The following is a 57015-nucleotide window of genomic DNA, read 5'->3' on the forward strand; positions in this document are numbered from 1 at the left end:
CATCGGCCCCGCGGACCTTCGGCCACGTCGCGGCCAACGACATCGCCGACCACTGAACCCGGCGGCAGATCAGGGCCGCCCCATCCGCTCGACCTCGGCGACCGCCTCGCCGAGCCACCGCGACCAGAAGGTCTCCAGGTCGATGCCCGCACGCAGCACCAGGTGCCGCAGCCGGTCCTCGTCGGCGCCGCGCCCCGGCGGGAAGTCGCGCCGCTCGATCTCGGCGTACTCCGCCAACTGCCGCTCGTGCAGCTCGAGATGGCGCCGCAACTCGGCCGCGAGCCCGTCGGTCCCGACCACCGCCGCGGCGCGCAGCCGCAGCAGCAGCGGGTCGCGGATGGGTTTGGGGTCCTCGGTGGCCGCCACCCAGGCGGTGAGTTCGGCGCGGCCCGCGGGCAGCACTTCGTACTCCTTGCGCTGGCCGCGGGCGGGCTGCGCCGCGGGCAGGGCCCGGATCAGCCCCGCCTCCTCCAGCCGGCCCAGTTCGCGGTAGATCTGCTGGTGCGTCGCGGACCAGAAGTAGCGGATCGAGCGGTCGAAGCGGCGTGCCAGCTCAAGGCCCGAGGACGGCTTCTCCAGCAGGGCGGTCAGGATGGCGTGCGGCAGCGACATGCCCGCATCCTACGGACGGGCCGGGGTCACAGCGCCGCGGCCACTTCGGTGCCCTGGCGGATGGCGCGCTTGGCGTCCAGCTCGGCCGCGACGTCGGCGCCGCCGATGAGGTGCACGGAGTGCCCGGCCGCGCGCAGCGCCTCGTACAGGTCGCGGCGCGGCTCCTGACCGGCGCACAGGACGACGGTGTCGACCGGCACGGTCCGCCGCTCGCCGTCGACGGTGATGTGCAGGCCCTCGTCGTCGATGCGCTCGTAGACGGCGCCCGCGACCATGGTGACGCCGCGGTGCTTGAGCTCGGTGCGGTGGATCCAGCCGGTGGTCTTGCCCAGCCCCGCGCCGACCTTGGTGGTCTTGCGCTGCAGCAGGTGCACGGTGCGCGGCGGCCGCGGCCGCTCGGGCGCGCGCAGCCCGCCGGGCGCGCGGTAGTCGGTGTCGACCCCCCACTGGCGGAAGTACGTCTCCGGGTCCCGGCTCGCGCCCTCGCCGCCGTCGGTGAGGAACTCCGAGACGTCGAAGCCGATGCCGCCCGCGCCGACGACGGCGACCCGCTCGCCGACCGGGGCGCCGTCGCGCAGCACGTCGAGGTAGCTCAGCACGCTCGGGTGGTCGACGCCGGGGATCTCCGGGGTGCGCGGGGTGACGCCGGTGGCCAGGACGATCTCGTCGAAGCCCTGGTCCGCCAGGGACTCCGCCGTGACGTGGGTGCCCAGACGCAGCTGCACGTCCTCCTCGGCGAGCCGGGTGCGGAAGTACCGCAGCGTCTCGTCGAACTCCTCCTTGCCCGGCACCTTGCGGGCGATGTTGAGCTGTCCGCCGATCCGGTCGGCGGCGTCGAAGAGGGTGACGGCGTGGCCGCGTTCGGCCGCCGCGACGGCGCAGGCGAGCCCGGCGGGCCCGGCGCCGACGACGGCGACGTTCTTGCGCAGGCGGGTGGGGAGGAGGACGAGTTCGGTCTCGTGGCAGGCCCGGGGGTTGACCAGGCAGGAGGTGAGCTTGCCGCTGAAGGTGTGGTCCAGGCACGCCTGGTTGCAGCCGATGCACGTGTTGATGGCGTCCGCGCGGTCCTCGCGGGCCTTCGCGACGAAGTCCGGGTCGGCGAGCATCGGGCGGGCCATCGACACCATGTCGGCGGCGCCCTCGGCGAGCAACCGCTCCGCCACCTCGGGGGTGTTGATGCGGTTGCTGGTGACCAGCGGCACCGATACCGCGCCCATCAGCTTCTTCGTCACCCAGGTGTACGCGCCGCGCGGGACGGAGGTGGCGATGGTGGGGATGCGGGCCTCGTGCCAGCCGATGCCGGTGTTGATGATCGTCGCGCCGGCCGCCTCGATCTCCTTGGCGAGGGAGACGACCTCCTCCAGGGTGGACCCGCCGGGCACCAGGTCCAGCATGGACAACCGGTAGACGATGATGAAGTCGGGTCCGACCCGCTCACGGGTGCGGCGGACGATCTCCAGCGGGAAGCGGGTCCGGTTCTCGTAGGAGCCGCCCCAGCGGTCGTCGCGGTGGTTGGTGGCGGAGGCGATGAACTCGTTGATCAGGTAGCCCTCGGAGCCCATGATCTCGACGCCGTCGTACCCCGCCCGTTGCGCGAGCGCGGCCGCCCGCACGAAGTCCTCGACGGTCTCCTCGACCTCCTCGTCGGTGAGGGCGTGCGGGACGTAGGGGCTGATCGGTGCCTGCAGTGCGCTCGGGGCGACCAGGTCGGGGTGGTACGCGTACCGGCCGAAGTGCAGGATCTGCATCGCGATGCGGCCGCCCGCGCGGTACACGGCGTCGGTGACGACGGCGTGCTGCGCCGCCTCGGCCTCGGTGGTCATCCGGGCCCCGCCCGGATAGGGACGGCCCCGGTCGTTGGGGGCGATGCCGCCGGTCACGATGAGGCCGACGCCGCCGCGGGCCCGGGCGGCGTAGAACGCGGCCATCCGCTCGAAGCCGCGCTCGGCCTCCTCAAGCCCGATGTGCATCGAGCCCATGAGCACCCGGTTCGGCAGGGTGGTGAAGCCGAGGTCGAGCGGGCTCAGCAGGTGCGGGTACGGGCTCATCGCGGGGTCTCCTCGGGCGGCGGCGCGCGGTGTCTTCGCGACTTTTGTAGACCACCCGAGGGCGATTATGCAACCAGTTGCAAAAGTGTTCCGCGCTACGCCGCACTGCGCGGCGCTATGCCGCCGGGCGGCTCCAGCGCGGATCGCGGCCCGTCCCCGCCAGCAGTGCCTCGAAGGCGGAGGCCCCGGCGGGCACCGGCGCGGGCTCGCCGAAGACCCCCATTTTCCGGGCGGTCGGCCCCATCGCGGCCACCAGTTCCTCCAGCGCCCGCAGCCCCTCGTCGTGCGGCGTGAACGGCAGCCCGGTGGCACGGGCGAGGTCCCAGGGGTGCACCGTCAGGTCGAGCAGGGCCATGGCACCGACGGTGCGCGCCGGCAGGTTCATCGACCCGGCCACGCCCTCGTCGGCGCCCGGCGCCGCCCAGGCCTCGACCAGCAACTCCGTCTCCTTCTCGAAGCGCGCCCGCCAGCCCTCGCCGTAAGCGCAGAGACGGTCCGGGGTGACCGAGAAGTCGGCCTCCCCACGGGCCGCGAGGGCCTGGAAGCCCACGACCACGTGGAAGAGGTGGTTGAGCAGGCTCCGCACGTCGTACTCGGCGCACGGCGTGGGCGCGTCCAGGGCCTCGTCGGGCAGCGCACGCACCAGGGGCAGGGCCCGGTCGCGGGCCGCGGCGAGCAGTTCACCGGTCCTCGTCGTCATGGGGCCGACGCTAGGGCGGGGCGGGCCCCGGCGGCTTGAAGAAATGCGACAGGGGCGCCCCGTAGGATCGCCGGTATGGCAGGTCCGGACAGCCCGCGCCACGACACCCGGGGCATCGTCGACGCCCCGGAACTCTTCGCCCGCGTCCGCTTCCGGCGCCGGGCGCCCGCGCCCGCACTGCGGCCGTACCTGGAGCACTACTGGCTGATCGACTGGGACCTCGCCGAGCCGTACGCCTCGCACGTCGTGCCGCATCCCTCGGTCAACATCGTCTTCCAGCGCCACGGCACCACCCCCGACTTCGGCGAGGTCGCGGGCATCGGGCTCGAGCTGTTCACGCAGAAGCTGGAGGCCACCGGACGCGTCTGCGGCATCCAGTTCCGGCCCGGCGGCTTCCGGCCGTTCGCACCCACGGTGCCGGTGTCGCACTGGACGGGCCGGCGCGTCCTCCTGGACGAGGCGCTGCCCGGCCACGAGGCCGCGCCGGGCGCGGTGCTCGGCCCGCAGGACGAGGACGCCCGCGTGGCCGCCCTCGACGCCTTCCTGCTGTCCCTCTCCCCTGCCCCCGACCCGCAGGCGGCCCTCGCGACGGCGCTGGCCGACCGCATCCGCCACGACCGGTCCATCCTGCGGGTCGAGGACTTCGCCCGCGCCGAGGGCATGACGGCCCGCTCGCTGCAGCGGCTGTTCGCGGCGTACGTCGGCGTCAGCCCGAAGTGGGTCATCCTCCGCTACCGCATCCACGAGGCCCTGGAGCGCGCCGAGTCCGAGGCGTCCGTCGACTGGGCCGCCCTCGCCGCGGAGCTCGGCTACAGCGACCAGGCCCATCTGGTGCGGGACTTCACTGCGACCGTGGGCGTGCCGCCGACCGCCTACGCGAGCTGACCGGCGCCCCACGGGCGTCGCACGACCGGCCCGGCCCGATTCCACCCGCGGGCCCAGCCGAGCCAGGCGTCTCCCTCCGCGAAGGGCCACCACCGCCGCGCCGAACACCGCCGCGCAGCGGCCCCGCAGGCGCAGCACCACCAGCTCAACCGCCCCGGGGCCCGGGACCAGCCCGACGGCACAGCTCCCCACGGGGCCACAGCGCAGCAGTCCGGCACCCGCCGCCACCCGTGCCCGGCACCCCGCGGGCACCGCACGACCGGCCCGGCCCCACCCCGGGGCCCCTGGCACGCCGGACGGCGCAACGGTCACCGGAGCGGGCCGGCGCTCCGGAGTGCACCCGCGCCGCTGCCTCCCGCCCGGCCCGCCCGGTCAGTCCCCGGCCTCGGGGCCCGCTCCCAGAACGGCCTGCAGCTCGGCGAAACGCCGGACCTGCGACGTGCCTGCGGCCAGCTCGCTGAGCGCGTACGCCGTGGTCTTGAAGCCGTCCCCGTGATGGAACTCCGCACCCCAGGCACCGAGCCGCACCCAAGCCACCTCGTCCAGCCCCAGGCGGTGGGTGCCCCACGGATTGACCGCCACGATCCCGGCCGGGCCGACCTCGAGCCGGACCCTGTGGACGAACCACCAGAAGAACAACGAGACGCCGACGGCGAATCCCGACGACAGCCCGGCCGACCGGGCCGTCGCCGCTTCCGGCGAGGAGATCCAGCCGGCCCAGCCGACGAGCGCCTTCACGCCCAGGACCGCCGGGAGCAGGAAGCCCGCCGCACGAGCCGCCCCGCCCACCCGCCACACCGCTACCGGAGCCCCACCCTGGTCGTCCATACCCGCATGGTGGCCGCCTCCCCCGCCCCGGGGCGGCAGGGTTACCAACTCCTGACCCTCGCACATGCGTCGGAGGCGGCCACGACGGGGCATACCGACATCGAGTGCGCACAAGCGGCTCATCCCCCCACACGCACACAGGTCACGTCGCGTCACGCGGCAGAGGAGGCCTGCCCCATGACCGGTCCCATCACGCCCCGGCTCACCCCGATCCCCGTCGACGGCATGACGCCGTGCGGCCGTGTCGCGACCGGCGCGACGCAGCCGTGCGGGGAGCCCGCACGGTGGCACATCCAATGGCTCCCCGGGCACGGCTCGTTCGCGTGCCCGGGCCACATGGCGGAGGCGCGGCGGCTGTTCGCCTACGTCGACCGCCACCAGGTCGGCCCGGACTGCAACATGCCCGGTGCGCTGTGGTCGGCGGGGCGGTGCGCCGTGCCCCGGGACCAGGCCCGGGCGGCGTGAGCCCAAGGGTCTGCGGGCTCAGCCCGAGAAGGCGTCGAGGATGCGCGCGGCGGCCAGGGTGGGCGTCAGCGTGCCCTCCCGGACCTGCCGTTCGATCTCCGGGGTCAGCCTGCGCACCTCGGGGTGGCCCCGCAGGCGGCCCAGCAGTTCCTCGCGGACCATGCTCCAGGCCCACTCCATCTGCTGGTCGCGCCGCTTGGCGGCCAGCCGGCCCGTGGACTCCAGCAGCGTGCGGTGCTGCTCCAGCCGCTCCCACAGGGTGTCGAGGCCGGTGCCCTCGCGGGCGCTGCAGGTCAGCACGGGCGGGGTCCAGCCGGCGTCCACCGGGGTCATCATCCGCAGGGCGCCGGACAGTTCACGCGCGGCGGCGCGGGCGTCGCGCTCGTGCGGGCCGTCGGCCTTGTTGACGGTGATGACGTCGGCGAGTTCCAGCACGCCCTTCTTGATGCCCTGGAGCTGGTCACCGGTCCGGGCCAGCGTCAGCAGCAGGAAGGTGTCGACCATGCCCGCGACCGCGGTCTCGGACTGTCCGACACCCACGGTCTCCACGAGCACCACGTCGTAGCCGGCCGCCTCCACCACGACCATGGACTCCCGGGTCGCCTTGGCCACGCCGCCGAGCGTCCCGGCCGAGGGCGAGGGCCGCACGAAGGCCGAACGGTCCACCGCGAGCCGTTCCATCCGGGTCTTGTCGCCCAGGATGGAGCCGCCGGTCAGCGTGGACGACGGGTCGACGGCGAGCACCGCGACCCGGTGGCCGAGCCCGGTGAGCAGGGTGCCGAAGGCGTCGATGAAGGTGGACTTGCCCACCCCCGGCACCCCGCTGACGCCGATCCTGCGGGCGTTGCCCGCGTGCGGCAGCAGCTCGGTCAGGAGCCGCTGGGCGAGCTCCCGGTGGTCGGGCCGCGACGACTCCACCAGGGTGATGCCGCGGGCGATCCAGGCCCGGGAGCCGTCCAGCACGCCTTTGACGTACGCGTCCAGGTCGATGGGGGGAGGCATGGGCTCACAGTTCGTGGCCGAGCGCGGCGGCCAGCCGCGTGACCAGGTCGTACGCCGAGTCGGGGATGACGGTGCCGGGCGGGAAGACCGCGGCCGCGCCCATGCCGAGCAGTTCGGGGACGTCCTGCGGCGGGATGACGCCGCCGACCACGATCATGATGTCCTCCCGGCCCTCGGCCGCCAGTTCCTCGCGCAGCGCGGGCACCAGCGTGAGGTGGCCGGCCGCGAGCGAGGAGACACCGACGATGTGCACGTCGGCCTCCACCGCCTGCCGGGCGACCTCGGCTGGGGTCTGGAAGAGCGGCCCGACGTCCACCGTGAAGCCGAGGTCGGCGAAGGCGGTGGCGATCACCTTCTGCCCGCGGTCGTGACCGTCCTGGCCCATCTTGGCGACGAGGATGCGCGGACGGCGGCCCTCCGCCTCCTCGAAGCGGTCGACCAGCGCGCGGGTGCGGTCCACGGACGGCGACTCCCCTGCCTCGTTCCGGTACACACCCGAGATCGTACGGATCTGCCCGGCGTGCCGGCCGTACACCTTCTCCAGGGCGTCGGAGATCTCGCCCACGGTGGCCTTGGCGCGGGCCGCGTCCACCGCGAGCGCCAGCAGGTTGCCCTCCAGACCCTGACCCGCGCCGCGCTCGGCGGCGGTGGTCAGCGCGGCGAGCGCGTCCTGGCAGACGGCCTCGTCGCGCTCCTCGCGCAGCCGGCGCAGCTTGGCGATCTGCTGCGCGCGCACGGAGGAGTTGTCGACCTTGAGGACCTCGATCTTCTCGTCGCTGTCCACCCGGTACTTGTTGACGCCGATGACGGGCTGCCGGCCGGAGTCGATGCGCGCCTGGGTGCGGGCCGCGGCCTCCTCGACGCGCATCTTGGGGATGCCCGCGTCGATGGCCTGCGCCATACCGCCGGCGGCCTCGACCTCCTGGATGTGCTGCCACGCGCGCCGCGCCAGGTCGTACGTCAGCTTCTCCACGTACGCGGAGCCGCCCCAGGGGTCGATGACCCGGTTGGTGCCCGACTCCTGCTGCAGCAGCAGCTGGGTGTTGCGGGCGATGCGCGCGGAGAAGTCCGTGGGCAGCGCCAGCGCCTCGTCGAGGGCGTTGGTGTGCAGCGACTGGGTGTGGCCCTGGGTGGCGGCCATCGCCTCCACGCAGGTGCGCGTGACGTTGTTGAAGACGTCCTGCGCCGTCAGCGACCAGCCGGAGGTCTGCGAATGGGTGCGTAGCGAAAGGGACTTCACGTTCGCCGGCTCGAACTGCCTGACCAGCTTGGCCCACAGCAGTCGGGCCGCGCGCAGCTTGGCGACCTCCATGAAGAAGTTCATGCCGATCGCCCAGAAGAACGACAGCCGCGGCGCGAAGGCGTCGACGTCCAGGCCCGCGCCGAGCCCGGCGCGCAGGTACTCCACGCCGTCGGCGAGGGTGTAGGCGAGCTCCAGGTCGGCCGTGGCCCCGGCCTCCTGGATGTGGTAGCCGGAGATGGAGATCGAGTTGTAGCGCGGCATCTTCTGCGAGGTGTACGCGAAGATGTCGGAGATGATCCGCATCGAGGGCTTCGGCGGGTAGATGTAGGTGTTGCGGACCATGAACTCCTTGAGGATGTCGTTCTGGATGGTCCCCGCCAGCTTCTCGGGCGGTACGCCCTGCTCCTCCGCGGCCACGATGTAGAGCGCCAGCACCGGCAGCACGGCGCCGTTCATCGTCATCGACACGGTCATCCGGTCCAGCGGAATGCCGTCGAAGAGCTGCCGCATGTCGTAGATCGAGTCGATGGCGACGCCCGCCATGCCGACGTCGCCGGTGACGCGCGGGTGGTCGCTGTCGTAGCCGCGGTGGGTGGGCAGGTCGAAGGCGACCGACAGGCCCTTCTGGCCGGCGGCGAGGTTGCGCCGGTAGAAGGCGTTGGACTCCTCGGCGGTGGAGAAGCCCGCGTACTGCCGGATCGTCCAGGGCTGGTTGACGTACATCGTCGGGTACGGGCCGCGCAGGTACGGCGCGATGCCCGGGTAGGTGCCCAGGAAGTCCAGGCCCTCCAGGTCGCGACCGGTGTAGAGCGGCTGGACGCCGATGCCCTCGGGCGTCTCCCACACCAGGTCCTCGGCGCCGCGGCCGGTGGTCTCCTTGACCGCGGCGCGCCACTGCTCCTCGGTGGCGCCGTTCCCGGCGCCCGGTCCCAGCTCGATCTCCGAGAAGTCCGGGATCCGCATCACGCCACTCCCATCCGGTCGAGTACGGAGGTCAGGACGGCGACCGCGTCGCCGCCCGCGAAGACGAAGCCGTCGACGCCGGCCGCCGTGTAGGCCTGTTCGTGCCCGCCCGGACGCCCGGCCAGGAACACCCGGCCCGCGCCCGCGGCCTTCAGCGCCGCGGCGACGTCCGCGGCACGCTCCTCGTACAGCGCGTCGCTGGAGCACAGGCACGCGATCTGCGCACCACTGCGGGCGAAGGCCTCGGCCACGGTCGCGGCGTCGACCGCCACCGGGTCGTGGACGGGCTCGACGCCGCCGGCCTGGAAGAGGTTGGCGGCGAAGGTGACGCGGCCGGTGTGCGCGGCGGCGGGACCGAGGGCGGCCAGGAAGACCTTCGGGCGGGACCCGGTCGCGGCCAGGTGGGCGTCCGAGCGGGCGCGCAGGTTCTCGTAGGCCTCGTCGCGGCGGACCTTCGGCAGCCCTCCGGAGGGCGCGGCCGGGGCCGGGTCGCGCTCGACGGGTGCCTCGGACAGCAACGGGAACTCGCTGACGCCGGTGATCGGTTCGCGGCGCTTCGCCAGCGCCTGGGCCCGCTTGGCCCAGGTCGCGGCCAGGCGGTCGGCGACCAGGCCGGAGGCGAGGGCGGCGGCCTGTCCGCCGGCGCGCTCCAGCTCCTGGAACCAGGCCCAGGCGGCCCCGGCGAGCTCGTCGGTGAAGCGCTCCACGTACCAGGAGCCGCCGGCGGGGTCGACGACCCGGGCCAGGTGGGACTCCTCCAGGAGGATGGTGGAGGTGTTGCGGGCGATGCGGCGCGCGAAGGCGTCGGGCAGGCCCAGCGCGTGGTCGAACGGCAGCACCGTGACCGAGTCCGCGCCGCCGACACCGGCGCCCAGCGTGGCGACGGTGGTGCGCAGCATGTTCACCCACGGGTCACGGCGGGTCATCATCACCGGCGAGGTGACGACGTGCTGGCGCTGCCCCGCCGCCGCGGTCGCGCCGCACACCTGCGCGACGCGGGCCCACAGCCGGCGCGCCGCGCGCAGCTTGGCGATCGTCAGGAACTGGTCGGCGGTGGCGGCGTAGCGGAACTCCAGCTGACCGCAGGCCGCGTCGACCGGCAGTCCGGCCTCGGTGAGCGCCCGCAGGTAGGCCACACCGGTGGCCAGGGAGGCGCCGAGTTCCTCGGCGGCCGAGCCGCCCGCCTCGTGGTACGGCAGGGCGTCCACGGTCAGCGCGCGCAGCCCCGGGTACTGCTCGTGGGCCCGGCGGGCCAGCCCCGCGGCGGCGGCGGTGTGCGCGGCGAGCGCGTCGGCGTCACCGGTGCGGGCGACGTGGCCGAGGGGGTCGGCGCCGAGGTTGCCGCGCGCGGCCCGACGGGCCACGCCGCGTTCGTCGTACAGCGCGAGCAGCGCCTGCCCGGCGGCCTCGAAGTCCGCACCCGCCTCGAGCACGACCGGGGCGAGGTCGAGGTAGACGCCGTCCAGGGCCGCGCCGAGCGCGGACACCGGGAGCCCGGCGTCGCCGAGCACGAGCCAGAGGGAGGTGACGCCGTTCTCCAGGTCGGCGAGCACCGCCTCGTTCGCGCGGGCCGCGTCGGGCCGGGCGTGGCGCTGGCGCACGTCCCAGCCGCCGAGGACGCCGCCCGCCGGGGCGCCGCCCCGGGTGAAGGGCGCGAAGCCGGGGAGGCCGACGCGGTCGCCGAAGGCGTCGGGCGCGTCGGGCGCGGTGTACAGCGGGCGCGTGGTCAGCCCGTCTTCGAGGGTGGTGGACAGAGCGTCCTCCGCCGCCTGACCCGAGACGTCCTTGCCCGCCTTGCGCAGGACGCCCTCTACGAGGCGCCGCCACTGCTCGTGGGTCGCATCCGGGAATTCGGCGGCCAGAGAAAGCCCGTCATCAGGCAGGACCGTCATGCTCAGAGGTTAGTGCCCGTGAGCAGGTGAGCAGCAGGGGGCACACCTGTGACCTAGCCCATTCCCGTGCGCCCTTGATCCGTTCGGACGCGATGCCCTATTCGACGCCCTGTTCGACCGCGCTGTTCGCGAGGTGCCCGGACGCCCCGGCGCGGGCGGCGGCCGTGGCCTGCGTGAGGTCGGCCACCTGGCGGCGCAGCTCACGGACCTCCCGCAGCAGCTCCTCCGTGACCTCCTGGACCCGCCGGTTCTCCTCCTCGTCCTCCTGGAAGCGGGCCAGGAACCAGGCGGCGATGTTGGCGGTGACCACACCGAGCAGGGCGATGCCCGAGAGCATCAGCCCGACGGCGATCAGCCGGCCGACGCCGGTGGTGGGGGCGTGGTCCCCGTAGCCCACGGTCGTCATCGTGGTGAAGGACCACCACAGGGCGTCGCCGATGGTGCGGATGTTGCCGTGCGGGGAGTTGCGCTCGACCTCGAGGACGGCGACCGATCCGAACGCCAGCAGCCCGAGCACGGCACCGACGACGTACGTCGTCAGGCGCACCTGAGCCGCCATCCGCACCCGCTGGCCGACCAGGAAGAGCGCGGAGACCAGCCGCAGCAGGCGCAGCGGCTGGAGCAGCGGGAGGACGACCACCGCCAGGCTGAGCGGCTGGCGCTTGACGAACTCCCAGCGACGCTCGCTCAGCCCCAGCCGGACCACGTAGTCGGCGGCGAACAGGGCCCAGACCGTGCGCTCCGTCCAGTGCGCGGTGGTGATGAGCGAGGGGTCGGCGGCCGGCACCAGGATCGGCAGGGCGTAGGCGGCGCCGAACACCACGGCCAGGGCGAGCAGCGGCGCCCTGGTCTGCTGCTCCCAGCGTTCGAGACGGTTCATGGGCTCAGTGTGCACGCTCTCCCCGCACGCCCTCAGCGGCACGGCAGGCCAGGTCACGGCGCCGCCGACCGTGGCCCGGTTGGGGCAGGTTTCCCGAACGGTTCGCGTACTGGCCCCCACTTGTTCGGACAAGTTGAGGAAGCTGACGGCTCCACACATCCGACGGCCCATCGCATCTTCCGGGAGACAGGCCCTTCATGAACGCCCTTGACCGCAGAAGGTTCATGCAACTGGCGGGCGGTACGGCCGCCCTGACCGCGCTGTCCACCAGCATCGCCCGCGCGGCGGAGATACCCGCGCACAGGACCACCGGTTCCCTTAAGGACGTCGAGCACATCGTGGTCCTGATGCAGGAGAACCGCTCCTTCGACCACTACCTCGGCACCTTGCGCGGCGTCAGGGGGTTCGGGGACCCGCACCCCGTGACGCTGCCGAGCGGCAAGCCGGTCTGGCACCAGTCGGACGGCACGAAGGAGGTGCTGCCCTTCCACCCGGACGCCGACGACCTCGGTCTGGCCTTCCTTGAGGACCTGCCGCACGGGTGGAAGGACACCCAGGCCGCCTTCAACAAGGGCCGGTACGACCAGTGGATCCCGGCCAAGTCCGCCACGACGATGGCGCACCTGACCCGTGAGGACATCCCGTTCCACCACGCGCTCGCCGACGCCTTCACCATCTGCGACGCCTACCACTGCTCCTTCATGGGATCCACCGACCCCAACCGCTACTACCTGTGGACGGGCCACACCGGCAACGACGGCAAGGGCGGCGGCCCGGTCCTCGGCAACGACGAACTGGGCTACTCCTGGACGACCTATCCCGAGCGGCTGGAGAAGGCCGGGGTCTCCTGGAAGATCTACCAGGACGTCGGCGACGGCCTGGACGCCGCCGGCGGCTGGGGCTGGATCGAGGACGCCTACCGCGGCAACTACGGCGACAACTCGCTGCTGTACTTCGACCAGTACCGCAACGCCAAGCCCGGCGACCCGCTGTACGACAAGGCCCGCACCGGCACCGACGCCCGCAAGGGCGAGGGCTTCTTCGACCTCCTGCGCGCCGACGTCAAGGCAGGGAAGCTGCCGGAGGTCTCCTGGGTCGTGGCCCCCGAGGCCTTCACCGAGCACCCCAACTGGCCCGCCAACTACGGCGCCTGGTACATCTCGCAGGTCCTCGACGCGCTCACCTCCGACCCGGAGGTGTGGAGCAGGACCGCGCTGTTCATCACCTACGACGAGAACGACGGGTTCTTCGACCACGTCGTGCCGCCGTTCCCGGCCGGCTCGTCCGCACAGGGCGCGTCCACCGTCGACGTCACCCGCGACGTGTACGCCGGCGACAGCGGGCACCCGGCGGGTCCGTACGGGCTGGGTCAGCGCGTCCCGATGTTCGTCGTCTACCCCTGGAGCAAGGGCGGCTACGTCTGCTCGCAGACCTTCGACCACACCTCCATCATCCGGTTCATGGAGCGCCGCTTCGGCGTGACCGAGCCCAACATCTCCCCCTGGCGCCGCGCCGTCTGCGGCGATCTGACGACGGCCTTCGACTTCCGGCACAAGGACAGCCGCACCCCGCGGCTGCCCGACACCGACGGCTACCTCCCGCCGGACGGCGACCGTCACCCCGACTACTCCCCGGTCCCTCCCGCGAAGGGCTCGCTGCCCCGTCAGGAGCGCGGTCTGCGCCCCGCACGGCCCGTCCCGTACGACCTCGCCGCCGACGGCGCGGTCAGCGCCGCGGGCTCGCTGCGGATCGAGTTCGCCTCCCACGGCGAGGCCGGCGCCGGTTTCCTGGTCACCTCCACGACGGACGCCTCCGGTCCGTGGACGTACACCGTCGGGTCGGGGCACTCGCTCACCGGCGCCTGGAACGTCGCCGCGGGCGCCCACGGCGACTACGACCTCACCGTGCACGGCCCCAACGGCTTCCTGCGCCGGTTCGCCGGCCGGGCCGCGGCGGCGGGTGCCGAGGTCGGCGCCCGCCACGACGGCGGGAGCGGCGCCGTGCGCCTGGTCCTGACCAACCAGGGCCACTCGACGGTCACACTCACGGTCAAGGACGGCTACGGCGAGCACAAGCCGGCGTCCCACCGGCTGCGTCCGGGCGCCCGTGTCGTGCACGTGGCCGAGACGCACCGCAGCCACGGCTGGTACGACCTGTCGGTGACCTCCGACCACGACGGCACCTTCCGGCGCCGGCTGGCCGGCCACGTCGAGACGGGCCGGGAGAGCACCAGCGACCCGGCGATCGGCGGCTGACCGTCCCGCACGGTACGAGGGCGCGCGCCCGCTACATCGGCTCGACGTAGCGGGCGCGCCACTCCGGGCGGGGGTCGGCGCCCGGGCTCGTCCAGTACTCCCGTCCGGCGACGATCCGCCCGTCGCGGACGGTCCAGAACGACGCCGCGTGGAAGAGCCCGAGGTCCACGTGCGGCACCTCGACCTCCGAGACGGCCTGGTCGCCGTCGCCCACGACCCGCAGGACGCGGATCGACCAGCCTTCCGGGTACTCGCTGTTGACGGCGAGGAAGTTGGCCCTGCCGACGATGCGCTCGCCGCTCACGGGCCACTCCACCACGGCGTCCTCGGCGATCAGTTCACCGGCACCGGCCCAGTCGCGCGCCTGGATCCGCTGCCACAGCTCTTCGACGACCTTCGCAGACTCCACGCTCACAGCATGCCCGAAGGAGCGCCGCCGGGACCCCGGTACGGCAGGGTCTGCCGATAGACGACGCTGGTCGTCGCGCTCCCGAACTGCGCCAGCTCGTCCATGACTTCCTCCAGGTGGCCCATGGACGCGGCGGCGACCTTCAGCACGTAGCACTCCTCCCCGGTGGTGCGCAGGCACTCCAGGATCTCCGCACGCTCCGCGAGCAGCCGGTGCAGGGGCTCGTGCCGGCTGCCGGGGTACTTCAGGCGGACGACCGCGAGGACCGGGTAGCCGGCCTTGCCGAGGTCGACCTCCGCGCGGTAGCCCGTGATGACGCCCAGGCTCTCCAGCCGGCGGACCCGCTCGGTGGTCGCGGAGGCGCTGAGGCTCACCCGGCGGGCCAGTTCGGTGAAGGGCACCCGGCCGTCGCGCTGCAGCTCGGTGAGGATCGTCCAGTCGGTCGCGTCGAGATTCTCGGCCATGCGGCGAAGATACCGGCGGATCCACGGCCGGGCGTCGCCCACACCGCGAGGAATGCCTTCCAGGCGGGACCTCCGGCTGGATAGCCTGACGGAGTGCGAATCGGTGTGAACGTCCCCAATTTCGGGCCCGGAACCGACCCCGGCGTGCTGCGCGACTGGGCGCGGACGGTGGAGGGTCTCGGCTTCGACCTGCTGATGGTCTCCGACCACGTCGTGGTGACGCCGGACGTGGCGGAGCAGTACCCGGCACCCTTCTACGAGCCCTTCACCACCCTCTCCTGGCTCGCGGGCGTCACCGACAAGATCCGGCTGGGGACGACGGTGCTGATCCTGCCGTACCGGCATCCGCTGCTGACCGCCCGGATGGCCGCGAACCTCAACGCGCTCAGCGGCGGGCGGCTGGTGCTCGGCGTGGGCGTCGGCTGGGCGCGGCAGGAGTTCGCGGCGCTCGGCGTCCCCCACGAGCGGCGCGGCGCGCTGACGGACGAGTACCTGGCGGCACTGCGCGAGGCCTGGAAGGACGAGGCGGACTACGCCGGCGGCCCCGTGCCGCTCTGGATCGGGGGCAACAGCACGGCGGGACGACGGCGGGCGGTCCGCGTCGGCGACGCGTGGCATCCGCTGCGGTTCAACCTGCCCTGGCTGCGCGAGGCCGTCGGCGACCTCGCCTCTCAGGCCCGCGAGCAGGGACGGCCCGTACCCGCACTCGCGCCGCGCATCGCGCTGCGGCTCACGCCGGGACCGGTGACCGGGCCGGACCGGCTCGCCGGCGAGGGCACCCTCGACCAGATCACCGCCGACCTCGACGGACTGCGGGCGCTCGGCGCGGACACCGTCGTCCTGGACCCCTTCAACGGCGACCCCCACGAGATCCTGCGCCCGCAGACGGCGTGGCAGGCGCTCGCGGCCGTCGCCGCCCACCGCTCACGAACGGAGTGACGATGACCGACGAGATGACGACCCGGCTGCTGCGCCGGGCGGTCGAACTGGCCGCGGAGGCCCGTGCGTCGGCAACCCGCCCTTCGGCTCGCTGCTGGCGGGGCCGGACGGCGCCGTGCTCGCCGAGGACCGCAACAGCAGCCTGAGCGACGACGACATCACCGCCCACCCCGAGCTGAAGCTGGCGCGGTGGGCGGCCCGGGAGCTCGATCCGGCCACCGCGGCCGCCACCACCCTGTACACCAGCTGCCAGCCCTGCGGGATGTGCGCGGGCGCCATCGAGCGCTCGGGCCTGGGCCGGGTCGTCTACGCCCTGTCCACCGACCAGCTCACCGGGCTCAAGTCGCCCGCCGCCAAGGCCGGTTTCCCGCACGTGCCGCAGGACGGCCCGGCCCTGTACGACGAGGCCCGGGTCCCGGTCGAGGGCTACTACTGATCCCGCCGGCCCCCGCCCCGCGGCCTCACTCCTGCTTCTCGCCCGAGGCGAAGCGGGAGATGATCAGGGCGACGATGATGATGGCCCCGTTGAGGAACTGGTTCCACAGCGGGGGCACGCCCGCCAGGGTCATCACGTTCACGACCAGCTGCAGGGTGAGGACACCGGTCAGCGCCCCGAAGAGCGTGCCGCGGCCGCCGTTGAGGCTGACCCCGCCGATGACGGTCGCGGCGAAGACCTGGAAGATCCAGCCGCTGCCCTGGTCAGCGGAGATCGAGCCGTAGTGCCCGCTGTAGAGCACGCCCGCGAAGGCCGCGAGCACGCCGCCCACGATGAGCACCACCCAGGTGATCCGGTCCACCCGGATGCCCGCGGTGCGCGCGGCCTCGGGGTTGCCGCCGATCGCGTACAGCGCCCGGCCGTGCCGCAGCCAGGCGAGCGCGCAGCCGCCGACCGCGAAGAGCAGGGCGCAGACCCAGATCGCGGCGGGCACCCCGGCCCAGGAGGCGTGGCCGAGGTAGGTGAAGGAACCGGGGAGCTCCACGATGGAACGGCCCTCGGAGATGGCGATCTGCAGCCCGCGCAGCATGGTGAGCGCGCCGAGGGTGACGATGAAGCCGTTCAGCCGCAGCTTGAGGATGAAGAAGCCGTTGACGGCACCGATGACCGCGCCGACCAGCAGGCACACCGGTATCGCCGTCCAGACCGGCAGCAGTTCCAGTCCGTTGAAGCGGCCGCCCGCCGAGGGCAGGACGAGCCAGACGGCGATGACCGGCGCGACGCCGATGGTGGACTCCAGCGACAGGTCCATCCGGCCCGCGATGAGGATCAGCGCCTGGGCCAGCACGAGCAGGCTGAGCTCGGTGGACTGCTGGGCGACCCCGATGAGGTTGTCGGAGGTGAGGAACGCCGGCGAGACGATGAAGCCGATGACGCCCAGCACCAGGATGGCGGGGACGAGGGACAGTTCGCGGAAGCGGGCGAGCCCGCCCGGTACGCGGCGCGGCGTCCCGGCCGCGGCCGCCTCGGCGGTGGGCGCCGGCGGCTCGGTGACGTCAGTGGTGGTGGACATGGCTACCCTTCCTCTTCCTCTTCCTGCTCGGTGTCCCGCTCCTGCGCGGGACGGGCGGCCACGCCCTCCATGGCGGCGACCAGTTCCTCGTCACGCCAGCCCCGGCCGAACTCCGCGACCACCCGGCCGTGGAACATCGCCACGATCCGGTCGCACGCCCTGAGGTCGTCCAGCTCGTCGGAGACGACCAGCGCGGCCCGGCCGTCGTCGGCGACCTTGCGGATCCTGCCCAGCAGGAACTCCTTGGACCGCACGTCCACCCCGTTGGTGGGCCGTACCGCGACCAGCACATGGGGGTCGGTGGCCAGGGCACGGGCGACCACGACCTTCTGCTGGTTGCCGCCGGAGAGCGCGGAGACGGAGGTCGCCGCGCCCGGCGTCCTGATGTCCAGGTCCTTGATCATGCGCTCGGCGAACTCGCGGGTCCGCGAGGGCAGTACGGTGCCGAACGGCCCGAGCTGGTCCGTGACCGTGAGGGTGGCGTTCTCGGCCACGCTGCGCGTGCCGACCAGGCCCTGGTGGTGGCGGTCCTCGGGGACCAGGCCCACCCCCGCGGCCAGGGCGGCGGGGACGCCGGAGCCGCGCACCTCCCGGCCCGCGACGGTGATCCGCCCGGCGTCGGCGCGGTGCAGTCCGGCGAGGGTCTCCCCCAGCCGGACGTTTCCGCTGGCGGTGGCCCCGGCGAGGCCGACGACCTCGCCGGCGCGGACCTCCAGGCGGACGTCCGCGTAGGCGCCGCGCAGGGTCAGGCCGGTCACGTCCAGCAGCGGCGCGCCGCCGGTGGCCGCCGCCCGGCCGCCCGCCGGGCCGCCGGCCGCGGGCGCGGCGGCGCTCTCCCCGGTCATCGCCTCGACCAGGGCGTCGTGGTCCAGTTCGGCCACCGGGGCGGTGACGATGTGCCGGGCGTCCCGGTAGACGGTGACGGTGGTGCAGAGGTCGTAGACCTCCTGCAGGTGGTGCGAGATGAAGAGGAAGGCCACGCCCTGCCGTTGCAGGTCGCGGAGCTTGTCGAAGAGCCGGGTGATACCGCGGGCGTCGAGCCGGGCGGTGGGCTCGTCGAGGATGATGAAGCGGGCGCCGAAGGACAGGGCGCGTGCGATCTCCACGAACTGCCGCTGCTCGACCGTGAGGTCGCGGGCGCGTGCGGCGGGGTCGATGTCGACCCCGTACTCGCCGAGCAGTTCGGCCGCCCGGCGGCGCAGTGCCGTCCACCGGATGGGGCGCAGCGCGCCGGGGCTCTGCCGGTTGAGGAAGAGGTTCTCGGCCACGGAGAGGTCGCCGATGACGGTGGAGCGCTGGTAGACGCAGGCGACCCTGGAGCGCCAGGCGTCGGTGTCGCCGAAGGAGGGCGCCGGTTCGCCCGAGAAGCGCAGGGTGCCGTCGTCGGGCTGCTGGAGGCCGGTGAGGATGCCGACGAGGGTGGACTTGCCGGCGCCGTTGCGGCCCACGAGGGCGTGCGACTCGCCCGGGGCGACCGAGATGCCCGCGTCGCGCAGCGCCACGGTGGCGCCGAACCGCTTGCTGATCCCGGTCGCCTCGGCCACGGCCGGCGGCGCGGTGGCGGGGTCCGCCATGGTGGTCTTCCGTTCTTCGGGTGCGGACGGACGGTCAGCCGATGTTGTTGCCCCACAGGGCCTTGTCGTCGACGTTTTCCTTGGTCACCAGCGGCGCGGGGAGCTGGTCCTCCAGGCCGTTGGGGATGCTGATGATCGTCGAGTCGTGGTCGGTGGGGCCCGCCTTGAAGGTCTTCCCCTCCGCGGCGGCCTTGGCGTAGTACAGCGCGTACTTGGCGTAGAGGTCGGCGGGCTGGGAGACGGTGGCGTCGATCTCGCCCTTGCGGATGGCGTCCAGCTCCTGCGGGATGCCGTCGTTGGAGACGATGCTGATGTGGCCCTTCTGCCCGGCCGGCTTGAGCAGGCCCTTCTGCTTGAGCAGGGCCAGCGTCGGCTGCAGGAAGACACCGCCCGCCTGCATGTAGATGCCGTTCAGGTCGGGGTGCTGGGCGAGCAGGCTCTGCAGCTTGGCGGAGGCGACGTCGCCCTTCCAGTCGGTGGGCAGCTCGAAGACCGTGATGCCGGGGAACTTCTCCTTCATGCACGCCGCGAACGCCTCGGAGCGGTCGCGGCCGTTGATGGAGTCCAGGGCGCCCTGGAACTCGGCCACCTTGCCCTTGCCGCCCAGTTGCTCGCCCAGGAACTCGCAGGCCTTGGTGCCGTACGCCTTGTTGTCGGCGCGGACGACCATGTAGACGTCGCCCTTGTCGGGGCGGGTGTCCACGCTGACCACGGGGATCTTCTTGCCGGCGAGGGTGTCGAGGGTGGAGGCGATGGCGCCGGTGTCCTGCGGCGCCATCACGACGGCCTTGGCCCCGGTGTTCTGGAAGACCTGGACGTTGGCGACGAGCTTGGTGATGTCGTTCTGCGAGTTGCTCCGCGGCAGCGCGTTCAGGCCGTCGTCCTCGATGCCCTTCTCGACGTACTGCGCGTAGGAGTTCCAGAAGTCGGAGTCCGAGCGCGGCAGGTCGATGCCGATGGCGGGCTTGTCGTCGCCGGAGCCGGCGGCGGTGCCGGTGCTGCCGCGGTTGCAGGCGGTGGCGAGCGCGGCCGTGACGAGAACGGCCGCGGCGATCGCGGCGGTGGAGCGCGTGCGGGCGGGCTTCATGCCGTGTTCTCCCTGTCCGGGTAAGCCGGGGCGATTCATCCGAGGTATCCCGGACGAAAGGAAGGTAAGTCCGTCCCGCGACCCTGACAACCCCTTATACGGACACGATCGAATGGAGTTCGAGGGGCGAGACATCCGAGGAATGGATTGCCAGCCCCGTCCCGGAGGCCTAGAGTCACCGTGGCGCGAGACCTCCGATGTCTTGGCCAGGCCGAGCGTGAAAGGCAGCCACTTGTCCGCAACCTCCGCCCGCATCACCGCGATCGACACCCACGACATCCGCTTCCCCACCTCACGGGAGCTCGACGGTTCGGACGCGATGAATCCGGACCCCGACTACTCCGCCGCGTACGTGGTGCTGCGGACCGATGCCGACGACGGCCACGAAGGACACGGCTTCGTCTTCACCATCGGCCGGGGCAACGACGTCCAGGTCGCGGCGATCGAGGCACTCCGCCCCCATCTCGTCGGCTGGCCGGTCGAGGAGCTGTGCGCCGACCCCGGCTCCGTGGCCCGCGACCTGACCGGCGACAGCCAACTGCGCTGGCTGGGGCCCGAGAAGGGCGTGATGCACATGGCGATCGGAGCCGTCGTCAACGCCGTGTGGGACCTGGCCGCCAAGCGCCGGGGCCTTCCGCTGTGGCGGCTGCTGGCCGAGGCCGAGCCCGAATGGCTCGTCTCCCAGGTCGACTTCCGCTACATCGCCGACGCCCTCACCCCCGAACGCGCGCTGGAACTGTTGCGCGCGGGCCGGAAGGGCGCCGCCGCGCGCACCGCCGAACTGCTGGAGCACGGCTACCCCGGCTACACCACCTCGCCCGGCTGGCTCGGCTACTCCGACGAGAAGCTGACCCGCCTCGCCGAGCAGGCCGTGGCCGACGGCTTCACCCAGATCAAACTGAAGGTCGGCGCCGACCTGGGCGACGACGTACGGCGCATGCGCACGGCCCGCGCCGCCGTGGGCCCGGACGTGCGCATCGCGATCGACGCCAACCAGCGGTGGGGCGTCGCCGAGGCCGTGGCATGGGTCACCGCGCTGGGCGAGTTCGACCCGTACTGGATCGAGGAACCCACCTCCCCCGACGACGTCCTCGGCCACGCCGCGATCCGCAAGGCGGTCGCGCCGGTCCGGGTCGCCACCGGCGAGCACGTGCAGAACCGGATCGTGTTCAAGCAGCTGCTGCAGGCCGGCGCGATCGACGTGCTGCAGATCGACGCGGCGCGGGTCGGCGGGGTCAACGAGAACCTGGCCATCCTGCTGCTGGCCGCCGCCTTCGGCGTCCCGGTGTGCCCGCACGCCGGCGGCGTCGGACTGTGCGAACTGGTGCAGCACCTGTCGATGTTCGACTTCGTGGCACTGGCCGGCACGACCGAGGACCGCTCCATCGAGTACGTGGACCACCTCCACGAACACTTCACCACGCCGGTCGTCATGCGCCGCGGCCACTACACCGCTCCGGTGGCGCCCGGCTTCTCCGCGCAGATGAGGCCGGAATCGATCGACGCGTACCGCTACCCCGACGGTACGTTCTGGGTGGCCGACCGGGCACGGCAGGAAGGTGGGACGGCATGAGCGAGGAGTTGCGCGACCTGGAGGGCCTCGGGGCCCTGGTCACGGGCGGCGCCTCCGGGATCGGGCTGGCGACCGCGCGGCTGCTGGCCGCGCGCGGCGCCCGCGTCGCCGTACTGGACCTGGCGCCGGACGGACTGCCGGCGCACCTGACGGGTTTCAAGGCCGACGTCAGCGACGACGCCTCCACCCGCGCCGCCGTGGACTGCGCGGCGGAAGCCCTCGGCGGCCTCGACGTCCTCGTCAACAACGCGGGCATCGGGGCGGCGGGCACCGTCGAGGACAACCCCGACGAGCAGTGGCACCGCGTGCTCGACGTCAACGTGCTCGGAATCGTGCGCACCACCCGCGCCGCGCTCCCGCACCTGCGGCGCTCGGCCCGTCCCGCGATCGTCAACACCTGCTCCATCGCCGCCACCGCCGGGCTGCCGCAGCGCGCGCTGTACAGCGCCAGCAAGGGCGCCGTGCTCTCGCTGACCCTGGCGATGGCCGCCGACCACGTCCGCGAGGGCATCCGGGTCAACTGCGTCAACCCCGGTACCGCCGACACCCCGTGGGTGGCCCGGCTGCTGGACGCCGCCGACGACCCCGAGGCGGAACGCGCCGCCCTCGACGCCCGGCAGCCGATGGGCCGCCTGGTGACCGCCGACGAGGTCGCCGCCGCCATCGTCTACCTGGCGAGCCCCGCCGCGGCCTCCGTCACCGGCACCGCGCTCGCCGTGGACGGCGGCATGGCCGGGCTGCGGCTGCGCCCGGCCGGGAAGTGAGGGCCCGGACCGCGATGCGCACCACCACCCTGGGCCGCAGCCAAGTCGCCGTCACCGAGGTGGGCTTCGGCGCCGCCCCGATCGGCAACCTCTTCACCCCGGTCGCCGACGACGCCGCCCGCGCGGCCGTGGACGCCGCCTGGGACGCAGGCGTCCGCTACTTCGACACCGCGCCCCACTACGGGCTCGGCCTGTCCGAACGCCGGCTCGGCGCCGCCCTGCGCGACCGGCCGCGGGCCGAGTACACCGTCTCCACCAAGGTCGGGCGGCTGCTGGAGCCCGGCGGACCGGGCGGGGACGACCTGGCGAACGGCTTCGCCGTGCCCGCCGGGCTGCGCCGCGTCTGGGACTTCAGCGCCGACGGCGTACGGCGCTGCGTCGAGGCGAGTCTGGAGCGCCTCGGCCTGGACCGCGTCGACGTGGTGTACCTCCACGACCCCGACGACCACGCCGAGGAGGCCTTCGGCCAGGCGTACCCGGCGCTGGAGGAACTGCGCGCGCAGGGCGTGGTCGGGGCGATCGGCGCGGGCATGAACCAGACCGCCATGCTCGCCCGCTTCCTGCGGGACACCGACGTCGACGTGGTGCTGATGGCCGGCCGCTACACACTGCTGGAGCAGGAGGGCCTGGCCGAGGTGCTGCCGCTGGCCGCGGCCCGCGGCGCGAGCGTGGTCGTGGGCGGCGCCTTCAACTCGGGCCTGCTGATCGACCCGGGCGAGGACGCCACGTACGACTACGCCCCCGCCCCCGGGCCCGTGCTCGCCCGCGCCCGCCGCCTGCGGTCGGTGACCGGCCGGCACGGCGTGCCGCTGCGCGCGGCCGCCCTGCGCTTCCCCGCGGCCCATCCCGCCGTGGCGAGCACGCTGGTGGGGCTGCGCTCCGCCGACGAGGCGCGGGACACCGCGGCGATGCTGCGGCTGCCGCTCCCGGCCCCGATGTGGGCCGACCTGCGCGCCGAGGGCCTGCTCCGCGCGGACGTACCCGTACCGGACGAGGAGGTGTCATGAGGGTCGCCCTGCACACGAAGGTGCGAGCGGACCGGATCGCCGCCTACGAGGCGGCGCACCGAGAGGTGCCCGCTGAGCTGACCGCCGCCATCCGCGGCGCGGGCGTGCGCGAGTGGACGATCTGGCGCAGCGGCGGCGACCTCTTCCACCTGCTGGACGTCGGCGACTACCCGGCGATGCTCGCCGCGCTGGAACGGCTGCCCGTCAACATCGCCTGGCAGGCGCGGATGGCGGAGCTGCAGGAGGTCGCCCACGACTACTCCGCCGAGGGCGCCGGGGCGCCGCTGCCGGTGGTGTGGCAGCTGTGACCGCGGTGGAAGCATTCATCGACGCGCACCACCACCTGTGGGACCTGTCGGTGCGCGACCAGGACTGGATCACCGGGGAGCGGCTGGCCCCGCTGCGCCGCGACTTCTCCCTCGCCGACCTGGAACCGGAGGCGAAGGCCGCCGGGGTCACCGCGACCGTCCTCGTCCAGACCGTCACGGTGGCCGCGGAGACCCCGGAGTTCCTGGCGCTGGCCGCGGGCAGCGACCTGGTGGCCGGGGTGGTCGGCTGGACCGACCTGACGGACCCCGCGGTCGCGGACCGGCTCGCGGCCCTGCGCGAACTGCCGGGCGGCGAGCACCTGGTGGGGATCCGCCACCAGGTGCAGGGCGAAGCCGACCCCGAGTGGCTGCTCCGTCCCGACGTGCTGCGCGGACTGCGCGCGGTGGCCGACGCGGGGCTCGTCTACGACCTGGTGGTGCTCGCCCGCCAGCTCCCGGCGGCGACCCGCGCCGCCGGCCTCGTGCCCGAGCTGGTGTTCGTCCTCGACCACCTGGGCAAGCCGCCCATCTCCGAGGGCGGGACGCGGCCCTGGAGCGACGACCTGCGGTCGCTGGCCGCACGGCCCAACACCGTGTGCAAGCTCTCCGGCATGGTCACCGAGGCCGACTGGGACACCTGGACCACGGCCGACCTCGCCCCCTACGCCGCCACCGTCCTCGACGCCTTCGGGCCCGGCCGCCTGATGTTCGGCTCCGACTGGCCGGTGTGCCGGCTCGCCGCCTCCTACGCCGAGGTGGTCGACGCCGCCCGCGCCCTGACCGGCGGACTGGACGACGGCGAGCGGCGGGAGGTCTTCTCCGGCACGGCCCGGCGCGTCTACGGCCTCTGATCCCCCCGCGCGGACCGGCCCCGGGCGGGGTGCGGGTGACTAGACTCCCACCCCTGGCAGCACGAGGGACGGGCGTGGGCGCGTGAGCGACGGCAGACCGGACACACCCCCGGCGGGCGCGGCGGGGCGGCTCACCGTGCGCGACGTCCTCGACCTCGACCTCGTGACGCCCTGGGTGCCGGAGGTCGTGGCCGGTTCCGCCCATCTGCACCGCGCGGTGCGCTGGCTGCACGTGGCCGAGGCGCTGGACGTCGGGGTCATGCTCAGCGGCGGGGAGATGGTGCTGACCACCGGACTGCTGCTGGCGGGCGACGAGCGGGCGCAGCGCGAGTACGTCGAGTCGATGCAGCGCGCCGACGTCGCGGCGGTCGTCCTGGGCCTCGGCCGGGCGTTCCGCACCACGCCCGAGCCGATGCGCCGGGCCGCCGAGCGCTGCGGGGTGCCGCTGATCGTGCTGCACCGGCCGGCACCGTTCGCGCGGCTCACCGAGGAGGTGCACGCGCGGCTGGTGCACGGCCGGTTCGCCGCGCTCGACCTCTCCGACCGGGTCCGCTCCTCGCTGACCGCGCTCAACCTCTCCGGCGCCAGCCTCCAGCAGGTCCTGGACGAGATAGCGGCGCACAGCGGCTGCCCGGCCGTCGTCGTCAACCTCGCGCAGCGCGTGCTGGCCTCGGCCGGGGACAAGGGCTCGCTCAACGACCTGCTGCGCGACTGGGAGCGGGTCTCCGGTCAGGTCGCCGAACTGGCCGGCAGCGGCGCGGTGACGGTCGGCCCGGACGGCTGGGTCGTCGCCCCGCTGGAGGCACGGGGCCGGCAGTGGGGGCGCCTGGTGCTCTTCGGCTACCACGGCCCGGAGGAGTTCGGCCGGGTGCTGGGCGCCCGTGCCTCCGAGGCGCTCGCCATGCACCGCCTCCTCGGTGACCAGGACCGGGGCTGGGAGGACCAGGCCGCCGAGTCGCTGCTGCACGACCTGGCGACGGGCACGGCCCGCCCCGAGCAGCTGGTCACCCGGGTGCGCGCCGCGGGGCTCCCGGTCAACCGGCGCACCTTCGTGCCCGTCGTCGTCCGCCCCCTCGGGGCGGTGCCGGAGGGCCGGGACGACATGCCGGAGCTGATCGAGCACGTACTGGCCGAACACCCCGGCGTCGCCGGGCTGGTGGCGCGGATCGGCTCCGCCGGCACGGCGGTCCTGCTGAGCATCCCGTACGGTCAGGACGCCGATGCCGCCGTGCACAAGGTGGCGGTGCGGGTGCACGAGGAGCTCGCCGGGCGGCACCGTACCGCGGTGGCCGGCGCGGGTTTCGGCTGCCGGGAGCTGGACGAGGTCCGCCGTTCCTTCGTCGAGGCGGTGCACGTGGCGGACGCGGCGGTCGCCGGCCCGCCCGGGGCACCGGTGGCCCGGCTGCGCGACGTGCGGTTGCGCGGCCTGGTCCGCCTGCTGCGCGACGAGCCGGAGCTGCAGGCCTTCATCGGGCGGGAGCTGGGGCCCCTGCTGGGGAACCCGGCGCTGCTGGAGGTGCTGCGCACCTACCTGGCCACGGGCCGCAACAAGTCGGCGGCCGCCCAGGTGCACCACGTCAGCCGGCCCGCCCTGTACCGGCGGCTGCAGAGCATCGAGTCGCTGCTCGGCATCGACCTGGACGACTGGGAGCAGCTCACCTCGCTGTACGTGGCGCTGCTCGCGCACGAGGCGCAGCGCGCCGCGGGGCCCGGGTCCGGCCGCTGAGCGGACCGGACCCGGGCCCCTGTACGAACCGGCGGGGTCAGCTCCTGTGGTCGGGCGCGAGACGGCTGAGCAGGAGGTAGACGAGGAGGGAGGCGGCGAGGCCGACGGCCCACCCGTAGTCCGCGAGCGGCTTCAGGAAGGGGATCATCCCGTCGACGGGGAACGGCCCCTGCTTGACGCCCTTGGCGTCGAGCCCGGAGTGCGAGCCGCCGATGGCCAGGACACCGCCGACCGCGAACGCCGCCAGCGCCCGCCAGTTCCACCCGCCGTCGTACCAGTAGCGGCCCTCCGTCCGGTACAGGTCGGCCAGCTCCAGCCGGGTGCGGCGCAGGATCCAGTAGTCGGCGATGAGGATGCCGGCCACCGTGCCGAGCAGACCGCCGACGGTGCCGAGCCAGGTGAAGATGTACGCCTGCGGGCTGGCCAGCAGCTTCCAGGGGAAGATGACGACGCCCACGACCGCGGTGATCAGCGCACCGGTGCGGAAGCTGATCCTGCGCGGCGCGATGTTGGAGAGGTCGAAGGCGGGCGAGACCACGTTGGCCGCTATGTTCACCGACAGGGTGGCCACCAGGACCGTGATCAACGCGAAGAGCACCGCGGCCCAGTTGTCGAGCTTGGCGGCCAGCGCCACCGGGTCCCAGATCGGCTCGCCGTACACCGCCTGCGAGCCGGAGGTCACCAGCACCGACAGCAGCGCGAACAGCGTCATCGTGGTGGGCAGTCCGAGGGACTGGCCCCACAGCTGGGCGCGCTGGCCGGCGGCGTAGCGGGTGAAGTCGGGGATGTTGAGGGAGAGGGTCGACCAGAAGCCGATCATGCCCATGAGGGCGGGGAAGAAGACCTTCCAGAAGTCACCGCCCCAGCCGAGGGCGGAGGGCTGGTCGAGCAGCGGGCCGAAGCCGCCGGCCTTCACGCTCATCCAGATCAGCAGCGCGATCGCGCCGACGATGACGAAGGGGGCCGCCCAGTTCTCGAACCGCCGCACCATCTCCATGCCGCGCACGATGATCGCGACCTGGATGATCCAGAAGACGACGAAGGAGAGCCACTGCGTCCACGGGTAGCCGCCGATCGTCCCGGCGGTCGCCCAGGAGTCGCCGAAGAGCTTCCCCGCGAGCAGGAAGATGCCGGAGCCGCCGATCCAGGTCTGGATGCCGAACCACACGCAGGCGACCGCCGCCCGGACCAGGGCGGGCAGGTTGGCCCCGCGCACCCCGAACGACGCGCGGGCGAAGACCGGGAACGGGATGCCGTACTTGGGACCGGCGTGGCCGGTGAGCAGCATCGGCACGAGCACGATGAGGTTGGCGAGGGCGATGGTGAGCACCGCCTGCTTCCAGTCCATGCCGAGGGCGACCAGGCCCGAGGCGAGGGTCCAGGAGGCGACGTTGTGCGCCATCCCGATCCACAGCGCGGTGAAGTTGTACGTGGTCCACTTCCGCTTGGCGAGCGGAACGGGGAGCAGGTCCTCGTTGGCGTAGGGGCCGGACGGGACGGCGTCGGGCGGGAGCTCGACGCGGCCGTCGGCCCCGGTTCTTCCGGCAGGGGGTGGAGCGGTGGCTGTCATGGCAGCCCCTTCGTTCGAGGCGGGGAACGGGGATCGAACGTGCCGTGCGGGGGGATGGCGGGCCCGGGATCAGCCGCGGAGCGCGGGGATGACGGTGGAGCCGTAGACGTCGATGGTGGACTCCTTGGCGTCCTGCATGTCGTACAGGGCGAACTGGTCGACACCGAGGGCCTTCAGGGCGCGCAGCTTCTCGATGTGCTGCTCGGCGGTGCCGATGAGGCAGAAGCGGTCGACGATCTCGTCGGGGACGAACGCGGTGTCGGGGTTGCCGGTGCGGCCGTGGTGCGAGTAGTCGTACCCCTCACGGGCCTTGATGTAATCCGTGAGCTCCTGGGGGACCGCGCTCGACACCTCGCCGTACCGGGTCACCAGGTCGGCGACGTGGTTGCCGACCATGCCGCCGAACCAGCGGCACTGCTCGCGGGCGTGGGCCAGCGCCTGCGGGGAGTCGTCCTCGGTGACGTAGGCGGGGGCCGCCACGCAGACCTTGACCTGCGAGGGGTCCCGGCCGGCGGCGACCGCGGCATCCCTGACCGACTTGACCATCCACTCGGTCAGGTAGACGTCGGCGAGCTGCAGGATGAACCCGTCCGCCTTCGCCCCGGCGATCGCCAGCGCCTTCGGTCCGTACGCCGCCATCCACACCGGCAGTTGCGCACCGGGCCGCACCCACGGGAACTTCACCACCGTCCCGCCGCCGAGGTCGGCCTCGCGGCCCTCGGCGAGGTCGCGGATGACGTGCATCGCCTCCTCGATGCGGGCGAGGGTGTTGGGCTTGCGGCCCGCCACACGCATCGCCGAGTCGCCCCGGCCGATGCCGCAGATCGTCCGGTTGCCGAACATCTCGTTCAGCGTGGCGAAGGTGGACGCGGTCACCTCCCAGGTACGGGTGCCCGGATTGGTGACCATCGGGCCGACGACCATCCGCTCCGTCCGCGCGAGGATCTGGCTGTAGATGACGAACGGCTCCTGCCACAGCACCGTGGAGTCGAAGGTCCAGCCGTGGGTGAAGCCGTTGCGCTCGGCGCGCCGCATCAGCTCCACGACCCCCGACGCGGGCGGGTCCGTCTGCAGGACGAGACCAAAATCCATAGCTCTGCTCCCTGGGGTGGCTAGACGAGGTACTGGCAGGTCTCGCGGGTCTGGTAGCGGCCGTGGCCGGCCCGGCCCAGGTAGCGGTCCCGGTCGACGACGACGGTGCCGCGCGACATCACGGTGCGGGCCTTGCCGCGTACGTGCTTGCCCTCGTAGGCCGAGTAGTCGACGTTCATGTGGTGGGTGGAGGCGGACATCACCTGCTCCGCATCGGGGTCGTAGATGACGATGTCGGCGTCCGCGCCCGGCGCGATGGTCCCCTTGCGCGGGTACAGCCCGAACATCCGCGCCGGGGTCGCGCAGGCGATCTCGATCCACCGGCGCCGGCTGATGTGCCCGTCCACCACCGCCTGATGGAGCAGGTCCATCCGGTTCTCCACCCCCGGCAGACCGTTGGGGATCTTCGAGAAGTCACCCCGGCCCAGCTCCTTCTGCCCCACGAAGCAGAACGGGCAGTGGTCCGTGGACACCACCTGCAGGTCGTTGGTCCGCAGACCCTTCCACAGCTCCGCCTGGTGCTCCTTCGGGCGCAACGGCGTCGAGCAGACGTACTTGGCGCCCTCGAAGTCCGGCTCCGCCAGGTTGTCCGTGGACAGGAACAGGTACTGCGGGCACGTCTCGGCGAAGACGTTGAGACCGCGGTCGCGCGCCGTCGCCAGCTCCGCGACCGCCTGCTGGGCCGAGACGTGGACGACGTAGAGCGGCGCACCGGCCACCTCGGCCAGCCGGATGGCGCGGTGGGTCGCCTCGGCCTCCAGCAGCTCCCGCCGGACCTCGCCGTGGTAGCGGGGGTCGGTCTTGCCCGCGGCCAGCGCCTGCTCGACGAGCACGTCGATGGCGATGCCGTTCTCCGCGTGCATCATGATCAGGCCGCCGTTGTCGGCACCGCGCTGCATGGCCCGCAGGATCTTGCCGTCGTCGCTGTAGAAGACACCGGGGTAGGCCATGAACAGCTTGAAGGAGGTGACCCCTTCGTCGACGAGGAGGTCCATCTCCTTGAGGCTGTCCTCGTTCACGTCCGACACGATCATGTGGAACGCGTAGTCGACGGCGCAGTTGCCCTCGGCCTTGGCGTGCCAGGCGTCGAGTCCGGCACGCAGCGACTCGCCCACCGACTGGACGGCGAAGTCCACGATCGTCGTCGTACCGCCCCAGGCGGCGGCCCGGGTGCCGGTCTCGAAGGTGTCCGAGGCGAAGGTGCCGCCGAAGGGCAGCTCCATGTGGGTGTGCGCGTCGACACCGCCCGGGACGACGTACGTCCCGGTCGCGTCGATCACGGTGCCGGCCGTCCAGCCCTCGGCGACCGTGCTGCCGGTGGTGGCGAGGGCGACGATCTTCTCGTCCTCGACGAGGACGTCGGCGTGGACCTCCTCTGCGGCGGTGACGACCAGTCCGCCGCGGATCAGGGTTCGGCTCACCGGTTCCCTCCCTCCCCTCAGGCCTCGGTCAGCGGGCCGTAGGCGTCGGGGCGGCGGTCCCGGTAGAAGGCCCACTGCTGACGGACCTCCTCGATCTTCCCGAAGTCCAGGTCGCGCACGAGAAGTTCCTCCTCCTTGTCGGAGGCGACGTCGCCCACGAACTGACCGCGCGGGTCGACGAAGTAGGACGTGCCGTAGAAGTCGTTGTCGCCGTACTCCTCCTGGCCGACCCGGTTGATGGCGGCGACGAAGTACTCGTTGGCGACGGCCGCGGCCGGCTGCTCCAGCTGCCACAGGTAGGCGGACAGCCCGCGCGAGGTGGCGGAGGGGTTGTAGACCAGTTCGGCACCGGCGAGGCCCAGTGCCCGCCAGCCCTCGGGGAAGTGGCGGTCGTAGCAGATGTAGACGCCGACCTTGCCGACGGCCGTGTCGAAGACCGGCCAGCCCAGGTTGCCGGGCTTGAAGTAGTACTTCTCCCAGAAGCCCTTGACCTGCGGGATGTGGTGCTTGCGGTACTTGCCCAGGTAGCTGCCGTCGGCGTCGATCACGGCGGCGGTGTTGTAGTAGAAGCCCGCCTGCTCGACCTCGTAGACCGGCACCACCATCACCATGCGGAGCTCCTTGGCGAGCGCCTGCATCCGCACGATCGTCGGGCCGTCCGGCACCGGTTCCGCCCACCGGTAGTGCTCGGGCTCCTGCACCTGGCAGAAGTACGGGGCGTTGAACACCTCCTGGAAGCCGATGACCTGCGCCCCCTGGGCGGCCGCCTCGCGGGCGTACCGCTCGTGCAGGTCGGTCATCGATTCCTTGTCGCCGGTCCACTTCGTCTGGACGAGCGCGGCGCGCACTACTCGACTCATCGGTCTTCCCTCCGACGTCGCGGCAATGAGCGGGCCGCGAAGGTGAACTCCGGGCCGCTTGACGGCTGACATTAGGAGCCCTGGGGTGCGGGGTGCAGTACCACGCTGTAACGCGCTGGGGCCCCCGGCGTTCCGCCGCGTCACCTGCGCGGACACGGCCCACGGCGGTGTCAGGTCCGTTCGCGCGGCAGGTGAAATCGGTGTTTCGTCCGGGGCCCCGGCATTACCGGCGGGTGTCCCCGGCTCACCGACAAGAAATGTGAGCTGGACAAAAAAACTTTTCGGTGAGACGGTGGAGCCATGTTGGACGTGAGCGTGATCGAGGACTCGGCGGCCGCCGCCGCCACGCTGGACCCCGTACGGGCCCGCCTCCTCGCCGAGCTGGCGGAGGGGCCCGCGTCGGCGGCCATGCTCGCCGCCCGGGTCGGGCTGCCGCGGCAGAAGGTGAACTACCACCTGCGGACGCTGGAGGCGCACGGCCTGGTCGAGCTGGCCGGCGAACGCCGGAAGGGCAACGTCACCGAGCGGCTGATGCGGGCCACCGCGGCCTCGTACGTGATCTCCCCGCTCGCGCTGGCCGCCGTCCAGCCGGACCCCGGGCGTTTCCGCGACCAGCTGTCCGCGCGCTGGCTGCTGGCCGTCGCCGCCCGGCTCGTCCGCGACGTCGGCACCCTGATCACCGGTGCGGCCAGGGCCCGCAAGCCGCTCGCGACGTACGCCCTCGACGGGGAGGTGCGCTTCGCCTCCGCCGCCGACCGGGCCGCGTTCGTGGAGGAGCTGACCCGCGGGGTGAGCGCGCTGATCGCCAAGTACCACGACGCGGACGGCGAGGGCGGTCGCGAGCACCGCATCGTGGTCGCGCTCCACCCCACCGTCAAAGACCCAGGCCCCACGCCAGGGCCGTCCGGGGAGGCCGCACCGGCCGTCGGGCGGGCCACGCCGGCCGCCGTCGAGGAGTCCCCGTGAGCGGCCCGTGACCCGTCGCGGCCGGCACCGCACCCCACCCGCCGAACACCACCCCCACCACCACCCCACCACCCACCACGTCGTCCGGGCGTCCGGGCCCGTCCCCCGAGGAGCGAGAAGCACCATGTCCAAGGAATTCGAGATCGTCCGCGAGTTCGAGACCGAGGCGAGCCCGGAGGAGGTCTGGGAGGCCGTCACCACCGGCTCCGCCGGCTGGCTGTGGCCCCAGGAGTTCGAGCCGCGCAAAGGCGGCGCCGCGCCCTTCGGCGGCACCCTCACCGCCTGGGACCCCCCGCACCACCTGATCGCCCGGTCGGAGAGCCCGGAGGGCGTCGACAACCAGTTCTTCAACCAGCTCGAGCACGTCATCGAGGAGCGCGAGGGCGGCGGTGCCTGGGTGCGCTACGTGCACAGCGGCGTCTTCGTCGACGACTGGGACAACCAGTACGACGGCGCGAGCAAGCACACCGACTTCTACCTGCACACCCTGCGCCAGTACCTGACCCACTTCAGCGGGCGGCCGGCCGCCTTCGCCACGGTGAACGGCCCCGCCGCGTCCACCTCGCCCGACGCCCTCGAGGTCGTCAGCCGCGCCCTCGGCGTGCCGGACGACGCGGCCGAGGGTGCCGTGGTGCGTGTCGAACTGCCCGGCGCCGGGCCGGTGGAGGCCGTGGTCGACTACCGCGACCGGTACTTCGTCGGCCTGCGGACCGGCGACGCGATGTACCGGGTCTTCGGCCGCAACCACTTCGGCGCCCCGGTCGGCGTGAGCGTGCACGACTTCGCCCCCGGCGCCGACGGCGAGCGGGCCGGGCAGCGCTGGCAGGCGTGGCTGGACGGCGTCTTCGCGTAACCGCGCGCCCCACCGCGCCCCGTGCACGGGACCGCCCCGGCTGGATCACCAGCCGGGGCGGTTCGCGTCGTACTGCCGGTCGCGTCAGGCGAGGGTCGCCAGCGCCTCGTTGAAGGTCGCAGACGGACGCATGACGGCCGCGGCCTTGGCCGGGTCGGGCTGGTAGTAGCCGCCGATCTCGGCCGGGGAGCCCTGCACGGCGATCAGCTCGTCGACGATCACCTGCTCCTTCTCGGTCAGCGTCTGGGCAAGCGGGCCGAAGGCCTTGGCCAGCTCGGCGTCGTCCGACTGCCCGGCCAGCTCCTGGGCCCAGTACATCGCCAGGTAGAAGTGGCTGCCGCGGTTGTCGATGCCGCCGAGCCGGCGGCTGGGCGACTTGTCCTCGTTGAGGAAGGTGCCCGTGGCGCGGTCGAGGGTGTCGGCCAGGACCTGGGCGCGGGCGTTGCCCGTGGTGGTCGCCAGGTGCTCGAAGCTGACCGCGAGCGCGAGGAACTCGCCGAGGCTGTCCCAGCGCAGGTAGTTCTCCTTGACCAGCTGCTGGACGTGCTTGGGCGCGGAGCCGCCGGCGCCGGTCTCGAAGAGGCCGCCGCCGTTCATCAGCGGCACGACCGACAGCATCTTGGCGCTGGTGCCCAGCTCCAGGATCGGGAAGAGGTCGGTCAGGTAGTCGCGCAGCACGTTGCCGGTGACGGAGATCGTGTCCTCGCCGCGACGGATGCGGTCGAGGGAGAACTTGATCGCCTCGACCGGGGACTTGATCTCGATCTGCAGGCCCTCGGTGTCGTGCTCCGTCAGGTACTGCTTCACCTTGGCGATGAGGTTCGCGTCATGGGCGCGCTCCTCGTCCAGCCAGAACACCGCCGGGTCGCCGGTCGCGCGGGCGCGGGTGACGGCGAGCTTGACCCAGTCCTTGATCGGCGCGTCCTTGGTCTGGCAGGCGCGGAAGATGTCGCCGGCGGAGACGGCCTGCTCCAGCACGACGTTCCCGGCCTGGTCGACCAGGCGGACGGTGCCGGTGTGCTGGATCTCGAAGGTCTTGTCGTGGCTGCCGTACTCCTCGGCCTTCTGCGCCATGAGGCCGACGTTGGGCACCGAGCCCATCGTGGCCGGGTCGAAGGCGCCGTTCGCGCGGCAGTCGTCGATGACGGCCTGGTAGATGCCGGCGTAGCTGCTGTCCGGGAGCACCGCGAGGGTGTCGGCCTCCTGGCCGTCCGGGCCCCACATGTGGCCGGAGGTGCGGATCATGGCCGGCATGGAGGCGTCGACGATGACGTCGCTCGGGACGTGCAGGTTGGTGATGCCGCGGTCGGAGTCGACCATGGCCAGGGCCGGGCCCTCGGCCAGCTCGGCCTCGAAGGAGGCCTTGATCGCCGCGCCGTCGGCAAGGGACTCGACGCCCTTGAGGATGCCGCCGAGGCCGTCGTTGGGGGTGAGGCCGGCCGCCGCGAAGGTCTCGCCGTACTGGGCGAAGGTCTTGGGGAAGAAGGCGCGGACCACGTGGCCGAAGACGATCGGGTCGGAGACCTTCATCATCGTGGCCTTCAGGTGCACCGAGAACAGCACGTCCTCGGCCTTGGCGCGCGCGACCTGCTCGCCGAGGAACTCGCGCAGCACGGCGACGCGCATGACGGAGGCGTCCACGACCTCGCCCGCGAGCACCGGCACCGACTCGCGCAGCACGGTGGTCGTGCCGTCGTCACCGACCAGCTCGATGCGCAGCGCGCCGTCCTCGGCGATGACGGCGGACTTCTCCGTGGAACGGAAGTCGTCGGCGGTCATGTGCGCGACGTTCGTCTTCGAGTCGGCCGACCACGCGCCCATGCGGTGCGGGTGCGCCTTGGCGTAGTTCTTGACCGACGCGGGGGCGCGGCGGTCGGAGTTGCCCTCGCGCAGGACGGGATTGACGGCGCTGCCCTTGATCTTGTCGTAGCGGGCGCGCACGTCCTTGTCCTCGTCGGACTTCGGGTCGTCCGGGTAGTCCGGCAGCGCGTAGCCCTGCGCCTGCAGCTCGGCGACCGCGGCCTTCAGCTGCGGGATCGAGGCCGAGACGTTCGGCAGCTTGATGATGTTCGCCGCCGGGGTCTTGGCGAGCTCGCCGAGCTCGGCGAGGGCGTCGGCGATGCGCTGGCCCTCCTCCAGGTACTCGGGGAAGCTCGCGATGATGCGCCCGGCCAGGGAGATGTCACGGGTCTCCACGGCGACTCCGGCCGTGGAGGCGTACGCCTGGATCACGGGCAGGAACGAGTACGTCGCCAGCGCCGGCGCCTCGTCGGTGTGCGTATAGATGATGGTCGAGTCAGTCACCGGGTGCTCCGCTCCACGTCTGCAACATTGCTCGACATCAAGATATCTCGTGAGCGGCCGCCACTCGAATGGACCCTCCCGGCGCCCGGGCACCACCGCCCGGCCACGCCGGGTACCCCGAGCGGGACGCTCATGGTGCCCGCCCGCATACCCGGCGGCATAACTGTGGTGTTCCACCACATGGGAGCGTGACGTGGCCGTTTCTACGGTGTGGCGACATCGGAAACGTCCCCGTCCCCCGCCCGGAAGTGGTGACCATGGCAACCCCGGCACCCGCGCCCACCGCACCCGGCTCGCTCCGCAGAATCGTCGCGGCGAGCCTCATCGGCACCACCATCGAGTGGTACGACTTCTTCCTCTACGGCTCCGCCGCCGCGCTGGTCTTCAACAAGCTGTTCTTCCCCAACGAGGAACCCCTGGTCGGCACGCTGCTGTCGTTCCTCACGTACGCCGTCGGCTTCGCCGCCCGCCCGGTGGGCGCCCTCGTCTTCGGCCACTTCGGGGACCGCCTCGGCCGCAAGCGGCTGCTCGTGCTGAGCCTGCTGCTCATGGGCGGCGCGACCTTCTGCATCGGCCTGCTGCCGACGTTCTCCACGATCGGCGTCGCCGCTCCGGTGCTGCTCACCATGCTCCGCCTCGTGCAGGGCTTCGCGCTCGGCGGCGAGTGGGGCGGCGCGGTGCTGCTGGTCTCCGAGCACGGCGACGCGAAGCGGCGCGGGTTCTGGGCCTCGTGGCCGCAGACGGGCGCGCCGGCCGGGCAGCTGCTCGCCACCGGTGTGCTGTCGGCGCTGACCGCGCTGCTCTCGGACGCCGCGTTCACCTCGTGGGGCTGGCGCATCCCGTTCCTGCTCTCGGGCGTGCTCGTGATGGTGGGGCTGTGGATCCGGCTGTCGGTGGACGAGTCCCCGGTGTTCAAGGCGGCGCTGGCCAGGGCGGAGGCCCGCAAGACGGAGGAGTCCACGATCGAGCGGCTGCCGCTGGTGTCGGTCCTGCGCGACCACTGGCGGGACGTCCTGGTGGCGATGGGTGCCCGCATGGCGGAGAACATCAGCTACTACGTCATGACCGCCTTCGTCCTCGTCTACGCCGTCGAGCACGCGGCCCTAGGCAAGCAGACCGCGCTGAACGCCGTGCTCATCGGCTCCGCGGTGCACTTCGCCGTCATCCCGGCCTGGGGCGCGCTCTCCGACCGCGTCGGGCGCAGGCCGGTGTACCTGCTGGGCGCGGCGGGCGTGGGCCTGTGGGCCTTCCCCTTCTTCGCGCTGATCGACACGAAGAGCTTCCCGGCCCTGCTGCTGGCCGTCACGGGCGGCCTGGTGCTGCACGGCGCCATGTACGCGCCGCAGGCGGCCTTCTTCTCCGAGATGTTCGCGACCCGCATGCGCTACTCCGGGGCCTCGATCGGCGCCCAGTTCGCCTCCGTGGCCGCGGGCGCCCCGGCTCCGCTCATCGCGACCGCGCTGCTCGCGTCCTACGACAGCTCGGTCCCCATCTCGCTGTACGTCATCGCCGCCGCGCTGCTCACGCTGGTCGCGGTCGGGGTGGCCAAGGAGACGCGCGGCCGGGACCTCGACGCCGTCGAGTCCGGGACCGCGGAGGACGCCCCGCTGGCCCGGTCGGCCCACGCGGGCTGACCCCGTGCGGACACGTTCCGCACCCCCGGTACGTGGACCCCGTCACGGTGTGTCAGTGGCGGGGTCTACCGTCGTGACCGTGGGTGACACGAGAGAGATGACGGGGGTGCTGCACCATGTCGAGCTGTGGGTTCCGGAGCTGGAGCGCGCGGACGCCGAGTGGGGCTGGCTGCTGGGCGAGCTCGGCTACGTCCGGTACCAGCGGTGGGAGGCGGGCCGCAGCTGGCGGCTGGGGGCGACCTATATCGTCGTCGAACGGTCACCGGACCTCGTCGAGGGGCCGCACGAGCGCCGCAGGGCGGGGCTGAACCACCTCGCGTTCCATGTGGCGGGCCGCGCGGAGCTGGACGCCCTGGTGGCCCGCTCGCCGCGGCACGGCTGGACGCTGATGTTCCCCGAGCTGCATCCGTACGCCGGCGGCGAGGAGCACTACGCCGCCTACCTGGAGAACGGCGACGGGTTCGAGGTGGAGCTGGTCGCGGGCGCGGATCAGACCTGACCGGCGGGACCCGGCGGGCCCTCCTGCCCGGCCGAGAGCCGGTGCAGGCGCAGCGCGAGCTGGATCTCCAGCGCACGGTCCGGGGCCTGCCAGTCGGCGCCGAGCAGGTGGGAGATGCGCTCCAGGCGCTGCGCGACGGTGTTGACGTGCACGTGGAGGGCGTCCTTGGTGCGCACGGGGCTCATCCCGCTGGCGAAGTAGGCGTCCAGGGTGCGCACGAGGTCGGTACCCCGGCGGCTGTCGTAGTCGGCGACGGCGCCGATCGTGCGGTGCACGAAGCCGTCGACGTCGCGCGACTCGGTCAGCAGGAGCCCGAGGAAGCCGAAGTCGTCGCCCGCGGCGCCCTCCCCGACCCGGCCGAGGGCGCGCAGCGTGTCGCCGCAGCGCTGCGCCTCCGCGTAGGCCAGGGCGACGGCGCCGGGCCGCCCGGCCGGCGCGTGGACGGGGCCGGACGCCCCCACCGTGACGGCCGCCTGCACCGCCGTGCCCAGCTGCTGGGCGATCCGGCGGGCGGTGGCGGAGGCGTCGGAGCCCGGCTCCAGCGGGAGCAGCAGCACGGTGCCCCCGTCGCGCGCTGCGGCCAGACCCCGCCGGGTGGCGGCGAGGTGGGAGGCGGCCGACCACAGCCGCTGCCGGTCGGCTGCGGCCCCGGCGTGCTCCTCGCCGACGCGGGCGGCGAGGACGACGTGCGGGGCGTCGAGGTCCGCGCGGAGCCGGCCCGCGCGTTCGCGCAGCAGTGCGGGGTCACGCTGCGGGGCATCGAGCAGGTCGTCCAGGAGTTCGCCCCGGAAGCGCTGCTCGGCCTCGGCGGCGGTGCGCCGGGCGAGCAGCAGCAGGGAGGTGACCATGGCGGCCCGCTCCAGCGTGCGCTGGTCGACGGGGTCGAGTTCGGGGTGGCCGTGCAGCACGAGCGCGCCCAGCAGTTCGCCGCCCGCGGTGACGGCGGCCGTCCAGGTCTGGCCCTGCCGTACGGCGTGGCCGTCCTTCCGGGAGCGGGCCACGGCATCGGCGAGCATGTCGGGGACGGGGTCGCGGTCGGTGCCGACGACCCGCACCGTCCCGGAGAGCACCTCGGCGACGGCGTCCGCGACGTCGTCCACGCCGCCGCCGCGCAGGACGAGTTCGGTGAGCCGGTCGTGCACCTCGGAGGCGCGTTCCAGCACGGCGCTGTGGCTGCGGATGGTGTCGTTGGCGGTGCCCAGGTCGGCGAGCGCGGACCGGGTCTCCTCCAGCAGGTTCGCCGTGTCGATGGCGACGGCGGCGAGCGAGGCGAGGGAGGCCAGCAGGGCGATCTGGCCGCGTTCGAACACCCGGGCCCGGCGGTCCGCGGCGTACAGCACCCCGATGACGCCGGTGCCCAGCACGAGGGGCACGCCCAGGATCGCCACCAGGCCCTCGTCGTGCACGGCCGAGTCGATCGGGTGGGTGTGCCGGAAGCGCTCGTCGTCGAAGTAGGACTCGGTGACGTAGGGCAGCGCGGTCTGCGCGACCAGACCGCCGAGCCCCTCCCCCATCCCGAGCCGTACCCGCTGGAACTCGGCGGAGACCGACCCCTCGGTGACCCGCATGTAGGTGTCGCCGGCCTTCCGGTCGATCAGGCTGAGGTAGGCGACGTCCGTGCCGAGCAGGGACCTGGCCCGCTGCACGATGGCCTGCAGCACCGAGTCCAGGTCCCGCAGGCCCGCGAGGTCGCCCGCCGTCTCGAACAGCGCCGACAGCTCGGCCTCGCGCCGCCGCCGGCCCTCCAGTTCCGCCCGCACGCGCAGGGCCAGCAGCTTGGCCTGCTCCATCTCCGCGAGCACGGCGGGGGGCGCGCCCTCGGCCCTGGCCGCGAGGACCGGCCGCTCGTACTCCTCGGCCGGTGCCCCGCGGGCGAGCAGCCGCAGGAAGGGTGCGTCGGAAGGGCTGTGGGGAGCCATGGTTCCGCCGTCGTCGTCGGGGGCGTGGAGTGGGTCGCGGGGCACGCTGTCAGGGATACCGGCAGATCAGTGCGCCGTCCATCCACCGTCCATGGTGAGCGAGGCACCGGTGATGAAGGACGCCTGCGGCGAGCAGAGGTAGGCGGTCAGTTCGGCGACCTCCTCCGGCTCCACCAGCCGCTTCACGGCGGAGTCGGCGAGCATGATCTCGGTGACGACCCGCTCGGGATCGATGCCGTGTGCGGCCGCCTGGTCGGCGATCTGCCGCTCGACGAGCGGGGTGCGCACATAGGCGGGGCTGATGCAGTTCGAGGTGACGCCGCGGGCGGCACCCTCCAGGGCGGCGGTCTTGGACAGCCCCTCAAGCCCGTGCTTGGCCGAGACGTAGGCGCTCTTGTAGGCCGAGGCGCGCAGTCCGTGGACGGAGGAGATGTTCACGATCCGGCCCCAGCCCTGCCCGTACATGTGCGGCAGCGCCCCCCGGATCAGCCGGAAGGGCGCCTCCAGCATCACGCGCAGCACCGTGGCGAAGACGTCGGGCGGGAAGTCCTCGATGGGGCGGACGAGCTGCAGCCCGGCATTGTTGACCAGGATGTCGGTGCCCGCGGCGGCCTGCTCGGCGGCGTCGAGGTCGGTCAGGTCCAGCGTCACGGTCTCGACGGCGCCGGGGCGGCCGCCCGCCGCGGCCTGTTCCGCGAGCTCGGCCAGGCCTTCGGCGTCCCGGTCGGCGGCCCGCACCTTGGCACCGGCCGCGGCCAGGCGCAGGACGCACGCGCGGCCGATGCCGCCGGCGGCGCCGGTGACGAGCGCGGTGCGTCCGTCCAGGTCCGGCGGCCCGGACGGCGGGACGGGGCCTGCTGCGGGACGGGGCGCGGGGGGCGTGGGCGTCATGCACTGCAGGCTAGGCAGCGCGTGGGCCCCGACCGATGTGTGCGCCGCCCACACTCGCGACACCGCCAATGGGGGTGGCGCACACTCACTCCTGCGGCGGCCCCGCGGGCTCGAACCAGGTCGGGCCGTCGGACAGCGCGTGCTTGAGGCGCAGCCGCCCGTGGTTGCCGAGGTCGGGCAGACCGTCCACGTCGAACCAGCCGACCTCCAGCGACTCGTCGTCCGCGACCCGGGCCCGCCCGCCGACCGCCCGGCAGCGGAAGGTGATGTCCACGTACTGGCAGCGGTCCCCGTTGGGGTAGAGGACCGGGTCGATCGTCTGGACCAGGACGACGCGCTCCACGACCGCGCGCACGCCGGTCTCCTCCAGCACCTCGCGGACGGCGGTCTCGGCGGGTTGCTCGCCGGGTTCGGCGATGCCGCCGATGAGGGACCAGCGTCCGTTGTCCGCCCGCCGGTTCAGCAGGACGCGGTCGTCGTCGTCGAGGACGACCGCCGTGACACCGGGCAGGAGCAGCTGCCGGTGGCCGACGAGGGCCCGCAGCTCGCGGAGGAATTCGGGAATCGGCACGCCGCCGAGCCTACGTCCTCGGCCGGACCCTCCCGTGGATCAGGTCCGTGAGCGCGGCACTTGCCGTTCGCGCACGGGATCTCCACATCCCGAGCCCCCAGCGGTTACGGTGACCCCCGGGGCCGGGGGGTTCCCCGGGGGTCAGGGGGTGCGCTGATGGACACGCGAACCGGTGGCACGCGGTCAGGGGTCGGGGGTGCCGGCGACGGCCCGGCGGAACGCCCGCGCTCCGGATGGACGGACGCGGTCGGCGCGCTGGTCCTCGCCGGCTGCGCGGTGTGGTCGCTGGTCGCCGCGGCGGGCCACCCGGCCCGTCCCGAGGGCGTGCTCCTGGCCGTCCTGGCGGTCACCGCCGGATACGCGGCAGGCCGCGTCGGCGGCGCCCTGCGTCCGGTGGCCGTCCCCGCCGTGGCGGCCCTGACCGCGGTCGTCCTGGTGGTCGCCCTCCCCGGTCGCCTGTCCGGCGGCCCGGACACCCCGCCGCTCGGGTACGCGAACGCCGACGCCGCGCTCATGGTGCTCGCCACCGGCGCCGCCTGCTGTGCAGCCTGGGCCGCGCGGACCCGACCGCTCCGGCTGGGCCTGCGCCTGCTCGGCGCCACGGCGGCCGGGTTCGCGCTGGCCGTCGGCTCCGCCGCGGGGTTCGCGGCGTGCCTCGGGGTGGTCCTGTGCTCGCTTGCCGCCGACCGCACGCGCCGCGCGGTCGGCCTCGCGGGCCTGGCCCTGGCCCTCGTCGTGGCGGTCGGCGGCACCTGCGCGGTCGCCGTCGACGCCCTGCCGCCGGGGCTGTCGGCCTCGCTGTCCGGGCAGCTCACCCCGGCCCGGGTCCGGCTGTGGCACGACGCCCTGGAGACCGCCCGGGACCATCCCGTACGCGGGATCGGCCCGGGCCGCTTCGCCGAGGCGGGCACCGCACCGGCTCCTTCGGCGCCCGGCGGGGGCACGCCGCAGTCGGCGCCCCTGCAACTGGCCGCCGAGCAGGGACTGCCCGGCGTCGCCCTCCTCGGCGCCTCCTACGTCTGGCTGCTCTGGGCCCTCCAGCGCTCCCCGCGCCCGACCCCCGTCGTCCTGACCGCCGCGGCCGCCCTGACCGGCCTCGCCATGCAGGCCGCCGTCGACCACGTCCTCAGCTACCCTGCCGTCACCGCCGCCGCCGGCCTCCTCGCCGGCCTCGCCACCTCCCGCCCCCTCGGCGGCCCCCCGGACCCCGGCGGCACATGAGCCTCCGGCCCACCCTGCCGCCTCGCCATGTCCGCGCGACGTCGGCGCAGCGTCGGAAGGCGGCGTCCCACGACCGCCTCCACTGCGTGCAATCCAGAGCGCGGGAGGCCCTGCGTCATCCGCGCAAGCACCCCGTGGCGGCGCGGCACGTGAACCCCCGCTCACGTCACCGCCCCCGCATCGCCGCCCGGGCGAAGCCGCCGGTGCCCACCGAACCGAACGCGCCGATCGCGGCGCCCAGCGGTGCCGCTGTTGCCTCGTCCACACGGGACGCCCTCCCGGCGCCCCGTCGGTGCCGCCCGCACCGGCCCTCCCCGGCTCGCGGCATGCGTCACACACCGGCACGACGGGGCGGGGGCCATTGCCTCACCCCGGGGGGCCGACATAGCATCGTGCTCCGTAGTGGTGAATCGATTCGACGAATCGATTCGACAACCCGGCACACGGGTCGCGAAGGAGCCGCATGACCACGATCAAGGACGTCGCCGAGCGCGCCGGGGTCGCACCGAGCACCGTGTCGTACGTTCTGAGCGGCTCGCGCAAGATCTCCGAGGACACCCGCCGCACCGTGCAGCAGGCGATCGACGAGCTCGGCTACCACCCGCGCGCGAGCGCCCGCACGCTGCGCAGCGCGCGGACCAACGTGCTGGCGCTGGCCTTCCCCCGCGTGGCGGGCGGCTACCGGGCGGTCGACGGGCAATTCGCCATCTACATCAGCGACGCGGCCCGCGCCCACGGTTACGACGTCCTGCTCATGACCGCGCGGGAAGGCGTGCCGGGGCTGCGCCGCATCGCGCGCGGCGGCCAGGCGGACGCCGCGATCCTGATGGCCGTCGAGATGGAGGATCCGCGCATCGCGGCCATGCTCGAACTCGGCTTCCCCACGGCGCTGCTGGGGCGGTCCGCCGACGACTCCGCGCTGCCGTGGACCGATCTGGACTGGGAGGCGGCCGCCGCCCTTGCCGTCCACGAGGTCGCCGCCGCCGGCCACCGGGACATCGCGTACCTGGCCACCACCGAGCGCGAGATCCAGGCGCGGCGCGGCTACGCGATCCGGGGCGTGGCCGGAGCGTGCCGCGCGGCGCCGGAGACCGGGGCCGACGTGCGCGTGCACCAGTCGACCGGGGACATGGCGCGGCTCGCGCGGCGCATCGGCACCCTGCTGCACGGCGAGCGCCCGCCGACCGCCCTGGTGGTGCAGCACGTGGCGGCGCTCCCGCACGTCCTCGCCGCCGTGGCGGCGGAGGGGCTGCGGGTGCCCGAGGACCTGGCGGTCGTGGCGGTCGGCAACCTCCCCGACGACGTGGGCGGTCAGGACCTGCCGCGCATCGAACTGCCCGTCCCCGAGATGTCCGCCGAGGTGACACGGCTCGCCGTGGAGGCCATCGCCGCCCACGCGCAGGGCACGCCACCCACGCCGCCGGGGCACCGGCTGATCCCCCCGGCGCTCGTGCCGGGCCCGCTGATCGCCCCGCCCCGCCCGCGCACGGCCGGCGCCTGAACCCGGCCCCTGAAGACTCGGCGCCCTCCGTCCGCCGTTCCCACCGTCCCGTTCCACGTACCCGCCACCCACCCAGCCAGGGAGCACTCCCCCATGCCCACCGATTTCCCGGTCTTCCCGCCCGGTTTCCGTTTCGGCGCCGCCACCGCCGCGTACCAGATCGAGGGTGCCCACGACGAGGACGGCCGCGGGCCGTCCATCTGGGACACCTTCAGCCACACCCCGGGCCGCACCGCCGAGGGCGCCACCGGTGACGTGGCCTGCGACCACTACCACCGGCACGCCGAGGACGTACGCCTCCTCTCCGACCTGGGCGTCGACTCCTACCGCTTCTCCGTCGCCTGGCCGCGCGTCGTCCCGCAGGGCCGCGGCGCGGTCAACGGCAAGGGCCTGGACTTCTACGACCGCCTCACCGACGACCTGCTCGCCGCCGGCATCTCCCCCGCCGTGACCCTCTACCACTGGGACCTCCCCCAGGCCCTGGAGGACGAGGGCGGCTGGCGCAACCGCGCGACGGCCGAGGCCTTCGCCGCGTACACGGCCGCCGTCGCCGAGCGGCTCGGGGACCGCGTCGAGCGCTGGATCACCCTCAACGAGCCCTACTGCTCGGCCTTCGTCGGCTACGCCGAGGGCCGGCACGCCCCCGGCGCGCAGGAGGGCACCGGCGCGCTGGCCGCCGCCCACCACCTGCTGCTCGCCCACGGCCTGGCCGTGCGCGCCCTGCGCGAGGCGGGCGCCCGCGAGGTCGGCATCACCCTCAACCTCGACCGCATCGAGTCGGCGAGCGACTCCGCCGCGGACCAGGCCGCGCTGCGCCGGGCCGTGACGCTGCACAACGACACGTGGACCGAGCCGCTGTTCTCGGGCCGCTACCCCACCGGCGAGGCCGAGACCTGGGGCGCGCTCGCCGACGGCTCGTACCGCCGCGAGGGCGACCTCGAGGTCATCGGGGCCCCGCTGGACTTCGTGGGCCTCAACTTCTACCGCCCCCTCACCGTCACCGACGCCCCGCACCGCGAGGCCGACCCGGCCCGCCGTACCGCCGTCGACATCGGTGTGCGGGAGACCGACCCGTACGGGACGCGGCACACCACCATGGGCTGGCCCGTCGTGCCCGAGTCCTTCACGGCGCTGCTGCTGGAGCTCAAGGAGCGTTACCCGTCGCTGCCGCCCGCCTTCATCACGGAGAACGGCTCGGCCGAGGCCGACGTCCTCTCCCCCGACGGCCGCGTCGACGACGCCGACCGCGTGGCCTACCTCCGCGACCACCTCCACGCGCTCCTCGCCGCGATGGACGCGGGTGTGGACGTGCGCGGCTACTACGTCTGGTCGCTGCTGGACAACTTCGAGTGGGCCCGTGGCTACGGCCAGCGCTTCGGCATCGTGCACGTCGACTACGACAACGGCGCCAAGCGCACGCCCAAGGCCAGTTACGGCTGGTACCGGGACCTGATCGGCGCCCACCGGGCGGGACGGCAGGAGCGGTCGTGAAGTTCACCGACGGCTTCTGGATGATGCGCCCGGGCGTCACGGCGAAGTACGCGGCCTCCGTCGCCGACGCCTCGGTCGCGGACGACCGGATCGTCCTCCACGCGCCGGTGAAGCCGGTGCGGCAGCGCGGCGACACGCTCAACAGCCCGCTGCTGACGGTCGAGTGCTGGTCCCCCGCCGAGGGCGTGATCGGCGTGCGCACCACCCACCACGCCGGGAAGGCCCGCCGCGGCCCGGAGTTCGGCCTGGCCGGCGCCGGGGACGGCGGCACGGGGAAGACCGCCCGCGACGGCTCGGTGCTCGAGCTGACCTCGGGCGAACTGACGCTGCGCGTCGACACCTCCGCCCCGTGGCGCCTGGACTTCACCGCGGGCGGCCGTGTCCTCACCTCGGCCGGCGCCCGCGGCACGGGCTTCGTCACCGACGCCGACGACCGGCACTTCATGGTGGCCCAGCTGTCGCTCGGGGTCGGTGAGCTGGTGTACGGCCTGGGCGAGCGTTTCACCCCGTTCGTGAAGAACGGCCAGACCGTGGACATCTGGCAGGCGGACGGCGGCACGATCAGCGAGCAGGCCTACAAGAACGTCCCGTTCCACCTCACCAACCGCGGCTACGGCGTCTTCGTCAACCATCCCGGCAAGGTCTCGTACGAGGTCGGCTCCGAGGTGGTCGACCAGGTGCAGTTCAGCGTCGAGGACCAGTCGCTGGAGTACTTCGTCGTCCAGGGGTCCACCCCGAAGGAGATCCTGGCCCGCTACACGGCCCTCACCGGCCGCCCCGCGCTGCCGCCGGCCTGGTCGTTCGGCCTGTGGCTGTCGACCTCCTTCACCACCTCCTACGACGAGGCGACCGTCAGCCACTTCGTGCAGGGGATGGCGGACCGCGGAATCCCGCTGAGCGTCTTCCACTTCGACTGCTTCTGGATGCGCGAGTACCAGTGGAGCGACTTCACCTGGGACGCGGAGGTCTTCCCCGACCCCGAGGGCATGCTCGCCCGTCTCAAGGAGCGCGGGCTGCGCGTCTCCGCCTGGATCAACCCCTACATCGCGCAGAAGTCCGCGCTCTTCGCGGAGGGCATGCGCGAGGGCTACCTCGTCATGCGGCCGAACGGCGACGTGTGGCAGTGGGACCTGTGGCAGCCGGGGATGGCGCTGGTCGACTTCACCAACCCCGCGGCCCGCGCCTGGTACGCGGAGAAGCTGCGCGCGCTGCTGCGGCAGGGCGTCGACGTCTTCAAGACCGACTTCGGCGAGCGCATCCCGGTCGACGTGGTGTGGCACGACGGCTCCGACCCGGAGCGCATGCACAACTACTACGCGCAGCTGTACAACCAGGTCGTCTTCGACCTGCTGCGCGAGGAGCGCGGCGAGGGCGAGGCGGTGCTCTTCGCCCGCTCGGCCACCGCGGGCGGGCAGCAGTTCCCGGTGCACTGGGGCGGTGACTGCGAGTCGACGTTCACGGCGATGGCGGACAGCCTGCGCGGTGGTCTGTCGCTCGGCCTGTCGGGCTTCGGTTTCTGGAGCCACGACATCGGCGGCTTCGAGGGGACGCCGGACCCGGCGCTGTTCAAGCGATGGGTGCAGTTCGGCCTGCTGTCCTCGCACAGCCGGCTGCACGGCAGCAGGTCCTACCGCGTGCCCTGGGAGTTCGGCGACGAGGCCGTCGCCGTCACCCGCGACTTCACCCGCCTGAAGAACCGCCTCATGCCGTACCTGTACCGGGCCGCACTGCAGGCCCGTGACCAGGGCACTCCGATGATGCGGGCGATGGTGCTTGAGTTCCCCGACGACCCGGCCTGCCACCACCTCGACCGGCAGTACATGCTCGGCGACGACGTGCTGGTCGCTCCGGTCCTCAGCGCGGACGGCGGGGTCGAGTACTACGTCCCGGCCGGCACCTGGACGCACCTGCTGACCGGCGAGCGCGTCGAGGGACCGGGCTGGCGGCGCGAGACGCACGGTTTCGACACGCTCCCGCTGCTGGCGAGGCCCAGCTCGGTTGTGCCGTTCGGCGCCTTTGAGGAGGGCCCGGAGTACGACTGGGCCGACGGCGTCACCCTGCGGGTGCACGCCCCGGCCGACGGCGGCGAGACGATCGCCACCGTGCCCGCACCGGACGGCACGGCGGCCGCCGTCTTCCGGGTAAGCCGTACGGGTGACACGGTCACGGTCGAGGCCCGGGGCGAGCGCCCGCCGGCCACGCCGTGGAACGTCCTGCTCGTCGGTGCGGACGACACGGACGGGGCCGAGGGCGCCACGTCGGCCGAGCGCACCGGGCTGGGCGTGCTCCTGACGTGCGCCGCGGGAACCGGACGGGTGACGGCGCGCTGGTCGTAGCCACGCGCCGGCCGTGAGGGGCCGCGCCCGAAGCCCTCGGTGGCTACGGGCGCGGCCTCCGCCCGGCGGCTACGGGCGCAGGCTCAGCCGGCTGCGGATGGCCCGGACGGCGCCCTCGGCGTCGTCCACGGTGACGGTGAAGTGCCGGCCGTTGCCGAGGTCGATGACGACACCGGGCCCGCGGCGGACCACGACCGCGGTGCCCTGTTCCGGCCGCCAGCGGTAGCCCCAGCCGCCCCAGTGGCGGGGGCTGACGACGGGGGCGAGGTGCGCGTCGTTGATCTCCTCCCACCGGAACCGCCGGCGGGGCACGCCGATGTGGCCGCAGAGCACCTGGAGCCCCTCGCGGTCCACGTTCACGCGGACGTGCGTGAACGCGACCGTTCCGAACAGCACCAGCAGCCCCGCTGCGATGCAGCCCACGACCGACATGACCAGCGGCACCGTGCCCGAGGTGTAGGGCGAGGCCACGGCGAGCTCGATGCCGAGCGCCATGCAGGCCGCTCCCGCGGCCGCCAGCAGCCACTGGAAGCGGTTGCTCGCGTGGCCGGTCCACACCTGGGATGTACGCGCGTCGTCACGCTGCGCGTCCGTCATAGTCCGCAGCCTACTCATCCCACGACGAGTTGGCACCGTTCCACGGAGGGGAAATGGGGGGACGCCGCCCGGGGGCGCGTCCGGGCGGTGTCAGCGCGCCTCGGCCGTGGCGGGGGTCACTCCGGCGTCGAGGGAGCGGCCCTCGGCGTAGGCCTGCGCCTCGGGCGTGACGGCGCCCGCCCGTCCGCTGAGGATCACCGCGAGGCTCCCGGTGGACGCCGCGTCCGGGCGCGGCTCGGCGCCGATCCGCCGCAGGGTCTGGGCGGCGACGGCGTCCGCCGAGCCGTACAGCCGGGCGGGACCGGCCAGGGCGGACAGGATGCGGTCGGCGACCAGCTCGTAGTGGGTGCAGCCGAGGACGACCGCCTCCACGTCGGAGGGGGTGAGCGCGGCCGCGGCGGCGATGGCGGTGGCGGTCGCGGCCTCGTCGGCCCGGTCGACGGCGTCGGCGAGGCCGGGACACGGCACCTCGGTGATCTCGGCGCCGTTGCCGAATTCCTCGATCAGCCCGCGCTGGTAGGGGCTCCCGGTGGTCGCCGGGGTCGCCCAGATCGCGACCTTGCGGGCCCCGGCCGCGGCGGGCTTGATCGCCGGGACGGTGCCGACGACCGGGATGCCGGGTTCGAGCGCCGCGCGCAGCGCGGGCAGGGCGTGCACCGAGGCGGTGTTGCAGGCCACGATCAGCGCTTCCGGGCGGTGCTCGGCGGCGGCGAGGGCGCAGGCCAGGGCGTGCGCGGTGACGTCCTCGGGGGTGCGCGGACCCCAGGGCATGCCGTCGGGGTCGCTGGAGAGCACCAGGTCCGCGTCCGGCCGCAGCCGGCGGATGGCCGCGGCCGCGGCGAGCAGGCCGATACCGGAGTCCATCAGCGCGATCTTCACGGGGGACAACCCTACGCGATGCGATTGTCGGCCCGCTCTGCGGCCGTACCGGGGGAAATGACGCACGCGGGAGGGCGACGGCGGCAGACTGCGGGGGTGACGTGGCTGACGTGGGTGACCATGGTGTCGTTGCTGTCGTGGGTGTGGCTGCTGCTGGCGCAGGGGGCGTTCTGGCGGACGGACGTGCGGCTGCCTGCCGTCGCGGCGGAGCCCCGGGAGTGGCCGGACGTGGCGGTGGTCGTCCCGGCGCGGGACGAGGCGGAGGTGCTGCCGCGGAGCCTGCCGAGCGTCCTGGCGCAGCGCTACCCGGGACGCGCCGAGGTGGTCCTGGTGGACGACGGCAGCAGCGACGGCACCGGGGAACTGGCCCGTGCGCTGGCGGTCCGGGTGGACGGGCTGCCGCTGCGCGTGGTGACCCCGGGGCCCGTGCCGGAGGGCTGGACGGGGAAGCTGTGGGCAGTGCGCCACGGCATCGAGGTGGCCACCGCGTCCGGCGGCCCGGAGTTCCTGCTGCTGACGGACGCCGACATCGCGCACGGCCCCGAATCGCTGCGCCACCTGGTGGCCGCGGCGCAGGCAGGCGACCTGGACATGGTGTCGCAGATGGCCCGGCTGCGGGTCGCCACGGCCTGGGAGCGGCTGATCGTCCCCGCCTTCGTCTACTTCTTCGCGCAGCTGTACCCGTTCCGCCGGGTGAACCGGCCGCGTGCCAGGACCGCCGCGGCCGCCGGCGGATGCGTGCTGATCCGCCGCACGGCGGTGGAGCGGGCGGGCGTGCCCGACACGATCCGGCACGCGGTGATCGACGACGTGGCGCTGGCCCGCGCCGTCAAACGGTCCGGCGGGCGGATCTGGCTGGGCCTGGCCGATGAGGTCGACAGCGTCCGCCCCTACCCCGGCCTCGCCGAGCTGTGGCGGATGGTCTCGCGCAGCGCGTACGCGCAGCTGCGGCACAGCGCGGTCCTCCTCGCCGGCACGGTGCTCGGCCTGCTGCTGGTGTACGTGCTCCCGCCGCTCGCCACGATCGGCGGGGCGGTCACCGGTGACCGCTCGCTGTGCGCGGCGGGCGCGGCGGCGTGGGCCCTGATGTGCGGCACCTACCTACCGATGCTCCGCTACTACCGGCTGCCGCCGTGGCCGGCGCTGCTGCTGCCGTTCACGGCCGTCCTCTACCTGCTGATGACGGTCGACTCGGCGGTGCAGCACGGCCGGGGCCGTGGGGCCGCGTGGAAGGGCCGCACCTATACGCGGCCGCGCCCCGACGACGCCTCGGCGTAGACGACGGCGAGCCGGGCGCCGACGGCTGCCGTGCCGTAGCGGCGCCGGGTGCGGTCGGCGAGGGCCGCGGGACGGCGCGCGGACAACCGGGCGGCGGCCTCCACGAGCGCCCGGCCGAGTGCGGGGGCGTCACCGGGTGGGGCGAGCACCCCGCCGTCGTGCCCGACGAGTTCGGGGAGCGCGCCGGTGCGGGTGCCGACGACGGGGGTGCCGCAGCAGAGCGCGTCCAGGGCGCGCACGCAGAAGCTCTCCACATGACTCGCCACGAGGAAGAGGTCGGCGTGCGCGACGGTGTGCAGCGCCTCGGCGCGGCCGCGGGCCCGGCGCACCGTGACGAAGTGGGCCACTCCGCACTTGCGTATCAGCTCGCGCACGTCGCCGGGGAGTTCGGCGGACCCCTCGGCGATGACGTCCAGCCGCAGCCGCGGGTCCTTGACCCGGGCGCCGGCGAAGGCGCGCACCAGCACCTCCCAGCCCTCGTGCGCCTCGAAGCGCCCGGCGGCCGCCACCCGCACCGGGTCCTGGCTGATCCGGGTGCGGGCGGGCACCGGCGGCAGTGCCTCGGGGCCGACCGGGTGCGGCACGAGGCGGTGCCGGCCCGGGAGGCGGAGTTCCCCGAGCCGCAGCAGCAGTGCGTCGCTGACCGCGAGGACGGCGGCGGCCTCGCGGTAGATCCGCACGCGGGACCGCCGCGCGGGAAGACCGGGGAGCGGGCGCGTGGGGTGGCCGAACAGTGACGGGTCGTCCTCGCTCAGCACGTAGGGCAGCCCCGCGGTCCGTGCGAGCCGGGGCAGCAGTCCCCCGGCGCCGGGCACATGGCCGTGGATGAGGTCGAACCGGCCGCACTCGGCCGCTTCGTGGCGCAGCACGCCCTCGACGCGGCCCGCGGTGATCCGGCGCGCCACGGCGCCGCCGTGGGGGACGGCGACCTGGTAGTGGTGCGGCCGCTCGGGGTCGCGGCCGGCGTAGGGGACCCCGCGGACGGCGGGCAGGGTCAACTCGCGGACGGCCACCACGTCGACCACGTCGGCGACGGTCGCAGCGGCCTTGTGCCATTCCTCCGGCCGCGCCGGCCGGTTCTGCCCGAAAAGCATGGCGACGCGCATGGCCCACTGTGGCATATCGGGGGCCTCCCGGGACGAAGTTCGCCGGAGTCACGGAAACGCCGCGTTCCTCCTTCGTGCGGGTGACCTGTTGGTGCGTGAGAGTGCCGGTCCCGTCACCCTCCGGCACCACCCGGCCGGGTGCTTCCCCGCGCCCGTGTTCCTGCGTGACGAGCGGTAACGCCCCAGGCCCAGCGCCTTTACGCGATCCGAACGGCGGCCACGGACCGATTTCCTCCGATTCGCTCGCAATAGGGGTCAGCCGTCACTCACTGCACATGAAATGACCTGCTAATCGGTCTCCCCAACCAGCACATCGTGGGCTTAACTTATGGGCTATGACCTCCCCCCGCGGTTCTTACGGCGGTGGCTACTACACGTCGCCGTTCTTCCCCGACACCCCCATCTACGACAGCCTGGTCGCAGAGCGGGGCACCCCTCAGATCGCGCCGATCCGCGTACCGTCCGCGTACGACACCGGCAGCAATCTCCCGGCCCTGCCGGCCGCGCTCCCCGCGCTGCCGCCCGGCCCCTCGCAGTACTCCTCCGCGCCGAGCACGCCGTCGTACTCCGGCTACTCGGCGCCCGGCTACCAGCAGCCCCAGCTGCAGCAGGCGCCGGCGCCCTACATCCCGCAGCAGGCCACCGCGCCCCGGCCCGCCGCCTTCAACGGCGGGTACCAGGCGCAGCAGGCCCCGCAGCAGTACCAGGGCCCGGCCGGCTACGAGCAGGTGCGCCCCGCCGCCGCGCCGCGTCCGGCGCCGCCGCGCCCCGTGGCGCCCAGCGACTACGACGAGCAGCCGTACCAGCGGCGCAACCTCGGCCAGGGCTACTACTCCGGCTGACGCCGGCGGGCGGCCCGGTCCCCGCCGACGGGTGACCGCGCCGCCTGGCACGATGGCGGAATGACGACTCCGACGCCGACACCGCGCCTCAGCTCCCTGCACGTCCACCCCGTCAAGTCGCTCGGTGGACAGCGGTTGTCCGAGGCGCTGGTGGAGCCGTGGGGGCTCGCCGGAGACCGCCGGTGGATGCTCGCCGACGCTGCGGGACGATGCGTCACGCAGCGGGAGCAGCCCCGGCTGGCCCTGGCACGCGCGGAGTCGTCCCCCGGTGGTGGGCTGCTGCTGACCGCCCCGGGGATGCCGTTGCTGGACATCGACGCACCGGGACCGTCCACGACGGTCCCGGTGCACATATGGGGCGACAAGGTGGAGGCCGTGCCCGCGGGAGACGCGGCCGCCGCCTGGTTCAGCACGTACCTGGGCACGGAGGTCACCCTCGTCCACCTCGACAACCCGGCCCGCCGCCGCCCGATAGACCCGGACTACGCGCGCCCCGGTGAGACCGTCAGCTTCGCCGACGGCTTCCCCCTGCTCGTGACGACCGAGGCCTCGCTGGCCGCCCTCAACGCCCTGATCGCCGCGGGCGACCACCCCGGCGAAGGCCCCCTTCCGATGGACCGCTTCCGTCCCAACGCCGTCATCGCGGGGACCGGCCCCTGGGCCGAGGACACCTGGACCCGGATCCGCATCGGGGAAGTCGAATTCCGCGTCGTGAAGCCCTGTGGGCGTTGCGTGGTGACGACGACGGACCAGCGCACCGCGGCCCGTGGCCGGGAACCCCTGCGCACCCTCGCGCGCCACCGCAGATTCGGGGGCAGACTGGTTTTCGGACAGAATCTCGTGCCCGTACGACCCGGAACACTCCGGGTGGGAGACGCGTTGTTGATGGTGGAGTGAACGCGTCCCGAGACCGCGGCACGGTCCGGGCACCGGACGGGTGCCGGCGTGAGATGGCCCCCTCCCGCTCGGTCCATGCCGCGCATGTGCCGTGCCATGTGCGGTACTTGGACGGTGAAGGGGGTGCGGCCCGATGGCGGCCACGCACGTGCGGTGGTGGCGTTGGCGGAAGAACAGCCTGCGCCGCCGTTCCGACGTGTTCGAGGCCTGCGCGGGGGTCGCGGCGGGCTGCGCCATCGTCCTGGGGGCGCCGGCCGCGGGGCTGGTCGCCGGGCTGGCCGTGGACCACTCCCTCCAGCACACCGTCGGCGTCGAGCACGCCACCCGCATCGAGGTCGGCGCCCTGGTGCTCAAGGCCGGGCCGCGCGAGGCCGCCGACCCCGACCCCGAGTCCGGCCACGTCCGCGAGGAACGCCGTGACGCCGTGGTCCGCTGGACCGCTCCGGACGGGCAGGTCCACACCGCCCAGGTGCGCGTGGCCGCCACCCACGACAAGGGCGACCACCTCACGATGTGGACCGACAAGTCCGGTGCCGTGCCCGTGCCCCCGCCCCTGGACACCCGGTCCGCCACCACGCATGCGATGCTCGCCGGGATCGGCACCTTCCTCGGCGCGAGCGTGCTGGGGTTGATGGGGCGCCAGGTGCTCATGTGGCAGTTGATGCGCCGCAGGCTCGCGGAGTGGGAGCGCGAGTGGGCCGCGGCCGGGCAGAGCTGGGGCCGCGCCGGGGCGGGCGGCTGACCACGCCGGATACGTACGCCGGTGCCACGGATCATCCGCAATCGGCCTCATCCGCCCGGTTCCATCAGGTGATCCATCGGCATCGGGTGCTGGCGCGCGCCCCGCGCGCGCTACCGTTGAGGCCCCCAGGTCGGCGCAGTGCAAGAGGACGGGGCAGAGCATCTCCATGGCACAGGGCGTGGTTCAGGTGACGCACACCAGCAGCTCGCGGTGGCGCCGCCGCACGGGAGAGTACGAGAGCCTCGCCGCGGCCCTGGATGCGGCCGCCGAGGGCGACGTGCTCTCGGTCAACCCCGGGACCTACCGGGAGAACCTCGTCGTGGAGAAGGCCATAACGCTCCGCGCGGCCGAGGGGCCGGGCTCCGTCCGCATCGCCCCGCCGGCCGGTGTCGCGCTGACCGTACGGGCCGCGGCGACGGTCCAGGACCTCTCCGTCGAGGGGCAGGACACCTCCGCCGCCGCCCTCCTGGTCGAGGGCGCCGCACCCGAACTCACCGGACTGCGGGTCAGCACGCGGTCCGCGGTGGGCATAGAGGTCCGCGACGGGGCACGGCCGACCGTGCGCCGCTGCACCGTCGACAACCCGGCCGGGCTCGGGATCAGCATCCTGGAGGCCGCGGGCGGGCTGTTCGAGGACTGCGAGGTCGTGGCCGCGGGCCAGACCGGCATCTCCGTACGCGGCGGAGCCTCCCCGCGGCTGGAACGCTGCCGGGTCCGCAACGCGTCCGGGGCGGGACTCGCCCTCACCGGTGAGGGCACCGTGGCCGAGGCGGTCGGCTGCGAGGTGTACGAGGTCAAGGGCACCGGCGTACAGGTCGCCTCACGCGCGGCCGGCCATCTCACCGAGTGCCAGGTGCACCGCACCACCGGCGACGGCATCACCTTGGACACCGACGCCGCCCTGACCCTCTCCGACTGCGACATCCACGACATCCCCGAGAACGCCGTGGACCTGCGCTCCCGTTCGGTGCTCACCCTCACCCGCACCACGGTGCGGCGCTTCGGCCGCAACGGCCTGTCGGTGTGGGACCCGGGCACCCGGGTGGACGCCAACCAGTGCGAGATCCACGACAGCCAGGGCGACTACCCGGCGGTCTGGGTCAGCGACGGGGCCGCCGCCGTCCTCGACTCCTGCCGCCTGCACGACGTGCCCGACGCCTTGTTCGTGCTCGACCGGGGCTCGCGCGCCGACGTGGTCGACAGCGACATCTCCCAGGTCCGCAACACCGCGGTCTCGGTCAGCGACGGCGCCACCGTGCAGCTCGACGACTGCCGCATCCGCGAGGCCTCCACCGGTGCCTGGTTCCGCGACCACGGCAGCGGCGGCACGCTGTCCGCCTGCACCATCGACGACACGGCGACCGGGGTCATCGTCACCAAGGGGGCCGATCCCACGCTGGAACGGTGTGTCGTGACCAACCCGGCCGAGGCCGGGTTCTACGTCTCCGCGGGCGGCCGCGGGACCTTCACGGGCTGCCGGGTCACGGGCAGCCGGGGCTACGGCTTCCACATCATCGACGGCTGCCGCTCCACGCTCACCCGCTGCCGCACGGAGCGGTGCGCGCGCGGCGGTTACGAGTTCGCGGAGCCGGGCCCGGTGACGGAGGACTGCACCGGGGACCAGAGCGGTGAGCGCCGCACCGTGCCGGAGTCGTCGTCGGGTGTGCCGGCTCCGGCGGGTGAGCGGCAGCCCGCGCCCACGTCGTTCGGGCTGCTCGGCGGACTGCCCGTGACGCCGACCAGCACCGCCGGGCCCGCGGCCGTGCCCGCGCCGGCCCCGGCCGGGGACACCCGTCCCTCGGACGAGGTGCTGGCCGAACTCGACGCGCTGGTGGGCCTGGAGAACGTCAAGCGTGAGGTGCGCTCCCTGATCGACCTGATCGCGGTGGGCCGCAGACGCCGCGAGGCCGGCCTCAAGGCCCCCTCCCCGCGCCGCCATCTGGTCTTCACCGGCTCCCCCGGCACGGGCAAGACGACCGTCGCCCGGCTCTACGGCGAGATCCTGGCCACCCTGGGCGTGCTGGAGCGCGGCCACCTGGTGGAGGTGGCCCGAGTCGACCTGGTGGGCGAGCACATCGGCTCGACCGCCATCCGCACCCAGGAGGCCTTCGAACGCGCCCGCGGCGGGGTGCTCTTCATCGACGAAGCCTACGCCCTGGCCCCCGAGGACTCCGGCCGGGACTTCGGCCGGGAGGCGATCGACACCCTGGTGAAGCTGATGGAGGACCACCGCGAGGCCGTCGTGGTGATCGTCGCGGGCTACACCGCGGAGATGGAACACTTCCTGTCCGCCAACCCCGGTGTCGCCTCCCGCTTCTCGCGGACCATCACCTTCGACGACTACACCCCCGTCGAGCTGCTGCGGATCGTGCGGGCCCAGGCCGAGGAGCACGAGTACCAGCTCTCCGAGGACACCGGCGAGGCGCTCTACAAGTACTTCACCGCGATCCCCAAGGGCCCGGCCTTCGGTAACGGCCGCACCGCGCGGCAGACCTTCGAGGCCATGGTCGAGCGCCACGCGGGCCGGCTCGCCCGGATCAGCGAGCCCAGCCACGAGGAGCTGCAGTTGCTCTACCCGGAGGACCTCCCCCCGCTGCCCTGACCCTGCCCGGGCAGCACTCCCTCCACGTTGCGGTACAGCCAGCGGAGCAGCGCCCCGCGCTCGGCCGCGAAGGCCGGGTCGGCCTGGTAGTCGAAGTGGGTCAGCAGGGGCGCGGGCAGCGGGTGTTCCTCCGTCCGGCCGTACGCCGCAGGATCGGGCAGCGGCGCCCGGTCGACCGGTGGCCCGGGCTCGTCGAGGTGCACCGGGCCGCCGATCGGATCCGTACGCCGCCACAGATTGCGCCAGGCGTGCAGCTCGCCGTGGAGCGAGGTCAGCGCGGGGGGCCCGAAGTAGGCGGGGAACCAGCGCCCGTACAACCGGCCCAGCGGCGAGCCGTAGGTGAGCAGGGCGATCCGCGCCCGGGTCGCCGGATCCAGCTGCCAGACCGCCGCCGCGGCCAGGACGCTCCCCTGGGAGTGCCCGGAGAGGATGATCCGGCCGTGGTTGGCCCGCGTCCAGGTCGTCATGCGCCAGGTCAGGTCCGGCACCGCGCGCTCGGCGTAGCAGGGCGGGGCGAAGGGATGCGCGGCGCGCGGCCAGAAGGTGCCGACGTCCCAGAGGATGCCGACGGTGCGGCGTGCCCCGGCGTCGCGGTAGGCCCTGCGGCCGAGGGCGATCAGGGCCACCACCCCGGCGCCGACCAGCCAGGAGCCCAGGGCCTGGGCGGTCTCCGCGGCCGTGCGCACCCATCCGGGCGGGTCGGCCCCGGCCCGCCCGGGAACGGCACCGCTCAGCCAGGCCCCGGCGAGCGCCCCCGCGCCCAGCAGGAAGGCCACCGTCCCGATGACCCCTATGAACAGGGCAGCCTGATCGGTGAGTTCGGCCCTGGCCCGGGCCAGGGCGATCTGGCGGCTGCGCGCCGGCTCGTGCTCCTCCCCCGGATAGTCGGACTCCACCTTCGGCACCAGCGCCCGCGTCCGGCGCAGCAGCCTCCTGCCGCGCGCGACGACCACCACGGCC

The 57015-nt window shown here is 73.5% G+C and carries 48 protein-coding genes and 2 pseudogenes (2 of these 50 only partly in view); 25 read left to right on the top strand and 25 right to left on the bottom strand.

Features of this window, described 5'->3' with window-relative positions; genetic code table 11:
* A pseudogene (locus PV410_RS13195) lies at window positions 1-56 on the top strand (FAD-binding protein); its annotated part reaches 183 nt to the left of the window's first position; the annotation flags it as partial.
* 13 nt (window positions 57-69) lie between these two features.
* Here PV410_RS13195 and PV410_RS13200 read toward each other — a convergent pair.
* The 3 genes from PV410_RS13200 to PV410_RS13210 form a co-directional block, all read right to left on the bottom strand.
* Window positions 70-612 carry a PadR family transcriptional regulator gene (locus PV410_RS13200; protein ID WP_499510640.1) on the bottom strand — a complete coding sequence of 181 codons (543 nt, stop codon included), beginning with the start codon at window positions 610-612 and terminating at the stop codon, window positions 70-72.
* A 26-nt stretch (window positions 613-638) separates the two neighbouring features.
* Window positions 639-2660: an FAD-dependent oxidoreductase gene (locus tag PV410_RS13205; RefSeq protein WP_500324295.1), complete on the bottom strand. Its 2022-nt coding sequence runs from the start codon at window positions 2658-2660 to the stop codon at window positions 639-641.
* A 115-nt stretch (window positions 2661-2775) separates the two neighbouring features.
* Entirely contained in the window at window positions 2776-3360 is a 585-nt protein-coding gene (locus tag PV410_RS13210; RefSeq protein ID WP_500324296.1) for a TIGR03086 family metal-binding protein, read from the bottom strand.
* 75 nt (window positions 3361-3435) lie between these two features.
* On the opposite strand from PV410_RS13210, the gene PV410_RS13215 reads away from it, so the two are divergent.
* A complete protein-coding gene (locus PV410_RS13215; RefSeq protein WP_500324297.1) occupies window positions 3436-4245 on the top strand; it encodes a DUF6597 domain-containing transcriptional factor in 810 nt (269 codons plus the stop codon).
* Between the two features lie 372 nt (window positions 4246-4617).
* Here the strand turns inward: PV410_RS13215 and PV410_RS13220 are convergent, their stop codons facing one another.
* A complete protein-coding gene (locus PV410_RS13220; RefSeq protein WP_500324298.1) occupies window positions 4618-5073 on the bottom strand; it encodes a hypothetical protein in 456 nt (151 codons plus the stop codon).
* A gap of 177 nt (window positions 5074-5250) precedes the next feature.
* On the opposite strand from PV410_RS13220, the gene PV410_RS13225 reads away from it, so the two are divergent.
* Window positions 5251-5538 (top strand): hypothetical protein, encoded by a 288-nt coding sequence (locus PV410_RS13225; protein WP_500324299.1) that lies wholly within the window; start codon window positions 5251-5253, stop codon window positions 5536-5538.
* A gap of 18 nt (window positions 5539-5556) precedes the next feature.
* Here the strand turns inward: PV410_RS13225 and meaB are convergent, their stop codons facing one another.
* From meaB to PV410_RS13245, 4 genes are all read right to left on the bottom strand, one after another.
* Complete coding sequence (gene meaB / locus PV410_RS13230) at window positions 5557-6540, bottom strand: methylmalonyl Co-A mutase-associated GTPase MeaB (RefSeq protein ID WP_500324300.1); 984 nt, start codon at window positions 6538-6540, stop codon at window positions 5557-5559.
* Window positions 6541-6544: 4 nt separating this feature from the next.
* Entirely contained in the window at window positions 6545-8746 is a 2202-nt protein-coding gene (gene scpA / locus PV410_RS13235) for a methylmalonyl-CoA mutase (protein WP_500324301.1), read from the bottom strand.
* Window positions 8746-10638 (bottom strand): methylmalonyl-CoA mutase small subunit, encoded by a 1893-nt coding sequence (gene mutA / locus PV410_RS13240; protein WP_500324302.1) that lies wholly within the window; start codon window positions 10636-10638, stop codon window positions 8746-8748. Before mutA ends, scpA begins: the two co-directional genes overlap by 1 nt.
* Before the next feature lie 97 nt (window positions 10639-10735).
* A complete protein-coding gene (locus PV410_RS13245; RefSeq protein WP_500324303.1) occupies window positions 10736-11518 on the bottom strand; it encodes a potassium channel family protein in 783 nt (260 codons plus the stop codon).
* Between the two features lie 197 nt (window positions 11519-11715).
* Between PV410_RS13245 and PV410_RS13250 the strand changes: the two genes are divergently transcribed.
* Window positions 11716-13773, top strand: coding sequence for a phosphocholine-specific phospholipase C (locus tag PV410_RS13250; protein ID WP_500324304.1), 2058 nt, complete (start codon window positions 11716-11718; stop codon window positions 13771-13773).
* A 31-nt stretch (window positions 13774-13804) separates the two neighbouring features.
* Here PV410_RS13250 and PV410_RS13255 read toward each other — a convergent pair whose 3' ends face one another.
* Window positions 13805-14182 (bottom strand): nuclear transport factor 2 family protein, encoded by a 378-nt coding sequence (locus tag PV410_RS13255; protein ID WP_500324305.1) that lies wholly within the window; start codon window positions 14180-14182, stop codon window positions 13805-13807.
* Between the two features lie 2 nt (window positions 14183-14184).
* Window positions 14185-14646 carry an Lrp/AsnC family transcriptional regulator gene (locus tag PV410_RS13260; protein ID WP_500324306.1) on the bottom strand — a complete coding sequence of 154 codons (462 nt, stop codon included), beginning with the start codon at window positions 14644-14646 and terminating at the stop codon, window positions 14185-14187.
* 93 nt (window positions 14647-14739) lie between these two features.
* Here PV410_RS13260 and PV410_RS13265 point away from each other — a divergent pair, with 93 nt between their 5' ends.
* Both PV410_RS13265 and PV410_RS13270 read left to right on the top strand, forming a co-directional pair.
* Window positions 14740-15585, top strand: coding sequence for a TIGR03619 family F420-dependent LLM class oxidoreductase (locus PV410_RS13265; protein ID WP_500324307.1), 846 nt, complete (start codon window positions 14740-14742; stop codon window positions 15583-15585).
* 2 nt (window positions 15586-15587) lie between these two features.
* Window positions 15588-16021, top strand: a pseudogene (locus tag PV410_RS13270) (nucleoside deaminase).
* A gap of 25 nt (window positions 16022-16046) precedes the next feature.
* On the opposite strand, the gene PV410_RS13275 reads toward PV410_RS13270, so the two are convergent.
* From PV410_RS13275 to PV410_RS13285, 3 genes are read right to left on the bottom strand one after another with little or no spacing between them, the layout of a single operon-like run.
* Window positions 16047-17093 carry an ABC transporter permease gene (locus PV410_RS13275; RefSeq protein ID WP_500324308.1) on the bottom strand — a complete coding sequence of 349 codons (1047 nt, stop codon included), beginning with the start codon at window positions 17091-17093 and terminating at the stop codon, window positions 16047-16049.
* 2 nt (window positions 17094-17095) lie between these two features.
* Window positions 17096-18667 (bottom strand): sugar ABC transporter ATP-binding protein, encoded by a 1572-nt coding sequence (locus PV410_RS13280; RefSeq protein WP_500324309.1) that lies wholly within the window; start codon window positions 18665-18667, stop codon window positions 17096-17098.
* 34 nt (window positions 18668-18701) lie between these two features.
* Window positions 18702-19754: a sugar ABC transporter substrate-binding protein gene (locus PV410_RS13285; RefSeq protein WP_499510657.1), complete on the bottom strand. Its 1053-nt coding sequence runs from the start codon at window positions 19752-19754 to the stop codon at window positions 18702-18704.
* Between the two features lie 232 nt (window positions 19755-19986).
* Here PV410_RS13285 and PV410_RS13290 point away from each other — a divergent pair, with 232 nt between their 5' ends.
* The 6 genes from PV410_RS13290 (at window position 19987) to PV410_RS13315 (ending at window position 25983) form a co-directional block, all read left to right on the top strand.
* Window positions 19987-21327, top strand: a complete 1341-nt coding sequence (locus PV410_RS13290; RefSeq protein WP_500324310.1) for an enolase C-terminal domain-like protein — start codon at window positions 19987-19989, stop codon at window positions 21325-21327.
* Complete coding sequence (locus PV410_RS13295) at window positions 21324-22091, top strand: SDR family NAD(P)-dependent oxidoreductase (protein ID WP_500324311.1); 768 nt, start codon at window positions 21324-21326, stop codon at window positions 22089-22091. Before PV410_RS13290 ends, PV410_RS13295 begins: the two co-directional genes overlap by 4 nt.
* A 14-nt stretch (window positions 22092-22105) precedes the next feature.
* The gene (locus PV410_RS13300) at window positions 22106-23098 is read left to right on the top strand and encodes an aldo/keto reductase (RefSeq protein WP_500324312.1); all 993 of its coding nucleotides are present in this window, start codon (window positions 22106-22108) and stop codon (window positions 23096-23098) included.
* A complete protein-coding gene (locus PV410_RS13305; protein WP_500324313.1) occupies window positions 23095-23406 on the top strand; it encodes an L-rhamnose mutarotase in 312 nt (103 codons plus the stop codon). Before PV410_RS13300 ends, PV410_RS13305 begins: the two co-directional genes overlap by 4 nt.
* Window positions 23403-24257: an amidohydrolase family protein gene (locus PV410_RS13310; RefSeq protein ID WP_500324314.1), complete on the top strand. Its 855-nt coding sequence runs from the start codon at window positions 23403-23405 to the stop codon at window positions 24255-24257. Before PV410_RS13305 ends, PV410_RS13310 begins: the two co-directional genes overlap by 4 nt.
* An 82-nt stretch (window positions 24258-24339) precedes the next feature.
* Window positions 24340-25983 carry a PucR family transcriptional regulator gene (locus tag PV410_RS13315; RefSeq protein WP_500324315.1) on the top strand — a complete coding sequence of 548 codons (1644 nt, stop codon included), beginning with the start codon at window positions 24340-24342 and terminating at the stop codon, window positions 25981-25983.
* Window positions 25984-26020: 37 nt separating this feature from the next.
* Here the strand turns inward: PV410_RS13315 and PV410_RS13320 are convergent, their stop codons facing one another.
* From PV410_RS13320 to PV410_RS13335, 4 genes are all read right to left on the bottom strand, one after another.
* Window positions 26021-27553 (bottom strand): NCS1 family nucleobase:cation symporter-1, encoded by a 1533-nt coding sequence (locus tag PV410_RS13320; protein ID WP_500324316.1) that lies wholly within the window; start codon window positions 27551-27553, stop codon window positions 26021-26023.
* Window positions 27554-27622: 69 nt separating this feature from the next.
* Window positions 27623-28645, bottom strand: coding sequence for a TIGR03842 family LLM class F420-dependent oxidoreductase (locus PV410_RS13325; RefSeq protein ID WP_500324317.1), 1023 nt, complete (start codon window positions 28643-28645; stop codon window positions 27623-27625).
* Window positions 28646-28665: 20 nt separating this feature from the next.
* Window positions 28666-30066: a dihydropyrimidinase gene (gene hydA, locus PV410_RS13330; protein ID WP_500324318.1), complete on the bottom strand. Its 1401-nt coding sequence runs from the start codon at window positions 30064-30066 to the stop codon at window positions 28666-28668.
* 17 nt (window positions 30067-30083) lie between these two features.
* Window positions 30084-30926 carry a nitrilase-related carbon-nitrogen hydrolase gene (locus PV410_RS13335; protein ID WP_500324319.1) on the bottom strand — a complete coding sequence of 281 codons (843 nt, stop codon included), beginning with the start codon at window positions 30924-30926 and terminating at the stop codon, window positions 30084-30086.
* Between the two features lie 300 nt (window positions 30927-31226).
* Between PV410_RS13335 and PV410_RS13340 the strand changes: the two genes are divergently transcribed.
* Both PV410_RS13340 and PV410_RS13345 read left to right on the top strand, forming a co-directional pair.
* Window positions 31227-31892 carry an ArsR/SmtB family transcription factor gene (locus tag PV410_RS13340; RefSeq protein WP_500324320.1) on the top strand — a complete coding sequence of 222 codons (666 nt, stop codon included), beginning with the start codon at window positions 31227-31229 and terminating at the stop codon, window positions 31890-31892.
* A 124-nt stretch (window positions 31893-32016) separates the two neighbouring features.
* Entirely contained in the window at window positions 32017-32745 is a 729-nt protein-coding gene (locus tag PV410_RS13345) for an SRPBCC family protein (protein WP_500324321.1), read from the top strand.
* A gap of 84 nt (window positions 32746-32829) precedes the next feature.
* On the opposite strand, the gene PV410_RS13350 is transcribed toward PV410_RS13345, so the two are convergent.
* Window positions 32830-35049: an NADP-dependent isocitrate dehydrogenase gene (locus PV410_RS13350; protein ID WP_500324322.1), complete on the bottom strand. Its 2220-nt coding sequence runs from the start codon at window positions 35047-35049 to the stop codon at window positions 32830-32832.
* A gap of 257 nt (window positions 35050-35306) precedes the next feature.
* Here PV410_RS13350 and PV410_RS13355 point away from each other — a divergent pair, with 257 nt between their 5' ends.
* Both PV410_RS13355 and PV410_RS13360 read left to right on the top strand, forming a co-directional pair.
* Window positions 35307-36683, top strand: a complete 1377-nt coding sequence (locus PV410_RS13355) for an MFS transporter (protein ID WP_500324323.1) — start codon at window positions 35307-35309, stop codon at window positions 36681-36683.
* 79 nt (window positions 36684-36762) lie between these two features.
* Window positions 36763-37182: a VOC family protein gene (locus PV410_RS13360; protein WP_500324324.1), complete on the top strand. Its 420-nt coding sequence runs from the start codon at window positions 36763-36765 to the stop codon at window positions 37180-37182.
* Here the strand turns inward: PV410_RS13360 and PV410_RS13365 are convergent.
* The 3 genes from PV410_RS13365 to PV410_RS13375 form a co-directional block, all read right to left on the bottom strand.
* Window positions 37173-39101, bottom strand: a complete 1929-nt coding sequence (locus PV410_RS13365; RefSeq protein ID WP_500324488.1) for a helix-turn-helix domain-containing protein — start codon at window positions 39099-39101, stop codon at window positions 37173-37175. The two genes, PV410_RS13360 and PV410_RS13365, sit on opposite strands and share 10 nt — an antisense overlap.
* A 66-nt stretch (window positions 39102-39167) precedes the next feature.
* Complete coding sequence (locus tag PV410_RS13370; protein ID WP_500324325.1) at window positions 39168-39992, bottom strand: 3-hydroxybutyrate dehydrogenase; 825 nt, start codon at window positions 39990-39992, stop codon at window positions 39168-39170.
* Window positions 39993-40077: 85 nt separating this feature from the next.
* Window positions 40078-40563 (bottom strand): NUDIX hydrolase, encoded by a 486-nt coding sequence (locus PV410_RS13375; RefSeq protein WP_500324326.1) that lies wholly within the window; start codon window positions 40561-40563, stop codon window positions 40078-40080.
* 156 nt (window positions 40564-40719) lie between these two features.
* On the opposite strand from PV410_RS13375, the gene PV410_RS13380 reads away from it, so the two are divergent.
* The 4 genes from PV410_RS13380 to yicI all read left to right on the top strand — a co-directional run bounded on the left by PV410_RS13380 (window position 40720) and on the right by yicI (window position 47112).
* Window positions 40720-41784, top strand: a complete 1065-nt coding sequence (locus PV410_RS13380) for an O-antigen ligase family protein (protein WP_500324327.1) — start codon at window positions 40720-40722, stop codon at window positions 41782-41784.
* Window positions 41785-42247: 463 nt separating this feature from the next.
* Window positions 42248-43285 (top strand): LacI family DNA-binding transcriptional regulator, encoded by a 1038-nt coding sequence (locus PV410_RS13385; RefSeq protein WP_500324328.1) that lies wholly within the window; start codon window positions 42248-42250, stop codon window positions 43283-43285.
* A 93-nt stretch (window positions 43286-43378) separates the two neighbouring features.
* Window positions 43379-44776: a GH1 family beta-glucosidase gene (locus tag PV410_RS13390; protein ID WP_500324329.1), complete on the top strand. Its 1398-nt coding sequence runs from the start codon at window positions 43379-43381 to the stop codon at window positions 44774-44776.
* Entirely contained in the window at window positions 44773-47112 is a 2340-nt protein-coding gene (gene yicI, locus PV410_RS13395) for an alpha-xylosidase (RefSeq protein ID WP_500324330.1), read from the top strand. Before PV410_RS13390 ends, yicI begins: the two co-directional genes overlap by 4 nt.
* Before the next feature lie 69 nt (window positions 47113-47181).
* On the opposite strand, the gene PV410_RS13400 is transcribed toward yicI, so the two are convergent.
* Together PV410_RS13400 and PV410_RS13405 are read right to left on the bottom strand one after the other, a co-directional pair.
* The gene (locus PV410_RS13400; RefSeq protein ID WP_499510680.1) at window positions 47182-47709 is read right to left on the bottom strand and encodes a hypothetical protein; all 528 of its coding nucleotides are present in this window, start codon (window positions 47707-47709) and stop codon (window positions 47182-47184) included.
* A 90-nt stretch (window positions 47710-47799) separates the two neighbouring features.
* Window positions 47800-48588 (bottom strand): glutamate racemase, encoded by a 789-nt coding sequence (locus tag PV410_RS13405; RefSeq protein ID WP_500324331.1) that lies wholly within the window; start codon window positions 48586-48588, stop codon window positions 47800-47802.
* A gap of 120 nt (window positions 48589-48708) precedes the next feature.
* Between PV410_RS13405 and PV410_RS13410 the strand changes: the two genes are divergently transcribed.
* On the top strand, window positions 48709-49866 hold the full coding sequence (locus tag PV410_RS13410) for a glycosyltransferase (RefSeq protein WP_500324490.1): 1158 nt from the start codon (window positions 48709-48711) through the stop codon (window positions 49864-49866).
* On the opposite strand, the gene PV410_RS13415 is transcribed toward PV410_RS13410, so the two are convergent.
* Window positions 49830-50987 carry a glycosyltransferase gene (locus PV410_RS13415; protein ID WP_500324332.1) on the bottom strand — a complete coding sequence of 386 codons (1158 nt, stop codon included), beginning with the start codon at window positions 50985-50987 and terminating at the stop codon, window positions 49830-49832. The genes PV410_RS13410 and PV410_RS13415 overlap by 37 nt on opposite strands.
* A gap of 320 nt (window positions 50988-51307) precedes the next feature.
* Here PV410_RS13415 and PV410_RS13420 point away from each other — a divergent pair, with 320 nt between their 5' ends.
* From PV410_RS13420 to PV410_RS13435, 4 genes are all read left to right on the top strand, one after another.
* On the top strand, window positions 51308-51814 hold the full coding sequence (locus tag PV410_RS13420) for a DUF6643 family protein (RefSeq protein ID WP_500324333.1): 507 nt from the start codon (window positions 51308-51310) through the stop codon (window positions 51812-51814).
* Window positions 51815-51874: 60 nt separating this feature from the next.
* On the top strand, window positions 51875-52711 hold the full coding sequence (locus tag PV410_RS13425) for an MOSC domain-containing protein (RefSeq protein ID WP_500324334.1): 837 nt from the start codon (window positions 51875-51877) through the stop codon (window positions 52709-52711).
* Window positions 52712-52844: 133 nt separating this feature from the next.
* The gene (locus PV410_RS13430) at window positions 52845-53453 is read left to right on the top strand and encodes an Rv1733c family protein (RefSeq protein ID WP_500324335.1); all 609 of its coding nucleotides are present in this window, start codon (window positions 52845-52847) and stop codon (window positions 53451-53453) included.
* Window positions 53454-53619: 166 nt separating this feature from the next.
* The gene (locus PV410_RS13435) at window positions 53620-56055 is read left to right on the top strand and encodes a right-handed parallel beta-helix repeat-containing protein (protein WP_500324336.1); all 2436 of its coding nucleotides are present in this window, start codon (window positions 53620-53622) and stop codon (window positions 56053-56055) included.
* On the opposite strand, the gene PV410_RS13440 is transcribed toward PV410_RS13435, so the two are convergent.
* Window positions 56025-57015 carry the final stretch of a hypothetical protein gene (locus PV410_RS13440; protein ID WP_500324337.1) on the bottom strand. 1310 nt of this gene lie beyond the right edge of the window, so 991 of the gene's 2301 nt are visible here — the last part of the coding sequence; its start codon lies beyond the right edge, outside the window; it ends in the stop codon at window positions 56025-56027. The two genes, PV410_RS13435 and PV410_RS13440, sit on opposite strands and share 31 nt — an antisense overlap.

Origin of the sequence: Streptomyces sp. PA03-5A, assembly GCF_033792725.1 — a bacterium.
Lineage (GTDB): Bacteria > Actinomycetota > Actinomycetes > Streptomycetales > Streptomycetaceae > Actinacidiphila.

Coding starts and splice junctions, on each gene's coding strand:
- PV410_RS13200 (WP_499510640.1), bottom strand. CDS start 612: ATGTCGCTGCCGCACGCCATCCTGACCGCCCTGCTGGAGAAGCCGTCC.
- PV410_RS13205 (WP_500324295.1), bottom strand. CDS start 2,660: ATGAGCCCGTACCCGCACCTGCTGAGCCCGCTCGACCTCGGCTTCACC.
- PV410_RS13210 (WP_500324296.1), bottom strand. CDS start 3,360: ATGACGACGAGGACCGGTGAACTGCTCGCCGCGGCCCGCGACCGGGCC.
- PV410_RS13215 (WP_500324297.1), top strand. CDS start 3,436: ATGGCAGGTCCGGACAGCCCGCGCCACGACACCCGGGGCATCGTCGAC.
- PV410_RS13220 (WP_500324298.1), bottom strand. CDS start 5,073: ATGGACGACCAGGGTGGGGCTCCGGTAGCGGTGTGGCGGGTGGGCGGG.
- PV410_RS13225 (WP_500324299.1), top strand. CDS start 5,251: ATGACCGGTCCCATCACGCCCCGGCTCACCCCGATCCCCGTCGACGGC.
- meaB (WP_500324300.1), bottom strand. CDS start 6,540: ATGCCTCCCCCCATCGACCTGGACGCGTACGTCAAAGGCGTGCTGGAC.
- scpA (WP_500324301.1), bottom strand. CDS start 8,746: ATGCGGATCCCGGACTTCTCGGAGATCGAGCTGGGACCGGGCGCCGGG.
- mutA (WP_500324302.1), bottom strand. CDS start 10,638: ATGACGGTCCTGCCTGATGACGGGCTTTCTCTGGCCGCCGAATTCCCG.
- PV410_RS13245 (WP_500324303.1), bottom strand. CDS start 11,518: ATGAACCGTCTCGAACGCTGGGAGCAGCAGACCAGGGCGCCGCTGCTC.
- PV410_RS13250 (WP_500324304.1), top strand. CDS start 11,716: ATGAACGCCCTTGACCGCAGAAGGTTCATGCAACTGGCGGGCGGTACG.
- PV410_RS13260 (WP_500324306.1), bottom strand. CDS start 14,646: ATGGCCGAGAATCTCGACGCGACCGACTGGACGATCCTCACCGAGCTG.
- PV410_RS13275 (WP_500324308.1), bottom strand. CDS start 17,093: ATGTCCACCACCACTGACGTCACCGAGCCGCCGGCGCCCACCGCCGAG.
- PV410_RS13280 (WP_500324309.1), bottom strand. CDS start 18,667: ATGGCGGACCCCGCCACCGCGCCGCCGGCCGTGGCCGAGGCGACCGGG.
- PV410_RS13285 (WP_499510657.1), bottom strand. CDS start 19,754: ATGAAGCCCGCCCGCACGCGCTCCACCGCCGCGATCGCCGCGGCCGTT.
- PV410_RS13295 (WP_500324311.1), top strand. CDS start 21,324: ATGAGCGAGGAGTTGCGCGACCTGGAGGGCCTCGGGGCCCTGGTCACG.
- PV410_RS13300 (WP_500324312.1), top strand. CDS start 22,106: ATGCGCACCACCACCCTGGGCCGCAGCCAAGTCGCCGTCACCGAGGTG.
- PV410_RS13305 (WP_500324313.1), top strand. CDS start 23,095: ATGAGGGTCGCCCTGCACACGAAGGTGCGAGCGGACCGGATCGCCGCC.
- PV410_RS13320 (WP_500324316.1), bottom strand. CDS start 27,553: ATGACAGCCACCGCTCCACCCCCTGCCGGAAGAACCGGGGCCGACGGC.
- PV410_RS13325 (WP_500324317.1), bottom strand. CDS start 28,645: ATGGATTTTGGTCTCGTCCTGCAGACGGACCCGCCCGCGTCGGGGGTC.
- PV410_RS13335 (WP_500324319.1), bottom strand. CDS start 30,926: ATGAGTCGAGTAGTGCGCGCCGCGCTCGTCCAGACGAAGTGGACCGGC.
- PV410_RS13340 (WP_500324320.1), top strand. CDS start 31,227: ATGTTGGACGTGAGCGTGATCGAGGACTCGGCGGCCGCCGCCGCCACG.
- PV410_RS13345 (WP_500324321.1), top strand. CDS start 32,017: ATGTCCAAGGAATTCGAGATCGTCCGCGAGTTCGAGACCGAGGCGAGC.
- PV410_RS13355 (WP_500324323.1), top strand. CDS start 35,307: ATGGCAACCCCGGCACCCGCGCCCACCGCACCCGGCTCGCTCCGCAGA.
- PV410_RS13365 (WP_500324488.1), bottom strand. CDS start 39,101: ATGGCTCCCCACAGCCCTTCCGACGCACCCTTCCTGCGGCTGCTCGCC.
- PV410_RS13370 (WP_500324325.1), bottom strand. CDS start 39,992: ATGACGCCCACGCCCCCCGCGCCCCGTCCCGCAGCAGGCCCCGTCCCG.
- PV410_RS13380 (WP_500324327.1), top strand. CDS start 40,720: ATGGACACGCGAACCGGTGGCACGCGGTCAGGGGTCGGGGGTGCCGGC.
- PV410_RS13385 (WP_500324328.1), top strand. CDS start 42,248: ATGACCACGATCAAGGACGTCGCCGAGCGCGCCGGGGTCGCACCGAGC.
- PV410_RS13390 (WP_500324329.1), top strand. CDS start 43,379: ATGCCCACCGATTTCCCGGTCTTCCCGCCCGGTTTCCGTTTCGGCGCC.
- PV410_RS13400 (WP_499510680.1), bottom strand. CDS start 47,709: ATGACGGACGCGCAGCGTGACGACGCGCGTACATCCCAGGTGTGGACC.
- PV410_RS13410 (WP_500324490.1), top strand. CDS start 48,709: ATGGTGTCGTTGCTGTCGTGGGTGTGGCTGCTGCTGGCGCAGGGGGCG.
- PV410_RS13415 (WP_500324332.1), bottom strand. CDS start 50,987: ATGCCACAGTGGGCCATGCGCGTCGCCATGCTTTTCGGGCAGAACCGG.
- PV410_RS13420 (WP_500324333.1), top strand. CDS start 51,308: ATGACCTCCCCCCGCGGTTCTTACGGCGGTGGCTACTACACGTCGCCG.
- PV410_RS13425 (WP_500324334.1), top strand. CDS start 51,875: ATGACGACTCCGACGCCGACACCGCGCCTCAGCTCCCTGCACGTCCAC.
- PV410_RS13430 (WP_500324335.1), top strand. CDS start 52,845: ATGGCGGCCACGCACGTGCGGTGGTGGCGTTGGCGGAAGAACAGCCTG.
- PV410_RS13435 (WP_500324336.1), top strand. CDS start 53,620: ATGGCACAGGGCGTGGTTCAGGTGACGCACACCAGCAGCTCGCGGTGG.